At 45.5% G+C, this 50,184-nt stretch carries 40 protein-coding genes, 1 other RNA gene and 3 pseudogenes; 41 read left to right on the top strand and 3 right to left on the bottom strand.

The window, feature by feature from the left end; genetic code table 11:
* The 14 genes and pseudogenes from HMPREF1039_RS03855 to HMPREF1039_RS03805 all read left to right on the top strand — a co-directional run.
* Positions 1-202, top strand: a pseudogene (locus HMPREF1039_RS03855) (diaminopimelate epimerase); the annotation flags it as partial.
* A 215-nt stretch (positions 203-417) separates the two neighbouring features.
* Positions 418-1,737, top strand: coding sequence for an SLC5/6 family protein (locus tag HMPREF1039_RS03850; RefSeq protein WP_007391088.1), 1,320 nt, complete (start codon positions 418-420; stop codon positions 1,735-1,737).
* 147 nt (positions 1,738-1,884) lie between these two features.
* Positions 1,885-1,984, top strand: an RNA gene (ffs, locus tag HMPREF1039_RS07670) — signal recognition particle sRNA small type.
* Positions 1,985-2,058: 74 nt separating this feature from the next.
* Positions 2,059-2,684 (top strand): annotated as a pseudogene (gene dnaX, locus HMPREF1039_RS07665) (DNA polymerase III subunit gamma/tau); the annotation flags it as partial.
* Between the two features lie 12 nt (positions 2,685-2,696).
* Complete coding sequence (locus HMPREF1039_RS03845; RefSeq protein WP_407635200.1) at positions 2,697-3,755, top strand: hypothetical protein; 1,059 nt, start codon at positions 2,697-2,699, stop codon at positions 3,753-3,755.
* Positions 3,756-3,778: 23 nt separating this feature from the next.
* Positions 3,779-3,943, top strand: a complete 165-nt coding sequence (locus HMPREF1039_RS08165) for a hypothetical protein (protein WP_007391084.1) — start codon at positions 3,779-3,781, stop codon at positions 3,941-3,943.
* An 18-nt stretch (positions 3,944-3,961) separates the two neighbouring features.
* Positions 3,962-4,279 carry a YbaB/EbfC family nucleoid-associated protein gene (locus HMPREF1039_RS03840; protein WP_007391067.1) on the top strand — a complete coding sequence of 106 codons (318 nt, stop codon included), beginning with the start codon at positions 3,962-3,964 and terminating at the stop codon, positions 4,277-4,279.
* Positions 4,279-4,869: a recombination mediator RecR gene (gene recR, locus HMPREF1039_RS03835; RefSeq protein WP_007391089.1), complete on the top strand. Its 591-nt coding sequence runs from the start codon at positions 4,279-4,281 to the stop codon at positions 4,867-4,869. Before HMPREF1039_RS03840 ends, recR begins: the two co-directional genes overlap by 1 nt.
* A gap of 10 nt (positions 4,870-4,879) precedes the next feature.
* Positions 4,880-5,128 carry a pro-sigmaK processing inhibitor BofA family protein gene (locus tag HMPREF1039_RS03830; protein WP_007391066.1) on the top strand — a complete coding sequence of 83 codons (249 nt, stop codon included), beginning with the start codon at positions 4,880-4,882 and terminating at the stop codon, positions 5,126-5,128.
* Positions 5,129-5,147: 19 nt separating this feature from the next.
* The gene (locus HMPREF1039_RS03825; RefSeq protein ID WP_007391057.1) at positions 5,148-6,227 is read left to right on the top strand and encodes an efflux RND transporter periplasmic adaptor subunit; all 1,080 of its coding nucleotides are present in this window, start codon (positions 5,148-5,150) and stop codon (positions 6,225-6,227) included.
* A gap of 21 nt (positions 6,228-6,248) precedes the next feature.
* Positions 6,249-6,986, top strand: a complete 738-nt coding sequence (locus HMPREF1039_RS03820) for an IclR family transcriptional regulator (protein WP_007391070.1) — start codon at positions 6,249-6,251, stop codon at positions 6,984-6,986.
* 3 nt (positions 6,987-6,989) lie between these two features.
* Positions 6,990-7,598 (top strand): DNA-3-methyladenine glycosylase, encoded by a 609-nt coding sequence (locus tag HMPREF1039_RS03815; protein WP_007391076.1) that lies wholly within the window; start codon positions 6,990-6,992, stop codon positions 7,596-7,598.
* A gap of 9 nt (positions 7,599-7,607) precedes the next feature.
* Positions 7,608-8,528 carry a DUF2156 domain-containing protein gene (locus HMPREF1039_RS03810; protein ID WP_007391055.1) on the top strand — a complete coding sequence of 307 codons (921 nt, stop codon included), beginning with the start codon at positions 7,608-7,610 and terminating at the stop codon, positions 8,526-8,528.
* A 77-nt stretch (positions 8,529-8,605) separates the two neighbouring features.
* Positions 8,606-9,769: a GNAT family N-acetyltransferase gene (locus tag HMPREF1039_RS03805; RefSeq protein WP_007391071.1), complete on the top strand. Its 1,164-nt coding sequence runs from the start codon at positions 8,606-8,608 to the stop codon at positions 9,767-9,769.
* Positions 9,770-9,912: 143 nt separating this feature from the next.
* Here the strand turns inward: HMPREF1039_RS03805 and HMPREF1039_RS03800 are convergent, their stop codons facing one another.
* Positions 9,913-10,221, bottom strand: a complete 309-nt coding sequence (locus HMPREF1039_RS03800; protein ID WP_039891760.1) for a hypothetical protein — start codon at positions 10,219-10,221, stop codon at positions 9,913-9,915.
* 67 nt (positions 10,222-10,288) lie between these two features.
* Between HMPREF1039_RS03800 and HMPREF1039_RS03795 the strand changes: the two genes are divergently transcribed.
* The 4 genes from HMPREF1039_RS03795 (at position 10,289) to HMPREF1039_RS03780 (ending at position 14,271) form a co-directional block, all read left to right on the top strand.
* Entirely contained in the window at positions 10,289-11,041 is a 753-nt protein-coding gene (locus HMPREF1039_RS03795; protein ID WP_007391053.1) for a type I restriction endonuclease subunit R, EcoR124 family, read from the top strand.
* Between the two features lie 190 nt (positions 11,042-11,231).
* On the top strand, positions 11,232-12,680 hold the full coding sequence (locus HMPREF1039_RS03790; protein ID WP_007391087.1) for an ATP-binding protein: 1,449 nt from the start codon (positions 11,232-11,234) through the stop codon (positions 12,678-12,680).
* 89 nt (positions 12,681-12,769) lie between these two features.
* Positions 12,770-13,348 carry a restriction endonuclease subunit S gene (locus HMPREF1039_RS03785; RefSeq protein WP_050789547.1) on the top strand — a complete coding sequence of 193 codons (579 nt, stop codon included), beginning with the start codon at positions 12,770-12,772 and terminating at the stop codon, positions 13,346-13,348.
* Entirely contained in the window at positions 13,342-14,271 is a 930-nt protein-coding gene (locus tag HMPREF1039_RS03780) for a site-specific integrase (protein ID WP_007391060.1), read from the top strand. The genes HMPREF1039_RS03785 and HMPREF1039_RS03780 overlap by 7 nt, the downstream gene beginning before the upstream one ends.
* A gap of 2 nt (positions 14,272-14,273) precedes the next feature.
* Here the strand turns inward: HMPREF1039_RS03780 and HMPREF1039_RS03775 are convergent.
* A pseudogene (locus HMPREF1039_RS03775) lies at positions 14,274-14,777 on the bottom strand (restriction endonuclease subunit S); the annotation flags it as partial.
* A 170-nt stretch (positions 14,778-14,947) separates the two neighbouring features.
* Here HMPREF1039_RS03775 and HMPREF1039_RS03770 point away from each other — a divergent pair.
* The 3 genes from HMPREF1039_RS03770 (at position 14,948) to HMPREF1039_RS03760 (ending at position 19,275) form a co-directional block, all read left to right on the top strand.
* Positions 14,948-16,456, top strand: a complete 1,509-nt coding sequence (locus tag HMPREF1039_RS03770) for an RNA-directed DNA polymerase (RefSeq protein ID WP_007391052.1) — start codon at positions 14,948-14,950, stop codon at positions 16,454-16,456.
* Positions 16,457-16,902: 446 nt separating this feature from the next.
* On the top strand, positions 16,903-18,117 hold the full coding sequence (locus tag HMPREF1039_RS03765; protein ID WP_007391082.1) for an ATP-binding protein: 1,215 nt from the start codon (positions 16,903-16,905) through the stop codon (positions 18,115-18,117).
* Positions 18,118-18,396: 279 nt separating this feature from the next.
* Positions 18,397-19,275, top strand: a complete 879-nt coding sequence (locus HMPREF1039_RS03760; protein ID WP_235720029.1) for a serine hydrolase — start codon at positions 18,397-18,399, stop codon at positions 19,273-19,275.
* Between the two features lie 89 nt (positions 19,276-19,364).
* Here the strand turns inward: HMPREF1039_RS03760 and HMPREF1039_RS03755 are convergent, their stop codons facing one another.
* Positions 19,365-19,568 (bottom strand): zinc-ribbon domain-containing protein, encoded by a 204-nt coding sequence (locus HMPREF1039_RS03755; RefSeq protein WP_007391064.1) that lies wholly within the window; start codon positions 19,566-19,568, stop codon positions 19,365-19,367.
* 192 nt (positions 19,569-19,760) lie between these two features.
* Between HMPREF1039_RS03755 and HMPREF1039_RS03750 the strand changes: the two genes are divergently transcribed.
* From HMPREF1039_RS03750 to HMPREF1039_RS03645, 20 genes are all read left to right on the top strand, one after another.
* The gene (locus HMPREF1039_RS03750; protein ID WP_007391068.1) at positions 19,761-21,029 is read left to right on the top strand and encodes a dicarboxylate/amino acid:cation symporter; all 1,269 of its coding nucleotides are present in this window, start codon (positions 19,761-19,763) and stop codon (positions 21,027-21,029) included.
* A 177-nt stretch (positions 21,030-21,206) separates the two neighbouring features.
* Positions 21,207-21,458, top strand: a complete 252-nt coding sequence (locus tag HMPREF1039_RS03745) for a TM1266 family iron-only hydrogenase system putative regulator (protein WP_007391079.1) — start codon at positions 21,207-21,209, stop codon at positions 21,456-21,458.
* A gap of 8 nt (positions 21,459-21,466) precedes the next feature.
* Complete coding sequence (locus tag HMPREF1039_RS03740) at positions 21,467-22,219, top strand: nucleotide-binding protein (protein ID WP_007391056.1); 753 nt, start codon at positions 21,467-21,469, stop codon at positions 22,217-22,219.
* On the top strand, positions 22,219-23,523 hold the full coding sequence (locus HMPREF1039_RS03735; RefSeq protein ID WP_007391069.1) for a nitrogenase component 1: 1,305 nt from the start codon (positions 22,219-22,221) through the stop codon (positions 23,521-23,523). Before HMPREF1039_RS03740 ends, HMPREF1039_RS03735 begins: the two co-directional genes overlap by 1 nt.
* Entirely contained in the window at positions 23,520-24,551 is a 1,032-nt protein-coding gene (locus HMPREF1039_RS03730; protein WP_007391051.1) for a nitrogenase component 1, read from the top strand. The genes HMPREF1039_RS03735 and HMPREF1039_RS03730 overlap by 4 nt, the downstream gene beginning before the upstream one ends.
* Before the next feature lie 2 nt (positions 24,552-24,553).
* Positions 24,554-26,851: a carbamoyltransferase HypF gene (hypF, locus tag HMPREF1039_RS03725; RefSeq protein ID WP_007391077.1), complete on the top strand. Its 2,298-nt coding sequence runs from the start codon at positions 24,554-24,556 to the stop codon at positions 26,849-26,851.
* A gap of 86 nt (positions 26,852-26,937) precedes the next feature.
* A complete protein-coding gene (locus HMPREF1039_RS03720) occupies positions 26,938-27,144 on the top strand; it encodes a HypC/HybG/HupF family hydrogenase formation chaperone (protein WP_007391078.1) in 207 nt (68 codons plus the stop codon).
* A 1-nt stretch (position 27,145) separates the two neighbouring features.
* On the top strand, positions 27,146-28,201 hold the full coding sequence (gene hypD, locus HMPREF1039_RS03715) for a hydrogenase formation protein HypD (protein WP_007391063.1): 1,056 nt from the start codon (positions 27,146-27,148) through the stop codon (positions 28,199-28,201).
* Positions 28,198-29,202, top strand: coding sequence for a hydrogenase expression/formation protein HypE (gene hypE, locus HMPREF1039_RS03710; protein ID WP_007391065.1), 1,005 nt, complete (start codon positions 28,198-28,200; stop codon positions 29,200-29,202). Before hypD ends, hypE begins: the two co-directional genes overlap by 4 nt.
* A gap of 36 nt (positions 29,203-29,238) precedes the next feature.
* On the top strand, positions 29,239-29,994 hold the full coding sequence (locus tag HMPREF1039_RS03705) for a nucleotide-binding protein (RefSeq protein WP_007391073.1): 756 nt from the start codon (positions 29,239-29,241) through the stop codon (positions 29,992-29,994).
* A 4-nt stretch (positions 29,995-29,998) separates the two neighbouring features.
* The gene (locus tag HMPREF1039_RS03700) at positions 29,999-31,324 is read left to right on the top strand and encodes a nitrogenase component 1 (protein ID WP_007391075.1); all 1,326 of its coding nucleotides are present in this window, start codon (positions 29,999-30,001) and stop codon (positions 31,322-31,324) included.
* Complete coding sequence (locus HMPREF1039_RS03695) at positions 31,315-32,502, top strand: nitrogenase component 1 (protein ID WP_007391080.1); 1,188 nt, start codon at positions 31,315-31,317, stop codon at positions 32,500-32,502. The genes HMPREF1039_RS03700 and HMPREF1039_RS03695 overlap by 10 nt, the downstream gene beginning before the upstream one ends.
* Positions 32,503-32,526: 24 nt before the next feature.
* The gene (hydF, locus tag HMPREF1039_RS03690) at positions 32,527-33,729 is read left to right on the top strand and encodes a [FeFe] hydrogenase H-cluster maturation GTPase HydF (RefSeq protein ID WP_007391090.1); all 1,203 of its coding nucleotides are present in this window, start codon (positions 32,527-32,529) and stop codon (positions 33,727-33,729) included.
* A gap of 96 nt (positions 33,730-33,825) precedes the next feature.
* A complete protein-coding gene (locus HMPREF1039_RS03685; protein WP_007391091.1) occupies positions 33,826-34,764 on the top strand; it encodes a sirohydrochlorin cobaltochelatase in 939 nt (312 codons plus the stop codon).
* Positions 34,765-34,951: 187 nt separating this feature from the next.
* A complete protein-coding gene (locus tag HMPREF1039_RS03680) occupies positions 34,952-36,679 on the top strand; it encodes a proline--tRNA ligase (protein WP_007391061.1) in 1,728 nt (575 codons plus the stop codon).
* Between the two features lie 389 nt (positions 36,680-37,068).
* Positions 37,069-37,923 carry a pantoate--beta-alanine ligase gene (panC, locus tag HMPREF1039_RS03670; RefSeq protein ID WP_007391072.1) on the top strand — a complete coding sequence of 285 codons (855 nt, stop codon included), beginning with the start codon at positions 37,069-37,071 and terminating at the stop codon, positions 37,921-37,923.
* Between the two features lie 2 nt (positions 37,924-37,925).
* Positions 37,926-38,309, top strand: a complete 384-nt coding sequence (gene panD / locus HMPREF1039_RS03665) for an aspartate 1-decarboxylase (protein ID WP_007391058.1) — start codon at positions 37,926-37,928, stop codon at positions 38,307-38,309.
* A 584-nt stretch (positions 38,310-38,893) separates the two neighbouring features.
* Positions 38,894-48,061 carry an ESPR-type extended signal peptide-containing protein gene (locus tag HMPREF1039_RS03655; RefSeq protein ID WP_007391054.1) on the top strand — a complete coding sequence of 3,056 codons (9,168 nt, stop codon included), beginning with the start codon at positions 38,894-38,896 and terminating at the stop codon, positions 48,059-48,061.
* The gene (locus HMPREF1039_RS03650; protein ID WP_007391074.1) at positions 48,058-49,050 is read left to right on the top strand and encodes a YadA C-terminal domain-containing protein; all 993 of its coding nucleotides are present in this window, start codon (positions 48,058-48,060) and stop codon (positions 49,048-49,050) included. Before HMPREF1039_RS03655 ends, HMPREF1039_RS03650 begins: the two co-directional genes overlap by 4 nt.
* 403 nt (positions 49,051-49,453) lie before the next feature.
* A partial coding sequence (locus tag HMPREF1039_RS03645; protein ID WP_007391085.1) for an ESPR domain-containing protein occupies positions 49,454-50,184 on the top strand: 731 nt, incomplete at its 3' end.

Below are 50,184 nucleotides of genomic sequence, written 5' to 3'. Positions count from 1 at the left end.
CTGGACGCGCGCGCGCNCTGCTTGCGGAACCGGTTCCTGCGCGTGTGCTGTAGGTTCTTTTTTAAACGGCTTTACCGGCAGAAAGGTGGATGTTCAATTATATTTAGGGACCCTTCATATTGACTATAGCGAAACCGACGGCAATGTGTATATGACAGGGCCGGCAGCGGTTTCGTATACCGGAGAATGGGAAGAAAAATAGAAAAAATTTAAGAAAGTTACACAGAAAAACCGGTGCCGCATTGTAAAAAAAGCACCGGTTTTGTAATATATTGCATTTCTTTTTGATACAAATTTTATATATATAAATTAGGCATAATAAATTATTCGGGTTATTCTTGTGCAAGCGGAAACAATTATGATATTATGAATAATATACCAATATGGTAATCATATATAAAAGGAGTATGAGGAGAAATGAAACATGAAAGTGTATCGGAGTCTGCACGCCGTGTTTTTCCTTGGGAAAAAGCCGGCATGTCACAGACGGAGTGGCGAAAAGCGGTAGCATTTGACAGTACGGACTGGGGTTGGGTCATTCTCAGTATCGGTATGGCTATCGGTGCCGGTATTGTATTTTTACCTGTGAAAGTAGGATTAGCGGGTATTTGGGTTTTTTTACTGTCCTCTATTATCGGGTATCCGGCGATGTATCTGTTTCAGCGGTTATTTATTAATACTTTGGCCAAATCGCCGCGATGTGAAGATTACCCCGGAGTTATCGGCAATTATTTAGGGAAAAACTGGGGATTCTTTTTAGGTATTTTATATTTTATCATGCTTATTATTTGGGTATTTGTATATTCTACGGCGATTAATAATGATAGTGCCTCGTTTTTAGTTACTTTCGGCATTACGAAACAATCGTTAGCCCATAATCCTTTATACGGCTTGGCCATCATCTGTCTTTTAGTGGCATTAGCTTCGCGCGGTGAAAAAGTGCTTTTTAAAATTTCCACGTTTATGGTGTTAACCAAGTTGGGAGTGGTCGCCGTACTGGGGATATTAATGGTGCAACATTGGAATTTGGCCAATATCGGCGCTTTTCCCGATATGGCGTATTTAATTCGTGAAACCATTATTATGTTGCCGTTTACTTTAACTTCCATTCTGTTTTTACAAAGCCTCAGTCCCATGGTTATTTCTTATCGTTCTCACAATACATCTATTGAAGTGGCACGATATAAATCATTAAGAGCCATGAATATTGCCTTCGGAATATTGTTTGTGGTAGTATTTTTTTATGCTATTTCTTTTACCTTGGCTATGGGACACGAACAGGCTGTGATGGCCTATGATAAAAATATTTCCGCGTTAGCCTTGGCGGCTAAAGGGATTCCCGGTGAATCTGTAAAAATTATGAGTTTAATTTTAAATATTTTTGCCGTGGTAACCGCCTTTTTCGGGGTCTTTTTGGGCTTCAGAGAAGCCTGTCAGGGGTTGACGATGAATGCTTTAAAACGGGTCATTGCGGAAGATAAAATATCGACCCGGGCAGTATCGTTCGGTATTCTTGTTTTTGCCGTATTAATGTCGTGGGGAGCGATTATTCTCAATGCGCCGGTCTTAAGCTTTACTTCTATTTGCAGTCCCATTTTCGGTTTGGTAGGCTGTCTGATACCTGCCTATTTAGTTTATCAAGTACCGTTGTTGCGAGAGTTGAAAGGGTTGTCTTTATATTTAATTATTGCTACCGGCATTCTTCTGATTATATCGCCTATTTTAGCGTTCTCTTAAACAAAGTCCCCTACAGCGGCGCAGGTTGTTGTAGGGGATTTGTTTTTTTAATAATAGCGAAGAGATATCGATTATATCTTGCTAAATATAGTATTTCAAGCTATAATAATATCGCTAACTTAATAAAAGTACCGGTGCATGGTAATCCGTCGGGGCTTGTGCAATGAAAACCTATGAACCTCGTCAGGTCCGAGAGGAAGCAGCGATAAATAGTTATTTTCATGTGCCACAGGGAAACCTGACGGGTTATCATACACGAGTACTTTTCGGTTGGTTATAAGCAGCAGTTAGCTGCTTTTTTTATATTCTGTGAGGTTAATCATGGCATATGTTGCGTTATACCGTAAATGGCGGCCCAAAACGTTTGAAGATGTAGTGGGACAACGCCAAATTACAGAAACATTACAAAAAGCGATTATTATGGATAAGGTGGCGCATGCTTATCTTTTTTCAGGTCCTCGCGGTACGGGAAAAACAAGTACGGCCAAAATTTTTGCCCGGGCCGTTAATTGTGAACAAGGTACCAAGGGGCATCCTTGTAATACCTGTGAAATTTGTCGTCATATTATGCGGGGCGAATCGCTGGATGTAGTAGAAATTGATGCGGCATCCAATCGCAGTATTGAAGACATTCGGACGTTGCGGGAAACGGTTAAATTTATGCCGGCGGAAGGTAAAAAAAGATTTACATTATTGATGAAGTACATATGCTTACGATCGAAGCGTTTAATGCTCTGCTTAAAACCTTGGAAGAACCGCCGGCACATGTTATTTTTATTTTAGCTACGACCGAACCGGAACGGATTCCTATTACTATTTTATCCCGGTGTCAGCGCTATGAATTTAGACGACTTACGAGTGACGATATAGCGGCGCGATTACTTTATGTTGCCGCGCAGGAACATCTTTCTTTGGCTGCGGATGCGGCTCGTGTGTTAGCGGTAAAAGCGGAAGGAGGTATGCGCGACGCCTTAAGTATGTTGGATCAATGTGTCGGCACCGGCGCGACCGTACTCGATGCCGATACGGTAAGAAATATACTGGGATTAATCGGAATGGAATGGGTATTTTCATTTTGTCGGGTCCTGATGGATAATGACGGTCGAGAAATTATTCGAAAAATTGATGAGATCATTCATCTGGGAAAAGAACCGACGATTCTTTTAACTGCTTGTATTGAACATTTACGTGCGTTAGTATTATGCCGGGCGGATGCGAACGCGGCGGTGCTGTCTTCTTATGGAGATATGGCGCCTCTATTGCAGGAACAGGCGAAGCGGATTCAGAGCGGGCGCTTATTTGACATGTTACAGATTTTACAGGAAACCTTATGGCAGGCAAAAACTTCGCCCATGCCGCGGATTGTTGTGGAAATGGGCATGTTACGCGCGGCACAACCGGTTCCTGCGGCGAAAAGCGGGACCGAGCCGGTTTCTTGGGGGCAACGGTTGCAAGCTTTGGAAGAAGAAGTGCATCGGTTACGACGACAGCAAGTTGCCGGAAGCGAAAACAATGTGGCGGCTCTTTCCCCGGCAACGGAAAATCAGGAAGGTGTTGGCGAATCGTCGGCTCCGGTCCGTGTCGCGAATACGACGGTCCCGCTTCCTTCTTTCGGTGATACGGATTCCGGGACAGTGGCGGAAGCTATTCCCGAGAATAAAAAGACGGAAGAAATACCGGTACTTCCCGAAGCAGATACGGAGGAGGCGGCAACCGCTCCGGCGGCCGATACCTTTTCTTATACAGACGTATTTAAGCAAGTGGAAACTATTTTAAAAAAAGAAAAAATGGCGGCCGTTTCTCGGTGTTTTGCGTGCGGAACATTGTTTTATTTGGCAGAGGGGCAGGCGGTTATGACCTATAACAGTCCGTTTCATATGGAAATAGTAAATGGAGAAAAGGCGGGCAAATGTATAGAAAAGGCGTTTTCGCAAGTTACGGGACAGGTATGCCGGGTACAAAATTTTCTTGCTGCGGATCCTATGTTGGGGAAATTTGAAAAAAAAAACAGTCCCTGACCGGTGAAGCGAGTTCTTCGGAAATGCGGGATACAGGGAGTTCAGAATTTGAAACAGAGGCTGCGCATTGGTCAGCGGCTGCCGGCGTACCTGCAATGGACGGGGAGACACGGGCGTTAATGGAACCGTTGCTCAAAATCGTAGGAGAATGTAATATATATAGAGAAGAAAAAAATAAATTGAATTAATTATGGGGAGGAATGAAAATGTTTGGCGGTAATATGCAGGGCATGATGAAAAAAGTAGAAAAGATGCAAAAGGAAATGGAACGGTTGCAGAATGAATTAAAAAATCGTACAGTAGAAGCCGGGGTTGGCGGCGGTGCGTTAACGATTACGATTAACGGTGCTAAAATTGTGCAGTCCGTTCACATTGATCCGAAGATTGTAGATCCGGAAGATACGGAAATGCTGGAGGATCTGATTGTTGCGGCAGTTAATGAAGCGAATAAAAAAGTAGATGAAATGATGTCTGAAGAAATGAGCAAGATTACTAACGGCATGCGTATTCCGGGGCTTTTTTAATGGATACGCCGTTAGATCGTTTAACAGAGCAATTTCGCCGGTTGCCGGGAATCGGGATTAAAACTGCGCGTAAATTGGCATATTATATGGTACAGGAGCCGCAAGAAAAGGTAAATGAGTTTATTCATGCGTTGCAGGAGGCAAAACAAAAAATGTGTTTTTGCTCGCAGTGCTTTAATTTATCCTCACAAGATCCCTGTCCTATTTGCAGTGATCGTAAACGGGACCGGTCCATGATTTGCGTGGTGGAAACGCCGCAAGATGTGTTGGCTGTTGAGCGCAGCGGCAATTACGGCGGCCTGTACCATGTATTGCAGGGGGCTTTGTCGCCTTTAGACGGCATCGGTGCCGATAATTTGCGTATTAAAGAATTGTTGCAACGGTTGGAAAATACGGAAATAAAAGAGGTTATTATTGCTACGGATCCCGATGTGGAAGGGGAAGCGACCGCCTTGTATTTAGCCAGATTGCTTAAACCCGTTCCCATTCGCGTTACCCGTATTGCCAGAGGGCTGCCTGCAGGCGGTGATCTTGAGTATGCGGATGAAGCGACGTTAGCCGGTGCAGTGGCAAATCGTCTGGAAATGTGAGGCCCTATAGATGCAATATTGGTGGATTATCTTGGGAATCGTTATTCTTTTTTTTCTGAATAAACTTATTTTGGCACCTTTGCGAAAATTGTTTTTTCATATTATTTCCGGATTGGTCGTTCTTCATATAGTGAATACATACGGTCATATCCTTCATTTGGCACACGTTCCTATTACTTTGGTAACCGGTTTGATTATTGGTATTTTCGGATTTCCGGGAACAGTTTTAGTAACGTTGTATTATACGTTTTTACATTAACGGATAGTGAAGTGATCTTGTGCAATTAAAAAAATGGCTTTCCCTCATAGGAGTCGTTGCAGTTGTCATAGGCTTAGCGGGTTGCAGTAAGAATATGGATGTAAAGGTGGAAACGGTTTCTTTTTCGCAGGCGCCCGTCACGTTGACGTTAGAAGGAAGCGTATCTTCTTTAACGGTAGTGAATGTTATTCCGAAACTTTCGGGAAAAATTGTTACGACCCCGTTGGTCAAGGGCCAAGAAGTACAGGCCGGGGAAGTAGTGGCGAAAGTAGACGACAGTATATATCGGCGACAAGTACAGACGGCCCGTTACGCAACTTCGGCGGTAGCGGCGCCGGTAACACCGAAGGTAGATCCGGCGGAGCAGGCCAAGTTGGCGAATTGGTATAACTTGGGGGCGATTTCCCGGGTAGAATATGACCGACTTATGCGGCAAGCGGCGGTTGCCGCCGTTCCGGTAACAGCGGGCACCGGTACGGCGGCGTTGTCTTCGTCCGTAGAAGCGGCACAAGCCATGCTCGCCAATGCCGTCATCGTATCGCCTATTGCCGGACGAATTACAGCGGTAGCGGATAATCCGTCACTGGCGATAGCCGGAAAAGTACTGGCGACGATACAACAAATTTCTCCGTTGGTAGTGAGTGTAACCGTACCTGAAAATTATATAAAAACTTTGGGAGATGCATGGCATAAGGGAGGGTTGCACATTGATATTATGAATCCTTCCGGAAAAACGGAACCGGGACGACTGACGTACTTGACGACCGTAAAAGATCCGTCTACAGGAACGTTTGTCGCTAAAATCACTTTTACCAATGCCGACAAGTCATTTTCTCCCGGGGAATTGTGTTATGTGCGGTTAAGTACGGAGCGGCAGGCGCCACAGTTGACTGTAGCTAAAAAAGCGGTACAAACGAAAGACAGCGGCGATTTTGTATACATTGTCAATGATAAAGGTATCGTGGATACGCGGGCTGTTTTGACGGGGGATACCGTCGCCGGACGGGTAGTTATTTTGGACGGATTACAGGCGGGAGAACGGGTGGTTTCCGATCCGCCCGCTTCTTTACAAATCGGGATGAAAGTAAAGACTCGGTAAAGACGGGAGGCCGGTGTAACAGTGGAACAGTCGCATACACGGGGGTTATTAAAGTCGGTAGAAAAAAGTTTAGACGTGCTGGACTTATTTCTAAAAAGTAATAGAGGGTTATCGTTAAAAGAGATTGCCGGATATACAACGCTGAATATTTCTACGGCTTTTCGTATTGTAAATACGTTGGCGGAAAGACAATATTTACAACGCGATTTGAAAACACGTCAATATCGATTGGGGGATAAGGCCTTGGCGTTAGGTCGTTTGTCTCTGCGCACCGGCAATATAGGTACGTTGTCAAAACCTTATTTACGAAGGTTGCAACAAGATTTTAATGAGACGGCAAGTATTTATATTGCCGAAGGCGACAGTCGCCTGTGTTTGGAAGCGGTAGAAAGTTCCCATGCTTTGCGACGGGTCATTCCGGCGGGAGAATCGGTACCTATTTATAAAGGCGCGGCGGGAAAAGTATTACTGGCATGGTCGTCCCCGGCGGAACAACAACGTATTTGTGAAGAATACGGGGCGATTACCTTGTCGGCATTACATGCGATTCGTCGACACGGGTATGCGGTTACACAAGATGAAAGTGAACACGGGTTATTTGCTATAGCGGTTCCTATACTGCAGGGAAACTGCGGGATTGCGGCGGCTTTAACGATTGCCGGACCGACTATGCGTTTTTACGATTCTGTACGGCAAAAGATGTTATTTACACTTAATCAATATGCGAATGAGATTTCTCATTTATTAGGACATCATTAAAATATGAAAACTATGACATGGAGTAAAGAAGAATTTCAAGACGCCGCGATACATATTGCTCCCAAATTATTGGGACAATATCTTATCCATTGTACAAAGACCGCCGAATATATAGGAAAAATTGTAGAAACGGAAGCGTATGGCGGCTTTTATAAAGGGGCGGCGGATGACGGTTCTCATGCTTTTCGCGGTCGTACCTTGCGAAATGCGCCCATGTTTGAAGCCGGCGGCATCAGTTATGTATATTTAATTTATGGGATGTATCATTGCTTTAATGTAGTAACGTCGGCAAAAGACGATGCGCAGGCGGTGCTGATTCGAGCGGTAGAACCGGTCGGGGGAATAGAGGCGATGTTGCACAATCGCCGGCGGGAAAAGATGAATCCCGCCGTAACTAACGGCCCGGGAAAACTTTGTGCGGCCATGGAAATTTCGCGTCAAGAAAATGGGCTTCCGTTGTGGGGAGATTCCTTATATATTGCCGGGTCGCCGTATGGGGAGCGGTTTTCTATCGGTACCGGTCCGCGCATACATATTGAGTATGCGGAGAAGGGAAAATTTTTTCCTTGGCGTTTTTTTATAAAAGGAAATCCTTTTGTATCAAAGGGATAAGTACATAGTTTGGAGGGAATCGTTATTATACAGTTTAAAGAAATACAGTTGGAAGATAAACCTTGTTTTGATGAATATTTTAAACAACGCCGGTATGAACAGGCGGACGCCACGTTTATGGCGTTATTTGCCTGGCAAAAACCTTATGAAATTCAATGGGCGGAAGAAAATAATATTTTATATATACGTTCGGGAAGAGGGAACAAACAATTTTGGATACCGCCCTTTACCGGTAAAGACAGCGATTTTATTAAGGGACTGGAACGTATGCAGCAATGGTTTGCCGATCACGGCTATCCGTTTTTATTAAAAGGCGTAACGCCGGCGGCAGCCGAACGTATTCGGGCATACTGTCCGGAATGTTATACGTTTACCCCGGATCGGGATAATTATGAATACGTATATTTAACACAAAATTTAATTAATCTTTCCGGTAAAAAATATAGGCAAAAGAAAAATAATTTGAATCATTTTCGGAGTGAATATATTGCTCGCTGGGAATATGAACCGATTACGGAAGATATTTTGGACGAATGTTTGGCGGCGGAAACGACCTGGTATCAACAACATGCCGATCAAGAAGACGCTGCTGAACTGAGCGGTGAACGGCAGGCTATTGAACAGGTTTTTCGTCATTGGACGGCGTTGGGGGCAACCGGAGGCGCGATTCGGATTTTTAATAAAATTGTTGCGTTTTCGGTTGGAGAAATGTTGAATAATGATACGGCCATTATTCATTTTGAAAAGAGCGATCCGCAGATTCGCGGGTTGTATCAGGCTATTAATCATGAATTTGTCGTGCATGCCTGGAGTCACACGACGTATATTAACAGAGAAGAAGACATGGGAATTCCCGGATTGCGACATTCCAAGGAATCGTATAACCCGTGTCATTTTGTAGAAAAATTTGATGTTACGTTAAAAGACTGAGAGTCGTATACCTCTTGGGCGGAGAAAGTACCGAACTCTCCGTTCGGGAGGTTTTATTTTTAAGGGGGGAACAGCATATGAAGTTTCGTTTATCAACACCGGCAGATCGCGCGGTTGTGGAATCTTTGTGGGACTATTGTTTTGAACCGAAAGAGGACCCGTTTTTTCAATGGTACTTTACGAAATATTATAAGCCCGAACAAGTATTATTGGGCGAAGAAGACGGAGAAGTACAATGTTTGACGCATTTAAATCCGTATACGTTGCGATTGCGCGGTCGGGACGTAGAAACTTCGTATGTTGTCGGGTTGGCGACGCAGCCGGCAGCCAGAAGTAGCGGTGCCGGCGGAAAACTGTTAGCGGCGGCGTTGCGGGAAATGCGGCAGAAGGGGCAGTATATACAGATTCTTATGCCTTCAAAAGCAGGGTTTTATCAACCGTACGGATATGAATTATATTGTCATCAATGGCGGGAAACCTTGTCTTTGGACGCATTGCGCCCGTTGACTGAAAAAAATATGCGCTATAAGTTTGTACAATCTTTTCAGGCGTGGAAGGATTTAAAACAGGTATATGATGCGTATACGAAATCGCTTTCAGGATATGCGGTGAGAGATGAAGCGTCATGGCACAGTCATATAGAAGCTCAATTGGCGGAAGGGAATATTGTCCTTTGTTATGACGGCGAAGAACCGGTAGGGTATGCTTTTTATAAATTGGGAGACCCCATTATTTATGCCGGAGAATTTATTTATTCTTCCTGGAAGGGAAAAAAAGGGTTATTAGCATATATGTACAATCATCGCTCACAAGGAGATGTTTTTCAATGGAATGAAGGCCTGCAGGATCAATCGTATCGCTTTTATCCGGACGGGAAAAAAGGGCATGAAACGATTCCGTTTATGACGGGGCGGATTGTAGACGTGCCACATTGTTTGGAAGCTATTCCGTATGCAAAAACAGTACGGCAGGAAATGGTATTACATATTACGGATCCGTTAGCGGAATGGAATACCGGTTGGTGGAAATTAACCGTAGACAACGGGTGCGGAAAGGTGGAAAAAACGACTTGTCGACAAGGTGTATCCATGCCGATCGGTTCGTTGGGACTGTTAGTATGGGGTGCCGTACAGGCAAAGGAGTTGGCGTTTTATGATAAATTACGGGGAACGAAGGAAGAATTGGCCGCATTGCAGGAAGTGTTTCCGCCTACGTCTTGTTTTATTAATGAATGGTATTAAAAACAAGGAATTTCCTTGAAGCCAAGACAAACAAAAATCGCATAAAATAGCCGCTTTCGGCGTACCGAAAAAAGGGGCGGACTTTTCTATGAATACAAAAACATAGAAAAGTTTGCCCCTTTTTTGCCCCTTGTAGCCCTATGCTATTGATGTTCTTTACTTATGGCAGCTTCTAAATCAAATAAAGGAGTAGTTATGTCTTTTTGCAATAAAGCATAAGCATTTGAAGAGATAAGTTCTTTTGCCATGATATTGCGAGATTCCATTATTTGTTCAACACTTGTTAGTTGGTAATTCTCACGAATCAATTGTTCGTAGGGAACCAATTTGAATACTGTTTTACGAAATGCCCTGTTGCATAAAAAAAGGATATTGGCTTTAATTCCCAATGTATAATTTTTAATTCTTTCACTTTCATTCGCATAATATGTTGGTGTAGGGAGAGTTGCCATTTGTAAAATTGGTAAAACATGTTTTGATTCCAGGCTTTTTAAAATGAAATTAGAATAAGGAAAATCAATGCGGCCTAAAAGCCAATCGATTGAAACGCCAAGTTTTACCTGGAATAATCTGTTCTATGAATTTACTAAAGATGAATCCGCTGAATCATATATTATCAACGTAGCCTTAGACGAAAAGAGTTATAAAACGTTAGCGCTTCGCTATAAAGAATTATTTGGGACGGGTGATGGCTCCAATGGAGATGAAGATGTACCCTATGATATTGAAGGCTATCTTACAGCTATTGACACGGATATGATTGATTCGGATTACATGAATACCCGCTTTGAGAAATTCCCGAAGATACTCCGACAAGAAGGAGATAATGCAGAGGCGCTTAAACAAGCTGTCGATGAACTGCATAAGACGTTTGCGACGTTGACGCAGGAAGAACAAAAATATGCTAATATTTTCCTACATGACATTCAGCGGGGCGATGTGGTACCAGAAGGTGACAAAACCTTGCGAGACTACATTACGGAATACATGACCAAAGCCAAGGACGATCAACTGCATCGTTTTGCTGAGGTCTTTGGACTAGATGAACAGAAACTTCGTGCTCTTATGGCCTTGCAAATCACAGAGGGCAATATCAATGAATTTGGGCGGTTTGATGCTTTGAAAGCAACAGTGGATAAACAGAAAGCTAAAGCGTATTTTGAAAAAATCGAAGGGAAATCAATTATACCTCCTAAAATCCCCGTGAAAATTGACAAAATATTGCGTGAATTTATTTTACGTGGCGGTTTTGAAATAAAAAAGCCGAATTAACTGCTATAATGGGATATAGAATGTGGATAAAATATAAAAGGTAATTGACAAATATAAAATATAAAATATAATATATGATATATAATCATTTGATAATAAAATATATAAAAATATGATTGAAAATAATAAAATATAAAAAAGATAATAAAATTTTAGGACATTGATTTTATAAAAGGTGGTGAATTATAAAATGCTACCAGAAAATTTAATAGAATTAGTAAACGAAATTATAAATCAAAAGACGGAAAAACAAAATATTGAATTAAAAGCAGCGGAAAAAGGGTGTCCTAATCGGTTGTATGATACATTGTCTAGTTTTTCCAATCAAGATAACGGCGGAATTTTGATTTTTGGCATAGATGAAACGCAGGATTTCAAAATTGTCGGCGTGTATGATTTGCAGGACTTGCAGAAAAAAGTTACGGCTCAGTGTTTACAAATGGAGCCGCCGGTGCGAGCTGTTTTTACGGTTGCCGAATACGACGGCGCCTATATTTGTTCCGCAGAAATCCCAGGCCTGGACATCTCGGAACGACCTTGTTATTATACCGGGACCGGAAGGATTAAAGGCTCTTATATTCGCGTTGGCGATGCCGATTTACATATGACGGACTATGAGTTGTATAGTTTGGAAGCATTCCGAAAGCATTTGCATGACGATGAACGCCTTGTGGAACGGGCAAGCTTAAAATCTTTAGATCAAGACAGTGTAGCTCTCTATATTGAGCAGAAAAAAATTGACCGGCCTAAATTTGCCCAGTTGCCGGAGGCTATGATGTATGAAATGCTGAATATATTGCGAAACGGTAAGCCTATATTGGCGGCGTTGCTGAATTTTGGTATATATCCGCAAGGATATTTTCCGCAATTAGGCATAACGGCTATCATCGTGCCGGGGACCGCCATTGGCGATACAACGGAGCAAGATGTTCGTTTTCTAGACAATAAGAGAATTGAAGGCAGCCTAACTGTTATGGTAAAAGAAGCTATTGCGTTTTGCGTTCGCAATATGAAGGTGAGGACGGTCATAGACCGAACAACGGGAGAACGGAAAGACCAGACGGAATATCCGATTGCTGCCATTCGTGAAGCCGTATTGAACGCCGTTATTCATCGCGATTATAGCTTTTATACGGAAGGGATGCCCATTCAAATTGACATGTTTACCGATCGAATGGAAATCCATAGCCCCGGCAGCCTATATGGGAGAATGACAGTAGACCAATTAGGTATTGCCAAGACAGACATACGAAATCCCGCATTGGCCGTCATGGCCGAGAGTATGACGGAGGCGGAAAATCGGTATTCTGGTATCCCTACGATGCGTAACGAAATGAAAGCCTATGGATTGCCTGAACCTAAATTTGAAAACAGGCGCAATGAATTTGTCGTCACATTCTATAATACAGTAGAAGCAGGTACTGCGGAGACAGATGCAGAGAACGGGAAGAAAAATTTGCTTGATTTTTGCCGGACGCCGCGGACAAGAAAAGAAATTGCCGACTTTTTACAAGTAAAAACCGTCGGCTATGCTATCAATAAATACGTGCGTCCTTTAGTAGAAGCCGGAACGTTGAAAATGACCTGTCCGGAACGGCCTAAGAGCCGAACGCAGAAATATGTCGCTGCACATCAATAGTAAAATGATAAGTGGCTTATTAAATTAAATATGCTGATTTTGGGGAGTCAAGGAATATATCCTTGGCTCTTTTATATTATTGCAATAATATGGCATATACATGTTGCTTGGATTTATTGTGTATATTAATTTTTGCTTGGGAACAGCGTAAGCTGAAAGATATTGCAGAAAGTTATTCTGGTGGTACCCCTTCAGTGGGACAAAAAAAGTATTATGAAGGAAATATTCCCTTTATCCGATCAGCCGAAATTAACAGTGATTCTACAGAATTATTCTTATCTGAAGAAGGCCTGAAAAACTCATCTGCTAAGACCGTTGCAAAAGGTGATATTTTATATGCGTTATATGGAGCAACAAGTGGTGAGGTTGGTCGTTCAAGACTGAATGGGGCTATAAATCAAGCAATTCTAGCTATACAACCACACGCTGAATTTGATTCTGAGTTTATCATGCAATGGTTACGGAAAAGTAAGCAACCCATTATTAGCAAATACTTACAAGGTGGACAAGGAAATCTTTCTGGAACGATTGTTACTGGTCTCGAAATTGATTTACCTACGTATTCCGAACAGAAAAGAATTGGTGAATATTTCCAGCATATTGACACCCTCATCACCCTTCATCAGCGTGAGTATATATGCGTTAGAAATGGAGGTAAACTATGTTAAGAGAAATTAAAAATACGGATCTTTTTTGCGATTATTATGCACAATGGATTAAAGTGTATAAGGAAGGGGCTATTAGGCCCGTTACGCTAAAGAAATATCAGATGACTTTGGTATGGTTGAAAAAATTAGCACCGAAACTTAAACTTTGTGACGTATCGCGAATTACTTATCAACAGATTTTAAATGATTATGCGTTTACCCATGAAAAACAAACCACTATGGACTTTCATCATCAGCTAAAGGGGGCTATTATCGATGCTGTGGATGACGGCTTTATTCTAAAAGATCCTACAAGAAAAGCTATTATTAAAGGGAAAACGCCAACTCCAAAAAAGATTAAATATCTCAATCAGTATGAGCTTCACACCTTATTGAATACTCTGAATTTACAGAATACCATTAGTTGGGATTGGTTAATTCTTTTGGTAGCAACGACGGGGATGCGTTTTTCCGAAGCGTTAGCAGTTACACCCAATGATTTTGATTTTGCCCATCAAATGCTTTCCATAAGTAATACCTGGGACTATAAGGGAGAGGGCGGCTTTATGCCGACTAAAAATCGTTCCTCTATTCGGAAGATTCAAATTGATTGGCAAACAGTAATCCAGTTTGCTGAACTAGTAAAAAGGCTGCCGATAGATAAACCGATTTTTATTACTAAGGATCGGATTTATAACTCGACAGTAAATAATATATTAGAGAGGTATTGTAAAAAAGCAAATATACCCATTATTTCTATTCATGGACTTCGTCATACCCATGCTTCATTACTCCTTTTTGCAGGAGTATCTATTGCCAGCGTTGCTAGAAGGTTAGGCCATTCCAGCATGACCACAACACAAAAAACATATCTGCACATTATCCAAGAGCTCGAAAATCAGGATATTGATTTGATTATGCGAGCCTTAGCAGGACTAAGTTGAAGTTAGTATTGGTGCATATAATACTTACGCTGATGAAGGGTGATAAGGTTGTCGAGGGACTTAAAATAGTTGCCTATTTGTTGTTGCTCAACCAATGTTGGCAACATTACATCAACTTTTCCAATTTCGTCTTTATTGATTTTCATCGGAATTGCTGTTTTTAAGGTTCTATTGGACAATCCTTCCTTTACATAATCAGATTGAATTGCATTGCTCAAAAAATATGGATTCGTGTTCTTATATTTTAATAACGCAAGGCTGACATAGTACGCTTTTAAGAGATTATCGGCTACTACATTTGTTGTTCCCACATCACCAATTCTAGTCATTAGAATATCTTTTTCTTGTGGGTAAACTTTATAATATCGCTTAAAATCATCTTCAGAAATGTATTTTGCAGATTGTAAAGTTGTAATATTTTCTACTGATAAAAACATTATTCCACTGTCTTGATATTTTGGAGTTTGATGTACACCGTCATATATTCCCACAATCTCCCCCAACTTACGCTGTTCCCAAACAAAAGCCTAAAATGAACTATACAATTTAACTTATATACTTATTGTATTATTTGGGGAGTGTTACTTTCAACTAGAATAATTTTCTTTTGTTTTAATGACTAAGCCTGCATGATATAATATTAATATTAAAGATTAGTGTTAAGGAGGGAGATCGTTTGCTAAAAAGTTATGCAGATATTATGAATGATATTTCTTCTAATGAACTATACAAAAGATTACTTGCGTATGGGCTTTTTACAGAAAAGCTCCCGCCTATTTTTAGTTCTGAGGCATTCTATGCCTATTGTGCAACCCTTAATAAACCATTTGCTAATAAGTGGAGACAATACATTTATTACGAAAGCATGAGGAATATAAATGTGCCACGCCCATTGGGGATTCCCAATCCAATGGCATACCAAAAATTGTGTCAATGTCTTGCAGATAATTGGGACAAACTGAAAGCTCATTTTTCAAGTCAGACTGTAAATCAAGAATATAAAATCAGTCGCATTCATATTCGAAAGCTTGGTAAAAGCAATTCGCTTTTTTCAATGAATTATTCTAATTGGAAAACAGATAGATCTCCTGAACCAGATTTATTGATTGGAAGTAGGTATGTTGTCAAAGCTGATATTTCAACCTGTTTTCCCAGTATTTATACACATGCCATTCCTTGGGCATTAATTGGAAAAAAGCATGCGAAAGCTTACAGTGGAAATAAATACCAGTTAGAGTGGTATAATCAAATCGATCATTTGGTACAAAATTGTAAAAATGGAGAAACTCACGGTTTATTAATTGGCCCTCATACTTCAAACCTTTTGGCAGAGGTAATTTTAATTGTTATTGATAAACAACTTTATGATAATGGTTGGCGATACATTAGGAATATTGATGATTATACATGCTATGTAGATACATATGAAGCTGGACAAAAATTTTTAATTGAATTAAGAGAGGAACTTCGTAATTTTGACCTTTCTCTAAACTATAAAAAAACTGAAATCAAAGAGCTTCCAGTTGCTTCTGCTGAACAATGGGTTTATAAGATAAATACTGTATCAATTATGTACCGGAATGGGAAGCTAGATTTTATTGGTATCAGAGCATATTTGGATTTAGCTATCGAACTAATGCAAAATAATAAAAGAAACGCTGCTATACTAAATTACGCAATTAAGATATTGGCTAAACAAGAGCTAACTTCCAATGCTAAAGAGTATTATATTAAGACTATATTCCATTTATGTCTTATTTATCCTTATTTGGTTCCTCTGCTTGATAAAAATGTTTTTGAAAAGTTTATTGATTCAAATAAACAAATTTGCAATATTTCTCAAAAAATATTTAAGAAAGGATTGGATGAAAAAAATTATGAGTTAATATGTTATGCGCTATATTTTGCAATCAAATATGATTTTGTAATTAGTGAAGTTGACCCGGAAGAGGCTATTAACAGTAATTCATGCTTGTTCAAACTTTTTGTTTTCTTATATTTTAAAAAACAAGATAACAATGCTGCTGTAAAAAAGATGAAAGCTCATGCTCATGAATTGGCTTTAAATGAAGATGATTTTAATAGAAATTGGCTATTTGTCTATGAAAGTCTACCAAAACGTGAGCTAAAAGACGAATGGAAACCTATGAAAGAAGCTGGCGTATCTTTTGTAAAATATCCATAAAAAGAAGCAGGTGTGTTTAGATAACCTTTGGTAGCATCAAAAATTTTTGTCACGTTGGTCTGTAACAATAGATATGTACTTTTTTGTTGAGCTGCACACTTTTTTTTAGACATAGTTTGTTTTCTTTTCAGAATGGCATGTTACGGCTCCATTCTATCAAAGTTTAAAAACATATCTCTTCTTATTTTGGCAGAATCTAGTATTATCTATCGACAACTTGCAGAGGGAATATATTGATGGGGATATTGGCTAAATTAAGTTCAAAGTTAATTATAAAATGTTGGATGTAATAGAAGAAGTTTAAGTGCATAATTTGCTATCCTATATCTGATATATTTCATAAAAATAATGAATTTATCTAGTATAACGGTTAAAAATGATGAAATAAATTGAATATCAGATATATCTGTGATATTATCATTTTATGATGGAGGGGAGGGAAACTCATGATTAAGCGAGAGATGTATATGAGCCGTATTCGGCCGTTTATCGGAAACGATTTAGTCAAGGTTTTAACTGGTATCCGACGCAGCGGGAAGTCGGTTATGTTGGCGCTGATTCAGGAGAAAATAATGGCGTCTGGCGTGGATCGAGCCCAATTTATTTCTATTAACTTTGAAAATATGAGCAATGCCGGCCTTTGTACGGCTCAAGCCCTTCATGATGAAATTATACGCAGGGCGGCGCAGATTTCAGGAAAAGTATATCTTTTTTTTGATGAAATCCAAGAAGTGCAGGACTGGGAAAAATGTATCAATTCTTTCCGTGTGGAGCTGGACTGCGATATTTATATTACAGGTTCTAATGCCAAGCTGCTTTCCGGCGAGCTGGCTACGTATTTGGCCGGACGATATGTGGAGTTTGTCATCTATCCTTTTTCTTTTGATGAATTTATTCAGTTATACCGTACTATTTTCCCGGAAGCCGATGTTAGGACGTGTTTTAACCGTTATCTTACCGCCGGGGGAATGCCTTACTTAGCCAATCTTCGGTATGAGGAAACTGCTTGTCGTCAGTATTTGCAAGATTTATTTAACTCTGTGGAACTCAAAGATATTGTTCAACGTAATAAAGTTCGCGACGTAGATATGCTGGAGCGGATTATTACCTATGCGACGGCTAACATCGGCACGACCTTTTCGTCTACGGCTATTTCCAAGTACTTGAAAAGCGAGGGGCGTTCCGTATCGCCGGAAACGGTTTTAGGGTATTTGAAAGCCTGTACGGACGCCTTTTTGTTTTACCAAGTGAAACGGCAAGATCTTCGGGGAAAGAAAATTCTTACGGTGAACGAGAAATACTATATGGCCGATCACGGCGTGCGGGAAGCCGTATTTGGTGGCAACCAGCGAGACATCAATTTGGTTTTAGAAAATATCGTCTATTTAGAGCTGCGGCGCCGCGGTTACGATGTGACTGTAGGTAAAATGGGCGATAAAGAAATTGATTTTATCTGCGAATTGCAAGGTAATCGGCTGTATATCCAAGTCGCCTACTTGTTGGCTTCAGAGGACACGATTCGACGGGAGTTTGGCGTTTATGAGCGCGTTCGGGACAATTACCCTAAGTACGTCCTTACGCTGGACGAATTTGGTATGAGTCGGAACGGCATAAAACACCAAAATATTCGCGACTTCCTGCTGGAAAAAGAGTGGAGATGACATAGTATCTGGGGAGTCTGGAGGGCTTTGCCCCTTTTATGTCCCTTATGGGATTTTATGTTAGGAAAAATCCTTGGGAAATCGCATAATTAAACCAATGAATAGAATTATAAGTTTTAATGAATGGTATTAAATCGGGATTATTGACGTATGATTTTACAATACGTTATAATAAGTAGCAATATGTACAGGGGCAATAGCCGTATACTGAGGGAGAAAACATATGCCGGTAAGACGACGAATAAAAAAAGAAAAAAACGGGGATTACGTAAGGTACTATTGGTCATTATTATTCTTTTTCTGGCTGTAACGGCAGCGCGACATTTCGGATATATACCGTATCCTATGCAGGCGGCTCAAAAGACGACGGTTACGGCGGCACAGCAGGCGGCACATGATCGGACGTTACAGCGGATACAGCAGCAATTGCAATCGCAGGACGGGATCTATGCGGTATATTTTCAGCCTTGTAAAGCGGGAGCGTTACCGGTGATCTACAATGATCATACAATGCGTTCCGCCAGTATGATCAAAGTATTTATTTTATCTGCCGCTATGGAACAGATTAAACAGGGAAAAATGAGTTTCGATCAAACCATTACCTTACAGGAAGCGGATAAAGTAGGTGGTGCCGGTTCTTTATGCGGCTATCCGGACGGTTCGGTGGTGGATGTGCGCACCTTATTGAAATTAATGATTACGCAAAGTGACAATACAGCCACCAATTTGATGATCGACCTGGTCGGGATGGATGCGATTAATCATTACATGCAACAGCACGGCTATACGGAAACTCGTTTGGAATGGAAAATGATGGCGCAAACCGCACCGGGAGAAACCAGAAAAAATAGAACTTCCGTACGCGATTTGGGGACCTGGTTCCGCCGGGTCTATGAAAAAAAATGTGTCGATCCTGCATTGGATCAATATATGATTGATTTATTATTGGGGCAAACGGATACGGAATGTTTTCCTACGGCTTTGCCGGAAGCGAAAATTGCGCATAAAACCGGGGAAGTCACGAATTTGTATGATGACGGCGGTATTATTTTTACGTCACACGGAGATTACATTCTTTGTATTATGACGGATCAAATTGCCCGGTATGACGGTATTGAAACTATGAAAAAAATAGCACGGATGTTAGTTGAATCATAAAAACAGACACTCTCTATGCACCGCCTCTCGGAAAGAACGGTATGTTTTTCCGAGAGGCGGTTTTCTTGCGGCATATAGAGAATGTCTGTTTACTGTTGTAAATGAAATAAGCCGATAAGCAAAATCAGCAGGATAATTAAAAATCCGATTAAACGATATGGCGTCAAGGTTTTAGGCGGCGCCTGCGGCATGGTAGGTTCCGGCGGGGGGAGGGTGATCGGTTGACGTGTGCCGCAAATCGGGCATTGGCGAACACCTTCCCGTAATTCTGTTTGACATTCGGGACAAAACATAGGCAAGCCTCCTTTTTTTATAGTATAGTTAAAAAATCGAAGAAAAGAAAGACGATTGAATAAAGAACGCAAAAATTTAATAGATAATCAGGGAAATCTTGCAAAACATTGAGATATAGTAGAAAATAGCGTATAATAATGACGCTGTGAATATATTTTCTTTTTATAATGAGAAAAGGAGTTTTGGGATACGTGAAAAAATTAGGCTTAAGCACACAAATTTTAATCGGTCTTATATTGGGCGCTTTAGTAGGTTATTTATTTCCCGATGTAGGTGATAAATTAAAACCTTTCGGCGACGGTTTCTTGCGCCTTATCAAGATGATTGTCGTCCCGTTAATTTTCAGCACCCTGGTTATGGGGATTGCCGGTACGGGGGACTTTAAAAAATTGGGTCGTCTCGGCGGCAAATCTATTATTTGGTTTGAATTTGCTACGACGATTGCGTTGGCTGTCGGATTAATTATTATGAATATTACGGAACCCGGATTAGGGGTCCATATTGCCGCTTCCGCCGGGGATGCCGGGCAAGTGGCGGCCGCCGGAAAGCACAGCATTAATTTAGTGGACTATGTGGTTCATATTATTCCGACGAATATTATTGATGCGGCGGCCCGTCAGGATATGTTGCAAATTATTTTATTTGCCTGCTTTTTCGGAGTCGGCGTGGCGCATATCGGGAAAGACGGAGAAACGATCGTTCGCGGCTGTCGTTGTATTGCCGAAGCCATGTTTAAAGTCACCGGGTATGTAATGCATTTGGCGCCGATCGGGGTGTTTGCGATGATTGCGTATACGGTCGGCAGTTACGGTATTGAAATGTTAATTCCGCTGGGCAAATTAATTGCTTCCGTGGCGTTGGCCACGTTTTTATTTATTGTTATTGTCGCGGTCATTGCCGGCGCCTTTACTCGTATTAATTTCTTTCATGTCCTGAAATCGTTAAAGGATATTTTATTATTAGCCTTTTCTACCGCCAGTAGTGAAGCGGCTCTTCCCGGTGCCATGAAACGGTTGGAAACCTTGGGAGTGCCGAAAAATATTGTTACCTTTGTGATGCCTACCGGCTATTCGTTTAATTTAGACGGCTCCACCCTATATAGTTCGGCCTGCATTTTATTTATTGCGCAATTATACGGGATTCAAATGCCTATTGAACAGCAGATTTTAGTTATGTTGACCTTAATGCTTTCCACGAAAGGGATTGCCGGCGTACCCGGTGCCGGAATCATTGTCGTGGCCGCGACGGCCGCCGCATTTCATTTACCGACGGAAGGAGTCGCCATTTTATTGGGAATTGACCGTATTTTGGATATGATTCGTACGATCTGCAATGTTTGCGGTAATTGTATGGCAACCATGGTGGTGGCGTGTTGGGAAGGCGAAATGAATCGCGAAAAATTCAAGCGCCGTTATGATGATTTTGTGCAAGGAAAAATTGAAGAATATAGCCAAAATTAAAAAAATCTGTTATACTGTTAGCAGAAAAGCAACTTGAAAGTTTTTTTTCTGACAAGGAGCTTACCATTTCGCATTTTGTTCTTACTTGCAAAGAAATACTGCGCAAGCGAGACGAAAGCACATTTCGAATACCAAGCTCTGTGCTTTCGCACAGAGCTTTTTTTGGGAGGAATTCGTATGGAAACGAGATTGGCCTTGATTGGAATTATTGTCGGTGAACGTACGGCAACGGACAAGTTGAATGAAATTTTACATGAATACGGCGAATATATCGTCGGGCGCATGGGCGTTCCTTATAAGGACAGAAAGGTTCATGTGATCAGTATCATTGTCGATGCTCCGCAAGATTGTATCAGCGCTTTATCCGGAAAATTGGGCATGCTTCCTGAAGTCAGTACCAAAACGATATATCCGCCGCTTCCCCGGTAGGAGTAAGTATGTTAAAAATTGCAGTATATGGAAAAGGCGGAATCGGCAAATCCACCTTGACGAGTAATTTGTCGGCGGCATTTGCGTATTCGGGAAAAAAAGTTATTCAAATCGGGTGTGACCCGAAGGCGGACTCTACACTTAATTTGTTGGGCGGCGTACCGTTGGAATCGGTGATGTCGTATATGCGGGTGCATGATGAAGACCCGCAAAGCTTAGCGGAAATCTCTCGTCGCGGTTATAAAAATATACTTTGTATTGAAACCGGAGGCCCTACGCCGGGATTAGGCTGTGCGGGCAGGGGCATTATTGCCACGTTCGCTTTGCTGGAAGATTTGGGACTGTTTGAAACGTACTGTCCCGATGTGGTTTTATATGATGTATTGGGAGATGTGGTCTGCGGCGGCTTTGCAGCACCTATACGAGAAGGATATGCGGAGCAGGTGCTGATTGTTACTTCAGGAGAAAAAATGGCGTTATATGCGGCGAATAATATTGCCGTTGCGGTACAAAATTTTGCCGATCGTAGTTATGCCTCCGTGCGGGGCATTATCTTAAATCGTCGCAATGTTCCCGATGAAGAAAAAAAAGTAAAGGCTTTTTCCGCGCAAATCGGGGTTCCCGTGATCGCCGATATTCCCCGGTGCGATGACATTAATCACAGTGAAGAGCAAGGGAAAACTGTAATTGAAACGAACCCCTTTTCGTCGATTAGTCAAACTTTTTTGCAACTGGCGACGTTGTTGGGAAAGGAGGCGTAATGAATACGTTGCAACCATATAGTATTACGATGGCGGCTTTGGCCGCTGCGGGAGAAAACCATATTCCCGAAGAACTTATTTCTTCTACGCATTTGATTTACAATTCGCCGGCGGCACTGGCGTTTAATTCCCCGGGCGCGCAGGGATTCGGGGTGAAACGGGCCGGGTTGGCCGTCCCCGATTCGATTATGCTGTTAATCGGTCCGGGATGTTGCGGTCGTAATACGACTATTTTGAGTGAAATGGGGGGATACAGCGAGCGTTTTTTTTACTACCAAATGGATGATACCGACATTGTTACGGGGCGCCACTTAACAAAAATTCCCCGGGCAATAGAGGAAATTTTACAGGCGGTTACGAAGCGACCTTCGGTCGTGATGGTCTGTATGACCTGTGTAGATGCTTTGTTGGGAACGGATATGGAACGGGTCTGTCGTAAAGCCGCGGTCAAAGCGGGGCTGCCCGTGGTTCCCTGCTATATGTATGCCTTGACCCGGGAAGGCAGAAACCCGCCTATGGCGGATGTGCGGCGTGCCGTGTATTCGTTGTTGGAAAAACAGACCCGGCATCGTCGAACCGTCAATCTTATCGGTTTTTTTGCGCCGTTGCAGGATGATTGCGAATTATATGAAATATTGCACAAGATGGGAATTACCGCTATCAAGGAATTGGCGCGCTGTCGTTCTTTTGAGGAATATAAGACGTTATCGCAAGCGAACTTCAATATTATTTTACATCCCGAAGCGCGGTTGGCGGCTCGGGATATGCAGGAACGATTGGGTATTCCCGCCGTCGAATTGACCAGGTTGTATCAAGTGAGCAAAATACATACGCAATATCAGGCCTTGGGAGCGGTTTTGGGAACGACGGCGGAAGATGGCGCCCGGTGGGAACAAGCGCGGCAAGCGGTAGCGAAGATGCGGGAGAAGCATGCCGGAACGACGGTTTCCATCGGCGAAATGCAGAACGGTAATGCGTATGAAATGGCTCTGGCTTTAACGCAATACGGATTTGTCGTGAAAGAAATTTTCGCCAATTTGTCGGCGCAAGATTTTGTGTATGTGCGACACTTGGCGGCCGTAAGTCCGGATACGAAGGTGTATTCCAATTTGTCGCCTACTATGTTGTATTATGAAGACCGCGACTGTCCCGTCGACTTGACGATCGGTAAAGATTGTGCGTATTATCATCCGCACGCGGCACATGTATATTGGGATGAAGATATACAGCCGTTCGGATATGCCGGCGTTATTTCGTTATTACAAGCCGTACATACTGCTTTAACAGAAAGGAGGAACGCATGAAAGGATTGTGGAAATATATTTCTCCTTTCGCCCCGGATCAATCGGGTGCGGCGGCGGTTTTATACGGTTTGGGGGGAATTGTTGTTATTTGTGATGCCGGCGGTTGTGCCGGAAATATTTGCGGGTTTGATGAGCCGCGGTGGTTCAGCGGTCGTAAAAGTGCCGTATTCAGCGCCGGTTTGCGGGATATGGATGCGATTATGGGACGGGATGATCGGCTGGTAGCTAAAATTTGTCGGGCGGCGGCACACATACAAGCCTCTTTTATTGCGATTGTCGGCACGCCGGTGCCTTCGGTTATCGGTACGGATTATCAGGCCTTAGAGAGAATGTTGGCGAAGAAAATCGAAGTGCCGATACTGTCGTTGCAGACGACCGGGATGTCCCTGTACGATCGGGGGATGGAAGCGGCGTATTCGGCACTGGATAAAACGTTCGGTGCGAAAACGGCGGCGGTGGATGCGCATACGGTCGGCGTGTTGGGCGCTGTGCCGTTGGAATTGATGCATCCTCGGGACGGACTTGCGATTCACCGGCAGTTAGTCCGCGAAGGTTGGCAACGCGTGTTGTTGTTTGATCACTTGGAAGACTATGAACAGGCGGGCCGGGCAAAACTTAATATTGTAGTTTCTCCGACCGGGCTTTTATGGGCGGAAGCGTTAAAAAAAAGATTGGGAATACCGTACATATGTCGGTATTTCGGATATGAAGCGGTTACGGCACATAAAAAAATGTTTTTTCAAAAAAATGTTTTGATTGTTCATCAGCAAGTAGCCGCCAATGCTCTGGCGACCGAACTGTTACGAGCGGGGGCGGCGTCGGTGCATACCGCTTCCTGGTTTATGAGTCCGTCGCAGTGGGCAAGGCCGGGGCATACGGTGTTGCGGGAAGAAGATGATTTTCGGACATTGGTTGCCGACGGCGACTTTGATTGTATTATAGGAGATGTGTATTTTAAACGGGCGATTCCCGAGTTTTTAGGTACGTATATTGATTATCCGCATTTTGCAGTATCTGGGAGAGGATAAATATGAAAACATACAGTATTTCCGTATTTGGTGTAGTACAAGGTGTAGGATTCAGACCGTTTGTCTGTCGTACGGCAAGAGAACTGGCGATAAAAGGACAAGTATGCAATAAAGGAGCATATGTGGAAATTTTATTGCAAGGAACGGAAAAACAAAAAAATACATTTCTTACAGTATTAAAAGCCGAGGCGCCGGAACGTGCCGTTATTTTAAAAATAGATACGATGGAAGTGCAAAAGGAGCCGTATGCTTCGTTTGAAATTGTAGAAAGTGAAAAAGAAGGCGGGACGGTTTTGGTATCTCCCGATATCGGGGTCTGTCCTACGTGTCAAAAAGAATTGACGGATCCTGCAAATCGTCGCTATCAACATCCGTTTATTAATTGTACTTCTTGCGGCCCGCGACTGACTATTTTGGAGTCCATGCCTTATGATCGGGAACGCACCAGTATGAAAGAGTTTCCTATGTGCGAAAAATGCGCGGCCGAATATAAAGATCCGACAAGTCGTCGGTATGATGCGCAACCGGTCTGTTGTCCGGATTGCGGTCCGCAAGTTTATTTGCTGGATCGTGCCGAGCGGGGGCGGGACGCCATCAGTGCTGCGCGGCGTGCGATTGCGGCGGGAAAAATTATTGCCGTAAAGGGCTTGGGCGGTTTTCATTTATGTTGCGATGCGACCGATGAAACGGCGACGGCTCGTTTGCGAACTTTGAAACATCGCCCGGTTAAGCCGTTTGCGGTTATGATGAGAGATAGTTCGGCAGTGAAAAACGCGTGTTATATTACGGATAAACAGCAAGAAGTGTTGGAAGGATATCAAAAGCCGATTATGTTATTAAAACGGCGAACGGACTCGCGGTTAGCGCCGTCCGTTGCTCCGCATAATCCGCAAGTAGGCGTATTTTTACCGTATACGCCTTTACATATGTTGCTGTTCACTTATGATGACGGGGTACAGGTCCCTCCCGCGTTGGTCATGACCAGTGCCAATGTTTCCGGAGCGCCCATTTGTCGTACGGAAGAGGACATACGGCAGGAAATGCTTTCTTGTTGCGATCTCGTGCTCTCGCATGATCGAAAAATCCGTTTGCGTGCGGATGATTCCGTAATGGATTGGTATGACAACCGTCCGTACATGATTCGTCGCTCGCGCGGCTATGCACCCTTGCCGGTGTTTGCGGGGAAGGGAAGAAAGAAACAGGTGTTAGCCGTCGGGGGAGAATTAAAAAACAGTTTTTGTATCGGTAAGGATAATCTTTTTTATCTGTCGCCTTATATCGGCGATATGAGTGATATGCGGACAGTAGCGGTGTTAAAAGAATCGATGCGGCGTTTTTCCTCTTTGTTGGCGGCAAAACCTGCCGTCGCGGCCTGCGATTTACATCCGCAGTATAATTCCCGGCAAGTCGCCGAAGAATTGGGCTTGCCCGTAGTGCCCGTACAACATCATTATGCGCATGTTTTGTCGTGTATGGCGGAAAATAATTATATGGATAAGGTTATCGGCGTTGCTTTTGACGGTACCGGGTACGGTACGGACGGGACCATTTGGGGCGGTGAGGTTTTACTTTGCGATCCGAAATCGTTTGTTCGCTATACTTCCGTACCGCCGTTTAAACAATGCGGCGGCGATGCGGCGGCTCGTGAAGGATGGCGTATTGCCGTGAATCTGTTGTATGATTTTTACGGAGAAAAGGAGCGAGAAAAGGCGGAAGCGTTAATGGAAGAACTGCACTTGGCCTCTTCCGAAGAAAGGCGGGCGCAGTTATATATGGCGACAGAACGGGTGAATACGGTTACGTCCACCAGTGTCGGGAGATTGTTCGATGCGGTGAGCGCCATATTGGGCATCTGTCGCGAGTCCACCTTTGAAGGGGAAGCGGCCATGCGGTTGCAATTTGTTGCGGAAAAGTGGCCGGCGGAAGAATATTCTTTCGGGTTTGAATTTATGCCGAAGCCGCTTTGTAAAAGAGGGTCTTTCCGAGTGATGAATTTTGCGGAAGCCTGGAAAGATGTATTGGATGACATAGAGATGGAATGTTCGATCGAAGAAACTGCGTATCGCTTCCATGTTTCGGTGGCGGAAATGGTGGCCGGCGCTTGTATGACCGCGCGGCAAGAAACCGGTATCAAAGTGGCGGCGTTGACGGGCGGCGTGTTCCAGAATCGTTTGCTGCTGCGGCTGTGTGAAGAAGTTTTACAGGAAAACGGCTTTAACGTATTAACCCATAGTCTTATCCCTCCGAATGACGGCGGGTTGGCGTTGGGACAGGCGGTACATGCCATGTATAGAGAATAACCGTATAGGAGATGTATTTTCCGCCGCAGTACGCGTAAAACTGCGGCGGAAAATACAATACTATCGGTGTAAAGGAGGTTTTTTTTATGTGCGTAGGATTACCGGCACGTGTGGTTACTATTAAAAACGGTATGGCTTTAGTAGATGCTTCGGGGGCTAAGCGGGAAGTTTCGGCGGCGCTTATCGCCGGCTTGGATCCGGGAGATTATGTGATGGTGCATGCGGGTATGGCCATTGCTAAAATAACTGCCGATGATGCGGCGGAAACCGACGATATTTTGGAGGATTTGTAACATGGGCGGTACAAAAAAGCGTACGGCTTTGGAGATCATTCGCCGTTACGACGGACCGCCCGTTCGCATTATGGAAGTATGCGGTACGCATACTCATGAAATCTTTCGCTTGGGCATTCGGCAAATTTTGCCGCCGCAAGTGGAATTGATTTCCGGACCGGGCTGTCCGGTTTGTGTGACGCCCATAGAATATATAGATGAAGCCGTTTGGTTAGCGTTGGAGAAAAAAGTCACCCTATGTACTTTCGGCGATTTGTTACGTGTCCCCGGAACCGAAATGAGTCTGGCCGGGGCAAGAAGTTTGGGGGCGGACATTGAAATTGTCTATTCCCCGATTGATGCGTATACGTATGCTGCGGCACATCCGGAAAAAGAAACGGTTTTTTTGGCGGTCGGCTTTGAAACTACGACGCCGGCGGCTTGTTTGGCTGTTAAACAGGCACGGGCGGCAGGGTTGAAAAATTTTTCTGTTCTTACGGCCAATAAGACGATGCCCATGGCGTATGCGTCTTTAAAGGGCAGTGCGGATGTTTTTCTGTATCCGGGGCACGTGGAAGCGGTTATGGGAACCGAACATTGCGAAGCCCTGGTGGCGGAAGGCGTTTCCGGGGTAGTGGCCGGCTTTACGGCGAAAGAATTACTTACGGCTTTTGCGGTGATTTTGGCAAAATATCCTTTAGGGAAACCGTTTTTTGTCAATTGTTATCCACGTGTTGTAACCTCGGAAGGCAGTATTTCCGGTAAAGAACTGATGGCGTCCGTTATGGAACCTTGCGATGCGGAATGGCGTGGCTTGGGAGTTATTCCCTTATCCGGGTTGACATTGCGGCCTGCGTATGCGGCGTATGATACCCGTAAAAAATATGCGGTTCCGCGGTTAAAAGGCAAAGTCAATCCCTTGTGCCGTTGCGGCGAGGTGCTGCAGGGAAAATGCAAACCTTCGCAATGCGGTGTATTCGGTAAAGGGTGTACGCCGGATCATCCGGTAGGCGCTTGTATGGTTTCGCAAGAAGGCGCCTGTTCTGCGTACTATCAATATGGAGGAATGGAATCATGAGTGCATGTATTACGTTGGCGCACGGTGCGGGCGGTAAAAAAACGGCCGAATTAATTGATACGGTATTCAAAGCGCATTTGGCCAATCCTTTGTTTACAGGGGATGATGCCGCCGTCTTACCGACACCGGGAAAAAAATTGGCATTTTCTACGGACGGTTTTATTGTGTCGCCGTCCGATTTTCCCGGCGGCAATATAGGCAAGTTGAGTATTTGCGGCACGGTCAATGATTTGGCCTGCATGGGAGCCGAGCCGTTGTATTTATCATGCGCCGTGGTTATTGAAGAAGGGTTGCCGCTGTGTGACTTGGACCGGTATGTGAAAACGATGGCCGAAACGGCTGCCGAAGTAGGGGTACAGGTGGTGGCCGGAGATACCAAAGTGGCGGGAAAAGGACAGGTGGATCGTATTTTTATTACGACTACCGGCATCGGGAAACTGACTGACGGTGTAGAAACTTCCGGGGCCAAGGCCGTACCGGGAGATGCGGTGATCGTTACCGGTGATATCGGTCGGCACGGCTGTACGATTTTATTAGCGCGTAATACATTCGGTATTGACGCGGCCGTTACCAGTGATTGCGCGCCGTTATGGGGAGCTGTAGAAAGCATGTTGTCCGTTACTAAGGACGTACATGTAATTCGAGATGCTACGCGTGGCGGCGTCGGTACGGTGTTATATGAAATTGCGGCGCAAAGTAAGGTGGGAATTTGTTTACAAAGTGCGCAGATTCCGGTTGCGCCCGCTGTACGGGGGGCTTGCGGCATGTTGGGCCTGGAACCTCTGTATTTGGCGTGTGAAGGGCGTATGGTCGTGATTGCTCCGGCCGCACAGGCGCCGGCATTAGTGGCGGCGTTACGTCGTACGCCGTATGCGCGGGAAGCGGCGGTTATCGGCAGGGTAACGGCGGAACAGGCGGGACATGTTGTGATGGAAACGGAAATCGGCGCTAAAACCATGTTGCCGCCGCCGCGGGGAGAATTGTTGCCGCGTATTTGTTAATAGATTTTCCTGCAAATGGGTATAGGAGAACGGGTTATGATTAAAATTGCCGTTTACGGAAAAGGCGGTATAGGAAAATCCACTACGGTCTGTAATATGACGGCCGCATTGGCCGACAGCGGTCTTCGGGTCATGCAGATCGGCTGCGATCCGAAGGCCGACTCGACGACGGCTCTGCACGGTCAAAGGCACCGGCGGACCGTGTTGGATTTAATTCGGGAAAAAGAAGATCAAGTAACCTTGGCGGACATGATTGTCAGGGGCTATAAAAATTGTATTTGTGTCGAAGCCGGCGGTCCGATTCCCGGTACCGGCTGTGCCGGACGCGGTATTATAGCGGCCTTGGAAACGTTGGCGGAACAAGGCGTGTATGAACAATATAAACCGGATGTCGTGTTTTATGATGTACTGGGAGATGTAGTATGCGGCGGGTTTTCCATGCCCATGCGCAACGGGTATGCGGATGCCGTGTACATTGTTACTTCGGGAGAAAATATGGCCATATATGCGGCGGCCAATATAGCCATGGCCGTGCGGCAGTTTAAAGACCGAGGGTATGCCCGCTTGGGAGGACTGATTTTAAATCGGCGCAATGTGTTGCAGGAAACGGAAAAAGTACAGGCCTTGGCGGCGGACATTCAGGCGCCCGTCATCGGGACCCTCAGTCGCAGCACCGTCGTAGCGGCGGCCGAAGAGGCGGGAAAAACGGTGATCGAAGCGTTTCCTGAAAGCAGCATGGCCGAGGAATATCGGCGGTTGGCCCAAGCCGTGTATCGGGATGCGTTGAGGTGAGCCTATGTTGAAGCGTATAAAGGGAACCCCGGACCCGCAAGTAGTGGATTTGCCCATTGCCGCGGCGAAATTTCCGTCTTTTTTTTATGACGGGCTGCAATACTCGCCGCCGGCACGAGGCACTTGGAATATTGTACATACTAATATGTTGGTGCCCGAATCACATCAAATTTATATTTGCGCACTCGGCTGTTTGCGCGGCGTCGTTTTGACGGCGGCCGAAATGGGGGCGCTTTCCCGTTTTTCTTCTATTGTTGTGGAAGAAAAGCAGTTATTTGACGGCACCATGGAAGACACCGTTTTGCGGGGGACGGCGGAAATTTTATCACGGCTGCCCAAGGCGCCGAAAGCTTGTTTTATTTATCCTTCCTGCATACATCATTTTATGGGCTGTGATTGGCAACATGTATATAAACAATTAGTATCCGCCTATCCTCACATTGCCTTTGTGCCGTGCTGGATGGATCCGATTCGCCGGCATTCCAAATTAACGGCGGAAATGCGTACACGGCGACAAATTTACAGTTTATTGGAGAAACAAGCGGTAGACGGTACTTCGCTTAATATGATCGGCAGCAATTTACCGGTACGGCCGCAGTGCGAATTGTCTTCGTTATTGCGGGCGAACGGCTATCGTCTTCGACAATTGCCGACTTGTACGTCGTATGAAGAATATCTGGCCATGGGAAGCAGTTTTCTAAATATCGGGCAAGAACCGTTGGCACATATTGCGCTGGCGGCGTTGGAAAAAAGATTGGGGCAGCAACAAGTATATTTGTCCGCTGCGTGGAATTATGAAGAAATAGAAGCGAATTTACAACGATTGGCGCAGCGGTTACAGATTGCTCTGCCGTCGTATACGGAAACAAAACAACAATGCGATCGCCGTTTGCAGGAAGCGTTGAAAATCGTGGGCGGACGACCGATTGCAATTGATTTTACAGCGGTTACGCGTCCTTTTTCTCTGGCCCGGTTATTATTGGAACAGGGCTTTAATGTACAGCGCATCTATTGCGACACGGCCGTTCCGGATGATGAGGCGGATGTAGCGCTGTTACAGCGCCACTTTCCGACCGTGCGGGTGTATGCCGTACGGCATGCGTATATGCATGCGGCGGCACGTACGGACACCGATTTTTTGGCTATCGGACAGAAGGCGGCTTACTATACCGGTACTTCGCACTTCGTCAATATCGTAGAAGGCGGCGGCTGGCGTGATTATGCGGGGATACAAGAAATGGCGCGGCAACTGATCAAGGCCGTGCGGGAAGAAAAGTCGGCGGCGGCATATATACAGCAAAAAGGATGGGGGTGTCCGACATGTTTATGAAAGAAGCGGTCAGTCGTATTTCCACGTATTCCGCCGATACGTTCGGCGTGTGTTCGGCGTTGTTTGAATTGGGCGGAATGACGGTGATTCACGATCCGTCCGGTTGCAACTCGACGTATACGACGCATGACGAACCGCGTTGGTATGATACGGACAGCCTTATTTTTATTACCGGGTTGACGGAAATGGATGCCGTGCTGGGCAATGAAGAAAAATTGCTTCACGATGTGGAAACGGCGGCCGCCAAGTATCAACCGCGGTTTATTACGCTCTTATGTACGCCGGTGCCGTTGCTGATGGGGACGGATTTCCCGGCATTGGCGAAAGTCTTGCAAAAGCGGACCGGGTTGCCCGTGTTTTTTGTTGCCACGAACAGTATGCAGACGTATGAACAGGGAATTTTTAAGGCCTTTAAAATGGTGGCGGAACATATGGTAGCCGCCGTTTCCGCCCCCTCGTCCTGTTGCTCATGGCAACCGTCCTTTGCTTCGCAAGGGCAGGGGCTGAAGGTCAATATATTGGGCGTAACGCCGTTGGATTTTGCGGTTAACGGCAGTGAAAAAGCACTGCGTCGTTGTCTTACGCGGCAGGGATTTGCCGTTTCTTCTCTTTGGGCCATGGGCAGTGTGTATGAAGAAATCAGAGATGCCGGCAGGGCGGAGGTGAATCTGGTAGCTTCGTACGGAGGTTTGGGGGCGGCCACGGTATTACAGGAACGCTTTTCTCAACCGTATGTCGTCGGTTTGCCGTTACCGCCGTTGCAGGAGATACTGGCCGCGTCTTTGCGGACGGCCGCGGCCACGGGGCGGGTACAATATCCTTTATTGACCGTGCGACAAGAAAAAGAAACGGCGACGGTAATTATCGGCGAAAGTGTGTATGCGACCTCGCTGGCGGCGGCCCTGGAGCGCGTCACCGGAGAAGGTGCGGATGTTTGCTGTCCGTTGGCGGCGGCGCCGGGAACGTTGGGCGCGAGAGATCATCAGGTACGGTCGGAAGGAGCGCTCATGGAAATTTTGCAAGCCTATAAAACCATCATAGCCGATCCTTTATATGAAGCGATTATACCGGAAGGTGCGAAATTTATTCCCTTAGGGCATGAAGCTTTTTCCGGACGTCTGTATCAGGCGTCGATTCCCAATTTATTTAAAGATTTTAATTCTTTTTTTCATATATAAGTATAAGGAAAGAAGGGATAACACATGGGATTACAGGACACTCCTTCGGGAGAACGTCTTCACATCGGCTTTTTCGGGTATCGTAATGCCGGTAAATCCAGCCTGGTCAATGCGGTTACCGGACAGGATTTGTCTATTGTTTCGGACACGGAAGGAACGACGACCGATCCCGTTTCCAAGGCGATGGAATTATTACCGTTGGGGCCGGTGCTGATTATTGATACGCCCGGCTTGGACGATACGGGAACCTTGGGGGAAAAACGGGTGGCACGTACACGGCGCGTATTGAATAAAACGGATATTGCCGTGCTGGTAGCGGATGCCGCTGCGGGCTTACGGCCGTTGGATATGGAAGTATTGCAACTGATACAACAAAAAGGACTGCCGTATCTTATTGTGTACAACAAACGGGATATGCTGGAACACGTACCGCCTGCAGGCGAACATGAGATATATGTGAGCGCGTTAAAAAAACAGGGCATTTATGAATTAAAAGAACGCTTGGCGGTTTTAAAACCGGAAGAAGAAGCCTGTCCGATTGTGAAAGATTTGTTACAGCCCGGCAATCTTGTCGTACTGGTAGTTCCGGTAGATTCGGCGGCTCCTAAAGGCCGCTTGATTTTACCGCAGCAACAAACGATTCGGGAAATCTTGGATGCACATGCCTCGGCATTGGTCGTACAAACGACGGAATTAGCGGCCACGCTGCAACGCTTGGCATATAAAGCGGATTTAGTGATTACGGACAGTCAGGCTTTTGCGGCGGTAGCGAAGGTGACGCCGTCGCATATTCCGTTGACGTCTTTTTCTATTTTAATGGCTCGCCATAAAGGGTTTTTACAAGCGGCGATTCAAGGGGTTCGCCGCATTCGTACACTGCAGGACGGCGATTGCGTGCTGGTTTCGGAAGGATGCACTCATCATCGGCAGTGTGAAGATATCGGTACGGTTAAATTGCCGCGGTGGTTGCGGGAATTTACCGGGAAAAAACTGGTCATTGCCACTTCCTCCGGCCGCGAGTTTCCGGAAGACCTGCGTCCGTATGCGTTGGCCATACATTGCGGCGGGTGTATGTTGAATAGCAGAGAATTGCAATATCGCCTGAAATGTGCCGGCGATCAGGGTCTGCCCATGACTAATTACGGCACGGCTATTGCCTATATGAAGGGCATTTTGCCCCGCAGTTTAAGTGTCTTTCCGGCGTTGAAAGCCTTGGCGGAATCCTAAGGGCCGGCCGCTTCGGGGCGGTAAACGTGCAGCGTGCGGGCGGTTCTTCGCGGCGAGATACGGTCGGTATTCGAGGTACCTATAAGGAGAATCTTTATGAAACAGGAAAAACAAGCGGCTTACGGTCGGGGATACATGTTACATGCCGAAGTGCGGCAAGCACCGGCCGCGTTGGTACGGGCGACACAGTTGGGCGTCCGTTCGTATTGCTGTCCCGACATGGCGACTCTACCGAATAAAGATGCCGTCATCGTGCTTTGTTTCGGCACGACCCATACTGTCGCCGCGCATGCCGGCATTATGCCGGTCGTGCGGGATATACAGGCGGCGTATCCGCATATGCGGGTAGAAATCGCGTTTACTTCCCATATTGTGGTATCCCGGTTGGCACGCACACAAGGGAGAAAGGTACTTTTACCGGCGGAAGCACTGCAGAAATTGTGGCAGGAAGGCTATACTCGGGTGCTGATGATTTCTCTGGATATTATACCCGGCGTGGAATATGCCTATAAACTGGCCCTGTGGGAAGAGTATAAAACGTCTTTTAAACAACTGGTATTAAGTACGCCGTTATTATATTGGATGGGACAAGAAGCGCAACGGGACGACATTGCGGATTTTATTCGGGCCATGGAACCCGCCTTGCCGCCGGCGGAAAATCATGGCGCCGTGTTGTGGCTGGCCCATGGTACGCCGCATCCGGCCAATGCGTACTATTCCGTGATTCAATTGCGGTTACAGGAAATATTGCGGCGGCAGGTATACCTTTATTCTGTCGAAGGCTGGCCGAATTTAGCGTCCGTGTTGCCCGTTTTACGCGCGCAGCATATACAAACCGTGACCCTTATGCCGCTCATGCTGGTGGCCGGAGAACATGCTCGGAACGATATGGCGACGGCGGATCGGCGGCAGTTGGAAAGGGCCGGCTTTCACGTGCGGACCTACTTGCACGGGTTGGGAGAAAATGAGGCCGTACGCCGTTTGTTCTTAGTCCGTGTACGGGAAGCTCGGGAATATTTGCACGACGAAGCGTAAGGAGAGCCGGCCCATGGGGAACTCCGTGGCGGGGCGGCGTCTTTCTTCGGATTTTCATTGACGGGTCTATCGTTGCCGGTATAAAATAAAACAAAAATGCCAAGTAAGGTCTTGTTTAAAAAGACCGTTTTTTTTATGGTAAACTCAGGGACGTACAGGTTCCGGGTACTTAGGAGGGTAAGGAATAATGTTAGCATCTAAATTATATTGTCCTACACTGCGCGACGATCCGGCGGAAGCCGAGGTGGCGAGTCATAAATATATGTTGAAAGCGGGCATGATTCGTAAAAATGCCTCGGGGTTTTACTCTTTTTTACCGTTGGCACGTCGCGGCGTGTTGAAGATTGAAAAAATTATTCGGGAAGAAATGGATAAAACAGGGGCGCAGGAAATTATGATGCCCATTGTTCAGCCGGCGGAAATTTGGCAAGAATCGGGACGGTGGGATGTATACGGCAAAGAAATGTTTAAATTGGCGGATCGGCACGGAAATGAATATTGCTTGGCCCCGACGCATGAAGAATTGATCACGACGTTAGTACGCAATGAGTTACGTTCGTATAAACAGTTGCCGGTCAATTTGTATCAAATCCAAAATAAGTATCGTGATGAAATCCGTCCCCGTTTCGGATTAATGCGGAGTCGGGAATTTGTCATGCAGGACTCGTATTCGTTTGATACGGATCAGGAAGGATTGGAAAAAAGTTATCAAGCTATGTATGAGGCATACAGCCGTATTTTTACTCGCTGCGGCCTGCAATATCGCACCGTGTTGGCGGATTCGGGACAAATCGGCGGGAAACACAGCCATGAATTTATGGCCTTGGCCGCTTCGGGCGAAGCGGATATTGTCACTTGTACGCAGTGCGCCTATGCCGCCGATGTGGAACAGGCGACTCCGAACCCCTTACAGGCGGCGGCGGAACCGTTGCAGGCGATAGAAAAATTTGCCACGCCGCATTGTTCGACGATTGAAGACCTGGTACAGGCGGCAGGCGTACCGGCGGAAAAGACCATTAAAGCGGTAGCGTTGGACATTGACGGCAAGTTGGTATTGTGTATGGTGCGCGGCGATCATGAGGTCAATGAAGTGGCCGTGCAACATGTTGTGGGCGGGCATGACGCGACCCCGGCAAGTGCGGAACTTTTACAAAAATACGGCTTGGTGCCGGGATACATGAGTCCCTTGGGCGCGGCAAAAGCAAGTGAACAGTTTCATATTCTCGTCGATCCGACGGCGATGCAAATTTATAATGGCGTCACAGGGGCCAATGAAGAAGGATTCCATTATCGTCACGTTACACCGTCGCGGGATTTTACGGGGGTACAAGTGGCCGCTATTCGTTTGATTACGGCTGCGGACGGTTGTCCGGAATGCGGCGCGCCCGTTCAATTGACCCGGGGGATTGAAGTGGGACAGGTATTCCAATTGGGAACGAAATATTCCGAAGCGCTGCAAGCTTCATTTTTGGATAAAGACGGTAAGGCCAAACCGTTTGTCATGGGCTGCTACGGCATCGGCGTTACGCGTACGATGGCGGCGGCCATTGAACAATACCATGATGAACGGGGGATTCTTTGGCCGGTAGCCATTGCGCCGTACGAAGCGGTTATTTTGCCGTTAAATATGAAAGATGAAGTGATGGTTACGACGGCACGGGAATTATATACGCAATTATCCGCCGACAGTTCGGAAATTGTGTTGGACGATCGTCCGGAACGGGCGGGCGTTAAATTTAATGATGCCGATCTTATCGGCTATCCCGTACAGATTGTAGTAGGAAAAGATACAAAAACCAAAGGAACCGTAGAAATAAAAGTACGGCGTACCGGTGTGAAAGAAGTGGTGCCCGTACATACGGCGGTCGGCAGAGTACAGGCCATTCTCCGTGAACTGCGGGCAAGCGGTCAATAAACGGCAACGGTCGGTTCTTTTCCCCCGCACGGTATACGCGAGTACCGCGTGTCGGGGGGAAGAGAACCGGTCGTTTTTTGCGTATTTTCGCCATAAAAATAATCGTGAATTTGTTCACTATTGCCCGCCGGCAGTAAATATGATATGATACGGATGTGGCAAAAGATGATATCACTTCGGTGAGTTATACTTTCATGCCCGTACGGCATTGCAGCCGTACCGCATACGTATGGAAACGCCATCCTGCTTGGATCGTTGAGACCGGGACAGAAGGGGGCAGCCGGTGCTTGGATACACCCGGTTTGTCGTAATGAACAGATACCTTTCGATCCCTCATCGAGAGGTTTTTTCTTTTGCCGAAAATATAGGAACGTAAAAGGAGTCATACAATGGAAGTATTTCGTACTGTAACAGAAATGCGGGCTTATGGTGCGGCGCAACGCGCCGCCGGAAAAAAAGTCGCGTTAGTGCCGACCATGGGATGCCTTCATGAAGGGCATCTGTCTTTGATGAAAGCGGCCAAGCAAGAATGCGATACGGTCATTGCTTCGGTTTTTGTCAATCCCGTGCAATTCGGGCCGAATGAAGATTATGAAGCCTATCCGCGACAAGAAGAAAAGGATCGGGAAGCGTTGGAACGGGCGGGCGTAGATGCCATGTTTTGTCCGACGCCGGCGGACATGTATCCTTCCGGATACGGCACGTATGTGCAGGTGGAAAGCGAGATTACGAAAAAATTATGCGGTGCGAAACGGCCCGGCCATTTTCGCGGCGTAGCGACTGTGGTTACGAAACTTATGAATATTACCGGGGCGACGCATGCCTTTTTCGGCCAAAAAGATGCGCAGCAAGTGGTCGTCATTCGCCGGTTTGTAGAAGATTTGAACCTGCCGGTGACCATTCATATGGTGCCGATTGTACGGGAAGAAACCGGCTTGGCACGCAGTTCGCGGAATACCTATTTAAGCCGCGAGGAAAAGGCAAGCGCTTTAATTCTTTCGCAGAGCTTGGCAAAAGCCGAAGCGGCATTTCAACAGGGAGAACGAAATGCGGCGGTTTTAAAACAATTGGTAACGACTTCTTTGCGGCAGGAACCGTTAGCGCGGATTGATTATGTGGAATTGTATACGTTTCCGGCATTGCAAGATATTGAAACGATACAAGAAGAATCGGTCTTGTTGGCGATTGCCGTGTATATCGGCAACACCAGATTAATTGATAATTGTATATTGGGGGGACGATAACCATGCAATTCCATATGTTAAAATCCAAAATTCATTGCGCCACCGTCACAGAGGCGAATTTGCATTATGTCGGCAGCATTACGATTGATGCGGCTTTGATGGAAAAAGCGCATATTTTACCTAATGAACGGGTGCAAATTACGGACAATAATAACGGTGCGCGCTTAGAAACCTATGTTATTCCCGGACCGCCGCATTCGGGCGTGATTTGTTTGAATGGTGCGGCCGCCCGCTGTGTACAGCCGGGGGATGTGGTGATTATTATGTGTTACGCTTGGATGCAGGAAGAAGAAGCGGTTACGTATACACCGACTGTCGTATTGGTGGACGGACAAAATAAAATTAAGGAAGTTCGCCATTTGGAAGAACACGGGCATATCGAGTAACGGGCAAGGCAGTAAAAAAGAACAGAGGAAAGGTCTGTATGGCGACCTTTCCTCTGTTCTTTTTTGTGGCACTTCCGGCGGTTGCCGGCAAATAAGGTTGCTTGTTATATTACTTTTTGTCATTGTACTTTTATTAAAAAAAGAGCATAAAAACCGTGTGAATTTATAAAAATAAAAAATATTGACCAATTGACCGTTACCGCGGGACGTTTGCCGCATGGACAACGGTTTCGGACCGGTTGAGAAGACAAAGGAATATACGTACCGGAACGAAACAGCGGAACAATCGTGCTGCCGGGAGAAATGAAAGACCATAAAAACGGATATGTAAAAAAAAAAACAATAAATATGCAAACTAATACTATACACAATAGGAATACTTTATTTACAGAGAAGATGTCCCTATGGTACCATGTTCTTAAATATATTCGATATTTCTTTGCTGTAAGTAAATATTTTTTATGAAAACGGGGGAGGGTAAAGCGGAAATATCCATATATTGTAAAGAGGGTTATGGGTATAAATACATGTATTGTATAAGAGCATAATTTCATGTATACGTATTTAGGAAAGGGGAGAAAAGAATGAATCGAATTTTTAAAGTTGTTTGGAGTAAATCGCGGCAGGCGTATATTGTCGTTTCGGAATATGCGAAGAGTCGCGGCGGGAAGACCAAGATCGTTGCCGCCGTTTTGGCAGTGATTATGGGGACTGCCGTACAAGCTCCCGTATGGGCGGCGAATGATCGCGCAACGTTAGATCCGGCTACACAAAAAATTGTAGATGAAGTAATGAAGCAGGTGGAAGCCAACTACGTGAAAAAAGGAACCGGCAACGGTACGGCCGTAGATAATGATATGGTAAAACCCGGTGAAAATCCGGTAAAAGCAAATGCGGAACAATACGGTGCCGTAGCGATAGGCAGAAATGCCCATGCCGTGCAATATCGTACGGTTGCTATCGGTGCCGGGGCGTATGCGAATATAGACGGCGGGATAGCTATTTTAGGGAATACATTGCAAAATGACGGTATTTCTTTCGGCCGTGATTCGTATGCGCGCGGTATAGCGGGAATCGCCATCGGTCGTGACACGCAGTCCGGCGTCAATTCCATTACCATAGGTAGAATGGCACGTGCCGCCTATAGTCGTCCCGGAAATATAGGAAATCCCGGAGCGAAAGTAACGCATCCTTTAGGCGGCGATGATACGAACAATCCTGTATTCAATAAAAATGCCGTGGCTATCGGTACCAATTCGTTGGCAGGTGCCAGCAATATCGTATTTCTTACTCCCGGTACTGAAAATACTTATTTGGACTTTGCCAGCACGGCGAACATATGGGCCAGTCGTGTATATTCCCGGGCACAAATGACAAAAATAAAGGATGGAACGAAAAAACATATTTCCGATCGTTTTTACGGCGAAGGGGATATTAATACAGCCGCATCAGATGACAAAAAGGTTAATTTTTATGATGTCGTACGGGATAGCGGTACGGATCAGGTGGCAGTCGGCCATCACAGCCGTGCACTCGGGGATCAGGCCATTGCCATCGGTTCCAATTCCATAGCGGGCAGATACAGTATCGTTATGGGCGGCAATACGTTTGGAGATGGTAAGCAGAATGACTCATTTTATGCGATGTATTTAAACAATGACGGTATTTTCAGAAAGTTATCGGGATATAGAAAAGTAGATAATAATCCGGGGAATCCGAATGAAGGATCAACGTATGCCGGCGAAGCCGGGGTGGCTATCGGTACGAAAGCGCATGTATTGACCCAAATGGGAACGGCAGTAGGTGCGTTGGCTCGTATTGAACAGGACTCCTTCGGTGCCGTCGCCCTCGGTGCCGGGGCTTCCGTAGGAACGCAGAAAGCCGGCCATGACAGTATCGGGGCCGTGGCTATCGGTATGGGCAGTGCTGCTAAAGGGAACGGTACAGTCGTTTTGGGGGCTCGGGCATCGGCATGGCCCGACTCCGGAGATGCACACCGTATAACGGCTGTCGGTTACGGTACGATTGCTAAGAATGCGGACAGCGTTGCCTTGGGGTCTTTGGCGGAGGCCGACAGAGGCTCCGATATGGCGGGCTATTTCTACGGCTATAAGGCGGCAACCATTGATCAGTCCAAAGAAGCCGGGTCTATACAGTTGAAGCTGAAAGACGGAGCGGCGGATTTGATTGAAAATTATGAAGTGAAAGTGACGCCGTCTGCTTGGGAAGTGCCGAAGGCAACGGAGACGGATATTGAAAACGGTATTCGTACCCATGTGTATGCAGGCTTGAAAGGGCCGGCATTCAAAGCCAATGCCGGGGCGTTGTCCATCGGTAAAAACGGCAGCACTCCGGATGCAACAGATGCAATTACGCGGCAAATTGTCAATGTTGCAGCCGGGACGAATGATACGGATGCGGTCAACGTGGCACAACTCAGAAACGTAAATATGATGGTGGAAGCGGATTCCGCCGGTGCAGGAACACCAAAGGCTTTTAGCGATTTCCTTTTAGATAATGCACGGCTGAAAATTTCCGGACAATCGTACCTCAGTACGGAACTGACGCAAGATAAAGAAGGACCGCGTATTACCCTTAAAGCCAAAACCACGGAATTGATTGCCAATCCGGACGGTTCTTTTTCCACGAAAAATCATGAAGACGGCTTGATTACGGCCGGTGAATTGGTTAAGCGCATGAATGCGGCTAAACAGGCACGTGATGAGCTGGAAAAGAAAATCGGCGAGTTGGTGTACCTGAATGCGAAAGGGGAAAAATTACAGCAAAAAGGTGGTAAGTTCTTTAAGGTAAATCCTGATGGTTCTTTAGACGAATCGAAGGAGGAAACCCCGGCGGCTATCACCAGTAAACGACAAGGATTGCAATTGGCCAATGTGAACGGTGCCGTTACACAGTTAACGCCGGATGGTCTTGCCGATTTATCCAATATCTCAGAAAAGACAGGTGTAAACGTTAATGATATCAGTAAAATAGGTTGGATTTTAAGTGTTCCGGACGATAAGTATTCCGAAGCGGTGGTTCATAATCGCAAAGTTTCTTTCTTCGGTAAAGATTTGGCGAAAGTCACCGCCGCCGGTAAAGGCGAAGAACCACGAATGATTACGGTAACCGTTGACCGTAAAGAAACGGGAAAAGCCGTTGAACAAGAATTCCTCAATAACGGATTTACACAGATTCGTTATGTCGATGCGAATAATAAACCGTTGGTTAGAGCTCAGGACGGGAAATATTATTATCCTGTCAGCGATAAAGATAATACACCGGATACGAGTAAACCGTCTGTCGCACCGGCAGCTCGTGTGGCGGATGTGGAATCTCATCCGACCGTTTTGACCAATGTCAAACACGGCGCCGATGTGATCAATAAAACCGGTGATCCGACAGATGGATTGGCTGATTTGAGCAAAGACAGTCAGAAAAGCAATGTAGCGACCGTAGAAGATTTGCGCAATTTGGGCTTTGTTATCAAGGGCAAAGCCGACGATGACAGTGCTGTCACCGGACAAGTAAAACATGCCAATACGGTAGAATTTGCCGGGGAAGATTTGGCACATGTTGTGGTAACTTCTAAAGACGGCAAGCATAAAGTGACCGTTAAGGTAAATAAAGATGATGTTACACAGGCTGTGAATGCCGCCAATGCACAAAAAGGAACTGCGCCGACTGCGTATGTAGATAAAGACGGTAATCCGCTTGTGAAAGGTGATGACGGTAATTATCACAAAGTAAAAGATGACGGCACACTCGATAACGACACGACCGATCCGGCAGGCGTACGCTTAGGAGAAAAAGATACGCCTATGCAGCTTACGAATGTAAAACCGGGAACGAATGAAATCACGGCAGAAGGCCCGACCAAAGGACTGGCAGATTTGGAACATGCCGTACCCGGAACGGTAGCGACCGTGGATGATTTGAAGAAAATGGGATTTGTCGTAGCGGACGGAGCTAAGTATCATGCCACCGTGGCGAATGCACAAACCGTGAAATTTGTTGGCGAAGGTCTGGCAACGGTTACCGGTGAAACAAAGGATGATGTCCGCACCTTTACGGTTAAAGTAGATAAAGATGAAGTGGCGAAAGCTATTAACGCAGAAGGGGCAAAGAAAGGAACTGCACCAACTACGTATGTGGATAAAGACGGTAATCCGCTTGTAAAGGGTAGTGACGGTAAGTATTACAAACCGAAAGCAGACGGTACACCGGATACAGACGGCGGAGCGGTCGATCCGGCAGGCGTACGCTTGGGTGAAAAAGATAAACCTATTCAGCTTACGAATGTAGCACCGGCAACGGAAGCTATTAATAAAGCAAATGACCCGACTAACGGCTTGGCAGATTTGGCGAAGGCGAAAGACGGCACCGTAGCAACAGTAGCAGATTTGAAGAAACTGGGATTTGTCGTAAGTGCCGGAGATAGTTATTCCGAAAAAGTACAACATGCCCAAGAAGTAAACTTTAAAGGCGAAGGCTTGGCAGAAGTAAGCGGTAAGACGGAAGGCGAAAAGAGAATTATTACGGTGAAAGTCGATGATAAGAAAGTGGCTGATGCCGTAAAGAGCATTAACGATAAAGCCGGAAACGCTCCGACACAGTATGTGGATAAAGACGGAAATTCGCTTGTTAAAGCAAAAGACGGTAAATACTATCCGAAGGATAAAGTAGGCGATGACGGACAGCCGAAACCGGATGCAAAATCAGTTGATCCGGCAGGTATTCAGGTCGGTGAAAAAGGGAACCCGACACAGCTTACGAACGTTAAACCGGGAACAAATGAAATCACGGCAGAAGGTCCGACAAAAGGCTTGGCAGATTTGGAACATGCCGTACCCGGAACGGTAGCAACCGTGGATGATTTGAAACGGGTAGGCTTTGTGGTAGCTGACGGCGGTAATTATCATGCCACCGTGACTAATGCACAAACCGTGAAATTTGTCGGTGAAGGTCTGGCAGAAGTAAGCGGTAAGACGGAAGGCGAAAAGAGAATTATTACGGTAAAAGTCGATAAAGAGGAAGTGGCAAAAGCCATTAATGCGGACAGTGCCAAGAAGGGCTCCGCACCGACAACGTATGTGGATAAAGACGGCAATCCGCTTGTAAAGGGTAGTGACGGTAAGTATTATAAACCGAAAGCAGACGGTACACCGGATACAGACGGCGGAGCGGTCGATCCGGCAGGCGTACGCTTGGGTGAAAAAGATAAACCGATTCAGCTCACGAACGTAGCGCCGGCAACGGAAGCTATTAATAAAGCAAATGACCCGACCAACGGCTTGGCAGATTTGGCGAAGGCGAAAGACGGCACCGTAGCGACTGTGGCAGATTTGAAGAAATTGGGATTTGTTGTCAGTGCCGGAGATAGTTACTCCGAAAAAGTACAACATGCCCAAGAAGTCAACTTTAAAGGCGAAGGCTTGGCAGAAGTAAGCGGTAAGACGGAAGGCGAAAAGAGAATTATTACGGTAACAGTCGATGATAAGAAAGTGGCGGATGCCGTAAAGAGTATTAACGATAAAGCCGGAAACGCACCGACACAGTATGTAGATAAAGACGGCAATCCGCTTGTCAAAGCAAAAGACGGTAAATACTATCCGAAGGATAAAGTAGGCGATGACGGACAGCCTACACAGGGCGCACAGGCAGTGGAACCGTCAGGTATTCAGGTCGGTGAAAAAGGGAAACCGACACAACTTACGAATGTTAAACCGGGAACAAATGACATCACGGCAGAAGGTCCGACAAAAGGCTTGGCAGATTTGGAACATGCCGTACCCGGAACGGTAGCAACTGTGGATGATTTGAAGAAGTTAGGATTTATTATTAAAGGAACGGATACAGCCGGTAAACCCGTTAACGGACAGGTAAAACACACCAATACGGTAGAATTTGCCGGTGAAGATTTGGCGAAAGTCATTACCGAATCTAAAGACGGTGCAAGCAAAGTAACTGTCAAGGTAAATAAAGAAGATATTGTCAAAGTAGTGAATGACGCAAATGACAAGAAGGGATCTGCGCCGACACAGTATGTGGATAAAGACGGTAATCCGCTTGTAAAAGATGGCGATAAGTACTACAAACAGAATCCGGACGGAACTCCGAATAAGGGTGAAGGAGAAAAGACACCTGAAGGTATTCAGGTCGGTGAAAAAGGTAAAACGACACAGCTCACCAATGTAGCACCGGCAACAAGTGCCATTGATAAAGAAAATGACCCGACCAACGGCTTGGCAGATTTGGCAAATGCGAAATCAGGTACCGTAGCAACCGTAGATGATTTGAAACGGGTAGGCTTTGTGGTAGCTGACGGCGGTAATTATCATGCCACCGTGACTAATGCACAAACCGTGAAATTTGTCGGCGAAGGTTTGGCAGAAGTAAGCGGTAAGACAGAAAATGATGTACGTACATTTACGGTTAAAGTCGATGACAAGAAAGTGGCTGATGCCGTAAAGAGCATTAACGATAAAGCCGGAAATGCTCCGACACAGTATGTGGATAAAGACGGCAATCCGCTTGTTAAAGCAAAAGACGGTAATTACTATCCGAAGGATAAAGTAGGCGATGACGGACAGCCGAAACCGGATGCAAAATCAGTTGATCCGGCAGGTATTCAGGTCGGTGAAAAAGGGAAACCGACACAGCTTACGAACGTTAAACCGGGAACAAATGAAATCACGGCAGAAGGCCCGACAAAAGGCTTGGCAGATTTGGAACATGCCGTACCCGGAACGGTAGCAACCGTGGATGATTTGAAACGGGTAGGCTTTGTGGTAGCTGACGGATCTAATTATCATGAAACCGTAACTAATGCACAAACCGTGAAATTTGTCGGCGAAGGTTTGGCAGAAGTAAGCGGTAAGACAGAAGATAATGTACGTACATTTACGGTGAAAGTCGATGACAAGAAAGTGGCTGATGCCGTAAAGAGCATTAACGATAAGGCTGGAAACGCACCGACACAGTATGTAGATAAAGACGGCAATCCGCTTGTCAAAGCAAAAGACGGTAATTACTATCCGAAGGATAAGGTAGGCGACGACGGACAGCCTATACAGGGTGCACAGGCAGTGGAACCGGCAGGTATTCAGGTCGGTGAAAAAGGTAAACCGACACAGCTCACCAATGTAGCACCGGCAACGGAAGCTATTAATAAAGCCAATGACCCGACTAACGGCTTGGCAGATTTGGCGAATGCGAAAGACGGTACCGTAGCGACCGTGGCAGATTTGAAGAAGTTGGGATTTGTCATTAAAGGTAAAGCGGAAGATGGAACAACCGATGTTGTTGCACAGGTAAAACATGCCGATACGGTAGAATTTGCCGGTGAAGATTTGGCCAAAGTCATTACGGAATCTGCAAATGGTGTAAGTAAAGTAACAGTCAAGGTAAATAAAGAAGAGATTGCCAAAGCGGTCAATGCAGAAAATGCGAAGAAGGGCTCTGAACCGACAACGTATGTAGATGAGAACGGCGATCCGCTTGTAAAAGGTGATGATGGTAAGTATTACAAACCGAAAGCAGACGGTACACCGGATACAGACGCAGGAGAAAAGACACCGGCAGGTATACGTTTGGGTGAAAAAGACAAACCGATTCAGCTTGATAATGTAGCTCGCGGCACGGAATCAAAACCGGTTAACAAAGAAGATGGACAACCCATGATGGGAACCGATACTAAACCGGTACAGTTGGCAGATTTGAAAGCTGCTAAGGATACTAAAGTAGCTACCGTAGGCGATTTGAAGGATATGGGATTTGTTTTGGGAGCCAGTGTGAATGCGGACGGCGGTAACAAAGCATATCAAGATGTCGTGAAAAACGGCAATAAAGTAAAATTTGTCGGCCTCGGCGGTGCATGGATTAGCGGTAAAACGGCAGCTGACGGTACACGTATTATTACCATTGATGTAAATGCGGACAATTTGGTAACAGGTACGCAGAATGCCATTCAGTATGTGGACGGTAAAGGAAACCGTATGATTCCCATGCTGCAAAAAGGAAATGAAGTATTGTATTACAATGCCGCCGATAATCCGGTAAAACATAAAATGCCGAATAGTGATGAAGAAGCCGTATATAGGATGAGTGATATTGTTGAGGGCACCGGTACATTAAAACCGGATGCGCAGCCGTTACAAGGTAAGAAAGCCGCAGACGTACCGAATTTAGGTGTAGCGCTGGTTCATCCGAACGGCAGTGCGGATACGACGGAAGGCACCGTATTGCGCAATGTAGGCGTAGGCACGGCGACTATTGCTGCACCGACCGATGATAAAGATATCGTCGGGAAAGCTAAAGCCGGACTTGCCGATTTAGCTAATTCCAAAGATACGAATGGCCTCAGCGTAGCGGATGCGAAGAAACTCGGATTTGTTATTAAAGGTAAAGCGGCAGATGGTACTACAGATGTAACCGGTCAAGTGAAACATGCCAACACCGTAGAATTTGCCGGGGAAGATCTGGCGAAAGTTATTACTGAATCTGCAAACGGTGTAAGCAAAGTAACTGTCAAGGTAAATAAAGAAGATATTGTTAAAGTAGTGAATGACGCAAATGACAAGAAGGGATCCGCTCCGACACAGTATGTAGATAAAGACGGCAATCCGTTGGTTAAAGCCAAAGACGGTAAATATTATCCGAAGGATAAAGTAGGCGATGACGGAACACCGCAAACCGGTGCACAGGCAGTTGACCCGGTAGGAATTCAGGTCGGCGAAAAAGATAAACCGACACAACTTATGAATATAGCACCGGGAACCACTTCCATTGCAACGCCGACTGATCCGAATGCAAGTCAGGCAGATAAAGCAAAAGCCGGACTCGCCGATTTAAGCATACCGACGGATGCAGCGTCGGATAACGTTAGTAAGCATACCGCTGCAACAGTAGATGACCTTCGCCGTATGGGTTGGATACTCAGCGTGGGAGATACGTATGCCGACAAAGTACAAAATGCACAAGAAGTAAACTTTAAAGGTGCAGGTTTGGCAGAAGTAAGCGGTCAGACGGAAGGCCAAAAGAGAGTTATTACGGTGACCGTCGATGAACAAAAAGTGGCGGCAGCGGTAAAGGCTATTAATGATAAAGCCGGAAACGCACCGATTCACTATGTCGATCAAGAAGGTAATCCGCTTGTTAAAGCAAAGGATAATAAGTATTATCCGACAGATAAAGTGGATAATGAAGGAAACGTTATAGCAGGAGCGAAGGACGCTGTCCCGGTTGTACAAATCGGTGAAAAAGGACATCCTATGCAGCTCACGAACGTAGCAGCGGGAACAAGTGAAATTAAGGAAGGTCCGACAAAAGGCTTGGCGGATTTGGAACATGCCGCATCCGGAACCGTAGCGACTGTTGATGATTTGCAGAAGTTAGGATTTGTCATTAAAGGAACGGATGAAAACGGTAAGGCTGTTAGCGGACAGGTAAGACATGCGAACACCGTAGAATTTGCCGGTGACGGTTTGGCAAAAGTCATTACCGAATCTAAAGACGGTGTAAGCAAAGTAACCGTTAAGGTAAATAAAGAAGAGATTGCCAAAGCGGTGAATGCGGAAAATGCGAAGAACGGTTCTGCACCTACTCAATATGTAGATAAAGACGGCAATTCGCTCGTAAAAGATGGCGATAAGTACTACAAGGCAAAAGATGACGGCACACCGGATACAACGGCGGGACCGGTCGATCCGGCAGGCGTGCAAATTGGTGAAAAAATAAACCGATTACCGTGACTAATGTAAAAAGTAATTTTGCCGAAGTAGCACCGGATGCAAAAGAAGTAAAGGCACCGGAAAGCAAGAAGAACCCGGACGGCTCCGTCGATCCTACTGCTGCCAATCCGTTGGTTGCTATGCAGCATAATGCGGCAACGATTGCCGATATTATGAATAGCCCGTGGAATTTACAGGTTAACGGAAAAGCGGTTAAGGCTGTTAAGTCCTTTGATACAGTGAATATCACAGACGGGACGAATACAAAAGTGGTAGCTACTGAAACCGGCTATAAAGTAAATGTTGTAGGACTTCCTACGGCGTATACAGACAATGCAGGGAATACTATTGCTAAAGGTACAGACGGAAAATGGTTTGTTACCGATAAAGACGGTAATATGACGGCTACTCCTGCCGACTTGGGACAAGACGGTAAGGGAACGCCCTCTGTAAGCTTGGTAAATCCGGCGGCCGAACCGGGAAAAGCGGGAGAACCCGTGGTTATGCACAACGTTGGACAAGGTAATTTGCCGACCGATGCGGTGAATAAAGACCAAATGGATACGGCTATTGCCGGTATGGCCAAGGCAATCGGCAACACTAAGGATGAAGCACATGGAATCGGTGCGGATGCGGCTGCATTGGCAGCGTTGAAACCGTTGCAATATGATCCGGTGGAACCGACTCAGATTATGGCGGGCATAGGAAATTATCAACAAAAAACGGCAGTTGCCTTGGGGGTTGCACATTATACCAATGAAAGCACGATGCTGAATGCGGGTGTATCGTTAGGCACCGGCCATACGATGGTAAATGTAGGCTATACTCGTAAATTCGGACATACAAAGGATGAAAAAGAAATTCCGGATCGGTATAAGGCAGGACCTATCAGTTCTATTTATGTGATGCAAGATGAAGTCAGCGCACTGAAAGCGGAAAATGAACAACAAAAACGTGAAATTCAGGAATTGCGAGAAATGGTGCTGGCCATGGCGGCTAATAAAAAATAGAATAACGTAGAAGACGGGAAACATAGCGGTGCGGTTGACAACATTAGTAAGGTTGTCGGCCGCACTGCTTTTTTGTGAAATGCGGTGCGGTTAAATCAGCAAGAATACGGCATTGCAGAAAAAATGTGTTTCACGTGAAACATAGAAAAATAATAGTGGTAATAACAGATTTCATATGTGCCGGTATGTACTAATTTGTCGTTTTATGGTAGAATTTAAATAAATATAAAAATATAAAAGGAAAACAATAAACTGATTTTTTGATTAATTTTCTCATATCATAGTATAGACGGCGGCAGCTGCCGGTCTTATTAAAACATTACCTCTCCTGTATAACGGTGTTTTTGTTGTTTTTTTCGGGGGGGTATTTTAATAATGATTTTAGGAATGGAGAATGTGAAAAATGAATAAAATCTATCGCGTTATTTTTAATAAAGCAAGAGGAATTTATCAGGTTGTATCGGAACTGGTTCACAGTCAAAGTAAGAGCAAAAGCGGCAAACGCGGCGGGATTGTTGTCAAAACAACCGGTGCGGCTATGTTGGCAGTTGTTTTGTTGACTTCTGCAGGCGGCATAAATATGGCTTCTGCAAGTTCTAATGCTTCGGTAACCACTCCGGACAGTACTCCGGCGAATCCTAAAATTGAAGAATTATTGCAACAATTAAATGCCTTGTCGGGACGTGTTGGTGGAAATGAGGGGAAAATTGACAAAAATGCTAAGGACATTGTTGCCATTACCAAGCAGGGCGGTACTATTGACACGGCTATTGCGGCGCTGAAGAACGGAGAAATAAAGAGCAACAAAGAAGCGATTGCGGCTTTGACGGGAGAAACCGGGGCGATTACGAAAAACAGCCGGGCTATACAAACGAATGCTGAAGCGATTGCCGCGCTGACGAAAGAAGGCGGCGCCGTTACGGCGAATAAGACGGCGATTGAAAAGAATACAACGGCACTGAATAACTTGAATGCGCCTGAAGGCACGTTGGCAAAAATGCAAGAGCAAATTACGGCCAATAAAGGAAAGTCGGAAAATAATGCCAAGGTCATTGCCGACATTACCAAGCAGGGCGGTAAAATTGACACGGCTATTACGACGCTGAACCGGTTGAATGCGCCTGACGGCACGTT

Origin of the sequence: Megasphaera lornae (assembly GCF_000214495.1) — a bacterium.
GTDB lineage: Bacteria > Bacillota > Negativicutes > Veillonellales > Megasphaeraceae > Megasphaera > Megasphaera lornae.
The sequence above is the reverse complement of the archived record's forward strand: the minus strand, read 5'-3'. Positions and strand labels throughout refer to the sequence as shown.

What these genes read in the sequence shown, in the direction of transcription:
- HMPREF1039_RS03850 (WP_007391088.1), top strand. Translation starts at nt 418, where the DNA reads ATGAAACATGAAAGTGTATCGGAGTCTGCACGCCGTGTTTTTCCTTGG.
- HMPREF1039_RS03845 (WP_407635200.1), top strand. Translation starts at nt 2,697, where the DNA reads ATGCGCGACGCCTTAAGTATGTTGGATCAATGTGTCGGCACCGGCGCG.
- HMPREF1039_RS08165 (WP_007391084.1), top strand. Translation starts at nt 3,779, where the DNA reads ATGCGGGATACAGGGAGTTCAGAATTTGAAACAGAGGCTGCGCATTGG.
- HMPREF1039_RS03840 (WP_007391067.1), top strand. Translation starts at nt 3,962, where the DNA reads ATGTTTGGCGGTAATATGCAGGGCATGATGAAAAAAGTAGAAAAGATG.
- recR (WP_007391089.1), top strand. Translation starts at nt 4,279, where the DNA reads ATGGATACGCCGTTAGATCGTTTAACAGAGCAATTTCGCCGGTTGCCG.
- HMPREF1039_RS03830 (WP_007391066.1), top strand. Translation starts at nt 4,880, where the DNA reads ATGCAATATTGGTGGATTATCTTGGGAATCGTTATTCTTTTTTTTCTG.
- HMPREF1039_RS03815 (WP_007391076.1), top strand. Translation starts at nt 6,990, where the DNA reads ATGAAAACTATGACATGGAGTAAAGAAGAATTTCAAGACGCCGCGATA.
- HMPREF1039_RS03805 (WP_007391071.1), top strand. Translation starts at nt 8,606, where the DNA reads ATGAAGTTTCGTTTATCAACACCGGCAGATCGCGCGGTTGTGGAATCT.
- HMPREF1039_RS03800 (WP_039891760.1), bottom strand. Translation starts at nt 10,221, where the DNA reads ATGGCAACTCTCCCTACACCAACATATTATGCGAATGAAAGTGAAAGA.
- HMPREF1039_RS03795 (WP_007391053.1), top strand. Translation starts at nt 10,289, where the DNA reads ATGCGGCCTAAAAGCCAATCGATTGAAACGCCAAGTTTTACCTGGAAT.
- HMPREF1039_RS03790 (WP_007391087.1), top strand. Translation starts at nt 11,232, where the DNA reads ATGCTACCAGAAAATTTAATAGAATTAGTAAACGAAATTATAAATCAA.
- HMPREF1039_RS03785 (WP_050789547.1), top strand. Translation starts at nt 12,770, where the DNA reads ATGGCATATACATGTTGCTTGGATTTATTGTGTATATTAATTTTTGCT.
- HMPREF1039_RS03780 (WP_007391060.1), top strand. Translation starts at nt 13,342, where the DNA reads ATGTTAAGAGAAATTAAAAATACGGATCTTTTTTGCGATTATTATGCA.
- HMPREF1039_RS03765 (WP_007391082.1), top strand. Translation starts at nt 16,903, where the DNA reads ATGATTAAGCGAGAGATGTATATGAGCCGTATTCGGCCGTTTATCGGA.
- HMPREF1039_RS03755 (WP_007391064.1), bottom strand. Translation starts at nt 19,568, where the DNA reads ATGTTTTGTCCCGAATGTCAAACAGAATTACGGGAAGGTGTTCGCCAA.
- HMPREF1039_RS03745 (WP_007391079.1), top strand. Translation starts at nt 21,207, where the DNA reads ATGGAAACGAGATTGGCCTTGATTGGAATTATTGTCGGTGAACGTACG.
- HMPREF1039_RS03740 (WP_007391056.1), top strand. Translation starts at nt 21,467, where the DNA reads ATGTTAAAAATTGCAGTATATGGAAAAGGCGGAATCGGCAAATCCACC.
- HMPREF1039_RS03735 (WP_007391069.1), top strand. Translation starts at nt 22,219, where the DNA reads ATGAATACGTTGCAACCATATAGTATTACGATGGCGGCTTTGGCCGCT.
- HMPREF1039_RS03730 (WP_007391051.1), top strand. Translation starts at nt 23,520, where the DNA reads ATGAAAGGATTGTGGAAATATATTTCTCCTTTCGCCCCGGATCAATCG.
- hypF (WP_007391077.1), top strand. Translation starts at nt 24,554, where the DNA reads ATGAAAACATACAGTATTTCCGTATTTGGTGTAGTACAAGGTGTAGGA.
- HMPREF1039_RS03720 (WP_007391078.1), top strand. Translation starts at nt 26,938, where the DNA reads ATGTGCGTAGGATTACCGGCACGTGTGGTTACTATTAAAAACGGTATG.
- hypD (WP_007391063.1), top strand. Translation starts at nt 27,146, where the DNA reads ATGGGCGGTACAAAAAAGCGTACGGCTTTGGAGATCATTCGCCGTTAC.
- hypE (WP_007391065.1), top strand. Translation starts at nt 28,198, where the DNA reads ATGAGTGCATGTATTACGTTGGCGCACGGTGCGGGCGGTAAAAAAACG.
- HMPREF1039_RS03705 (WP_007391073.1), top strand. Translation starts at nt 29,239, where the DNA reads ATGATTAAAATTGCCGTTTACGGAAAAGGCGGTATAGGAAAATCCACT.
- HMPREF1039_RS03700 (WP_007391075.1), top strand. Translation starts at nt 29,999, where the DNA reads ATGTTGAAGCGTATAAAGGGAACCCCGGACCCGCAAGTAGTGGATTTG.
- HMPREF1039_RS03695 (WP_007391080.1), top strand. Translation starts at nt 31,315, where the DNA reads ATGTTTATGAAAGAAGCGGTCAGTCGTATTTCCACGTATTCCGCCGAT.
- hydF (WP_007391090.1), top strand. Translation starts at nt 32,527, where the DNA reads ATGGGATTACAGGACACTCCTTCGGGAGAACGTCTTCACATCGGCTTT.
- HMPREF1039_RS03685 (WP_007391091.1), top strand. Translation starts at nt 33,826, where the DNA reads ATGAAACAGGAAAAACAAGCGGCTTACGGTCGGGGATACATGTTACAT.
- HMPREF1039_RS03680 (WP_007391061.1), top strand. Translation starts at nt 34,952, where the DNA reads ATGTTAGCATCTAAATTATATTGTCCTACACTGCGCGACGATCCGGCG.
- panC (WP_007391072.1), top strand. Translation starts at nt 37,069, where the DNA reads ATGGAAGTATTTCGTACTGTAACAGAAATGCGGGCTTATGGTGCGGCG.
- panD (WP_007391058.1), top strand. Translation starts at nt 37,926, where the DNA reads ATGCAATTCCATATGTTAAAATCCAAAATTCATTGCGCCACCGTCACA.
- HMPREF1039_RS03655 (WP_007391054.1), top strand. Translation starts at nt 38,894, where the DNA reads ATGAATCGAATTTTTAAAGTTGTTTGGAGTAAATCGCGGCAGGCGTAT.